This is a genomic window from Pseudomonas sp. ASL9 (genome assembly GCF_056680335.1).
On the sequence record NZ_CM155277.1, the window covers coordinates 5,328,308 to 5,385,978 of the forward strand.

Consider the following 57,671-nt stretch of genomic DNA (forward strand, 5'->3'; position numbering starts at 1 on the left):
CAGTGGAGGTGAATGTGAGTTTTGATGGAGGAACGAGTCGTTTTGATTTTCCATCACTGTACCTGACCCTGGTGGCGTGAAACCGGCCTCGTGGAGGCCATGCCCCTGATCGCAGGGGCTGAGTCCGATTTACTGAAAGCTAATGGTGAAACTCAAGGAACCTTTAGCGTCACCAGCGACGATATCGTGAGTGTCGCCCGTCTGATAGAAGCGTGCGCTTAGGTCCAGCACGGTGTTGCCGGGAGAAATAGGCATCAAGGGAAACTCGCGTCCCAAAGGGACAGACGTTATACCGTCGCTGCGTAATAGTTGAATGCCTATGCCTTTGGCAGTGGAGTCAGACGTTAGCGTGAAACCGCCTTCTACCCCGGCGATTGGCGTTGAGCCGTTGACGCCATCGAGGCGGATGTAGGCCCAGGCGATATTGATGTCTCCGGGATCAACTTCACAGCTACCGAGGACAATATTGAAGTTGACTGGCGAGGTGCTATAGCCGGGGCCGGTAAAGGCCGAGGTACTCCACTCCCCCAGCTTGACCGGGTCATCGCTGACAGTTGAGACGTCGCACTGGGCTTGAATGACAGTCCCTGTCAGTTGGAAATCAAACGCCTTGGTAATCATCGAAAAGCGGCTGTCGAACAATGTTCGGTCGACTGTCTGCGGACCCGGAGCGATGGGCCCGGTTTTAACCAGCGTTACATTGCCCTCAAGAACGGTGATTCGCAGCGGGACGGGTGTTGCTGCGGTTAGCCGGGCATTAAAGGGGACCGTGGGTGGCGTCAGGGGCACGAATGAGTCGCCAGCAACGCCGTCGAACGGGTGCCTTAGCTTGATCCGGGCGCCGATGCCTGGAATGCCTGTCTCGAATACCTTCCCCGTGACGTCCTCGCCGTCAACGGGTGGCAGCGAACCTTGGAAAATCGGCGCCACCGCTCGGGCATTGAACGTCAGGACCGAGCCTGCGTCATTGTCGCAATACACATATCGGCCCTCGGAAGTGACGGTAGAAAAAGGCCGGTCGAGCTGGCCTATGACGCTCCCTACCGCCGCGTCTCTAGGGACATAGACGGCGCCAACGTTGAGGTGGAAAGTAATAGGCCCGGGAGTGGGTCTGATCCAGCATTCACTCACCGCCAGGGCAAGGTCGGTTTGAAAACTGGCAGCCAGTGCCAGAAGTCCCGAGCACCGTTTTAATGAAAAATTCATGTGATGTGTCCTGAATGACAAGGGCGTGCGGGAGGCTTCATCGTCCCCTGAAAGAGTGGCTGTCGGGCGATGCTCAGCGGCACGTCAATGTCTGCAGTCGGTAACCCTGTGCCTGTTCCATAGTGTCGGGATTGATGGGTAGCTGGCAGTGATGCTCGGCCTGTTCGCCCCAACGTACATCCAGGGTCTGAGGTCCCGCATGGGTGGAGAGCATGACGCGCCCGGCCTGACCCACGACGCCGATAACGGTGCCTTCGGCATCGCTGACCTGAGCACCGAACGGCAGTGGCAGACCCTTGGCTGTGTGCCCGGTGATCACCAGCCGACTGACCGAGCGGGCGGCGAAGGTGGTCTTGACCACGGCGCCGCGCCTCGGCACCACCTGAGCTGAGCCGTTGTCGATTTCCACTTCGGGGCCAAGCTGATCGGTTTGCAGCACCACATGATTAACGCGATAGGGACGCAGGTAGGGCACCAGTGCATACCCGCGGTCATTGGTGCGAACGCCCGTGGCGTTCAATACGCCGACCCCGCTAATGCCTGGCACTTCCACCAGCGCGGTGGTATCGCTCAGATACGGCCCCAGCTCGATGCCGCCGGCGTGGAGCAGCACCGCGCCACTGGCATTGAGCGAAACGTTGCGGTAATCACTGCCTTGGGTCAGCCCGGCGCCGACGCTGGCGAAGGGCGCCTGATAGCCAAGCGATAGCGATGCGGACTGTTGCTGGCTGTCACTGTTGGCCAGTGCGGCGCTGTAGCTCAGTCGATTCTGATCGGTGCTGCCGCTCAGGCGGGCATTCTGACTATAGCGGCCGCCGCTTTCCCTGAAGTCCAGAGTCGCGGAGTTCGAATGGCCGAAATCCAGCGGGAAGGACACGCTAAGCCCCATCTGTCGATCACTGTCGAGCCGGTCGTCATTCAGGGATTGAGAGGCGTACAGGTTGTAGCCCACCCCTTTGTACTGGGTGTTGAAGTTGAGCTGGAATTGGCGTTGCTGGTAGTCACTGTTCCAGTAGTCTTCCTGTGACAGTGTCAGGTTAACCGAGCTTGCGTTGCCTAGATTTTGATGCACCGCAGCCTCCAGGCGACTGCGTCGACTGCCGTGGTATTTCGAGTCGCGGCTGCGCTCTCGCACGGCCTCATCAAAATCACGATAGCCTTCGGTGGAGTAGCGATAGCCTGCGAAACGTAAGCTCGTATTCGTCTGAAACGACTTACCGTATTTAACGGCATAGCTCATCCCGTCGACGCTCTGGGTATCGGTGCTATTGATCTCGGCACTGGAGCGGGTGATATCGAAGGCGATGGCGCCGATCGCGCCCAGGTCCCGGGCGATACCCAGGTTGCCCGCACGGTAGTAGTCACTGACCATCAGCCCGCCGTACAGGGTTGAGTCCCAGACAGTGCCCATGGCCAAGGTCCCTTGCCAGAGCAACGGGTCATCCAGATGACTGGCGGCGTTGTAACGCCCCAGGGAAGCGCTGTAACGCCATACACCTTCACGCAGCAAGTTGCTCAGCGTGGCGTAGGGCTGGGTAAAACGCCGGACCTGGCCGTCGGCTTCGGTCAGGACAATTTCCAGCTCGCCGCTGCCGCCAGCGGTACTGAGGTCATCGATCTCGTAGGGCCCGGGGCTGACGTAGGTGGAATAAATCGGATAGCCGTTCTGTAGCACCTCAAGCTTGGCGCGGGTTTGCGCCACGCCGCGAATGATCGGTGCATAACCCTGTAGGGCGTCGGGCAACATGCCCAGGTCCGTGGCGATGACCATGCCCTTGATCGGCAGACTCCGGAACACGTCTCCAGAGGTAAAGGCTTCGCCCAAGGTCAGGTTTGCCCGGGTACCGGGCAGGTCGCGTTGAACATAGGTATAAGCACGGGCCCATTCGCGTTTGCCTTCCGGGTTTTGGCGCAGGGACTGGTTGCTGCGCCAGCGCCAGGCGCCGAGATTGACGCCACTGTTCAGGTACAGGTCATCGCTGGTGTTGGCGCCGCTGTAGCGACTCGTGCCTTGTTGTGCCGACAACTGGTAGTTAATGAACGCTGCATTGATACCCGCGTCCCAACGCGCAGGGTCGACGTAACCGACGACGTCACGACGCATGGCAATCTGCGGAATCGACAGTGCGAGCGAAAGCCTACTGGTATCGAAATCGATTTCAGCGCTCGGAATCAGCGTGGGCAGATCGACACACGCGGCCTGTAGACCCTCGGGGTTGGCGACGCTGTCGAGGCGTACGCCGATGTGTTCCAGCAGTTCGCGTGACAAGCACGGTAACAATTGTTCGCCATCAGGGCTGAGGTTGAAGTCTATTTCTCTCTGATCGAAAAAGCTCAGGTTGACCAGGATCTCCACCCGGTAGCGACCGGCTACAAGGTTAAGGTTCTTGGCCAGGGTACTGAGGGCGAGCGCGCCAGCGTTGGCGTCCTGGACACCGTCCTGACGCATGAATCCGGATTGGAACTCAATCGATTGCGTTGCCAGCACGGTGGGGGCCTTTAACAGGACAACACCGCTGCTGCCGATCACAAACAAATGAGCCAGGCGCAGGCGACCAGGCAGACGCCATCGTCTGGGTGAAGAAGTCATGGGTATATTCCAGACAGTGCAACTACAGAAGGGTTAGAGGACTAGCTGGACCGGTGCGAGCAGGGGCGGAGTGATCGCGCCGTAGTCGTTGATCGCCGAAAAAGTCACCTGCAGGCCGGGGCTGGGTTTAATGCCATTCAATTCATACCCCTGGCTGGAAAGCGGCGAGGCCATGGCCGGGCCTTGGAGCTGCACGCTCTGACCGTTGCCGGAGACCTCTATTCGGGCAAAGGACACATGGAAGGGGGTCGGATTGTCCACGTGCAGATGCGTTTTGCCGTTGACGTTCTTGATCGACCACTGCAGGTCTTTCAGGCGTACAACCGGGCTGTCCTTGAGCTGGCTGGGGCGATAAAACAACTTGAGCCGTGTGCGCAGTGCGATGTTAAGGACATTGCTTTCTTTGGTTTCAGCCTGTGGGATTTCCTGGACGTTGAAATAGAAAAGCGATTCACGATCCGTCGGCAATTCATTCGGTAGCCCATTGATCTGCACCTGCTGTTCCTTGCCTGGGTTTAGCCGGAACAGGGGAGGGGAAGGGATAAATGGCACGGCCGTCGTGGTGTCATCGCTGGCGGTGTTAACCCAGGTTTGTACGGCGTAGGTTTTACTGCTGGGGTTGGTGACAATCAGCGAGACACTGCGTTTGTCGCTCTCGAACACTACTCGGGTGCCGCTGATTGTCAGGGCAGCCTGGCTGGCCGGTATCTGAAGGGTCAGCATTAACGTGGCCGCGCAGGCGAGAAGGGTGGGCCAGGGAATGGCCGATGGTCTGTTTAAGCCGGACATGTACGAATACCTTTGACCGGCGCGTGAGAACTCGCGCACCGGCTGTATCTAGGGTGCCCGATGGGTCTGGCGCGGATCGCGTCCTGACCCAAGGGGCGGGCTGATATCAGTTGAGGGCGACGACGAAGGCCACGTCGGCTTCGGCTGATCCAGGCGTGACTGCCGCAGCAGTGGACCTGTAGTAAACGTCGAAGCGCATATCGGTCGGGTTGGTATCGCTCAGGGCGTACTCGGCGGACTCCGAACCATTGACCACATTGGCACCCGATTTGTCTTTGATGACGGCAACAACGTTTTTGGCCGCATCGTTGGTGGGTTTGAAGGCGTAGTAGTCGCCGCTTGGGTCGGCCATGCCGGTAAACGTCACTTTGGCGGTATCACCGGGCGCGATGGTGCAGCCCCCCACACCTGGGGTAACCCGCAATGAGAAGCCCTTGCCGCCATACTCCTGACCTGTTGCAGTGAAACGACTGGCTTCAATGCTGCCCATGTTCACCGCACCGGTGCCCGGAGCACCCGTTACCGGGTCAACGATTTCAATGCCGCAGGTCACAGCGGTGATCTTGCCCTGAAAGTTGATGGTCCCCGTGGTGGCAAAAGCCGACGTGGCGCCAAGGCCCAAGAGCAGGCCAAGAGGAAGGGCAAGTAAAGAGTTCTTCATGTAAACAGTCCTTTTTAATAAGAGGTATCGACACAGCCTGGAAACAAGCAGTACCGATATTCACAGGTGCATCTGTTAGGGGTTGTTGCGGTGGTATTGCGCTCTCTTGGTATAAGAGATATGCGATCGAGGAGTAAGAATGTTTCATTATGTTTGTAAGTTGCGTCCTACTCGACGCGGCAAATGGTAGTCATGTGTGCGTTTCGGTAATATAGGAAAAGTCATCAGGTGTGTAGGAAAAAAGCCACGGCTATCGTAGGAGTAGAGGCTTTTTCTAGTGAGAATTTTGTGTTGGTGACTAACGGACGGCTGTTGAGAGTAAAAGCCGTGAGGTCTTTGCAGGTGCTGTGGGGGCATTGATTTTTGCGTCGTGCAGTAGGGTGCTGTTATTTTACAGATGAGACCCTGTGAACGAGGCCCAGCCTCAAGTGCACTGCTTCAGAAGTTGCACTTGAGGCTGGGCGATTGGACAGTGAGGAGTAGTAGGTTGTGAGATGAATCTAATCAGACATGTCGAACGTTACTTGCATCATTGGCGCTGTTCACTACTGCTCTTCGCGCTGCGTCTATATAGCTACCAGGGTGGTTAGGTGCAGGCGGTGGTGCTAGTGCTGGTGCAGGTGTGGCTAGGGGCACCTGACTGTTCTTTATCTGTTGAATTGCCTGTTCCATATCGGGTATCGATAGGGCTGACGAGGCAGATGATACGGAACTTTTAGTTGTTGATGATAAAGATGTGGCAGCTTTCCCCGTAGTAATGCTTGATGTTTTGCTCGCAGGTTTTTGTTCGAACAGACGGTAATCAATCCTGTGCGCCGGTCTTGCTATTTGCCTGGTATCAGGGAATGAAATATTTGGCGCCGGAAACGATCTGGCTGTTTGCGTCGCAATGCTTTTGCTTCCTACCAACTTCAACATTCCTTTCCCCATCGCCCCAACCCCTTGTCCAATCCCTATGATCATCGATGCGGTGTCAAGGGCACTGCCTATTTGGGAAAACCATTGCTGTCTTTCAGGGTCCCGTTCCAGAAGCGCGGCCGTCTTGAATCCGGTCCCGGTGATCATGGCGCCCGTACCCAGCAACGTCACGGCTATCATAAAGGGGGTTGCTGTTCCCAGGCTGGCGACTGCGATCCCCGTGAAAACCACTGTCAGCAGCAGGCCGGTCACCAATGCACCTTTATTGACATCGAAGGCACGGTGTTCGAGCTTCCCGACGCTGTGCCCGGTCGGGTCCTGGAAGGCGATCGGGTTACCTTGGCAATACGCATACGGATTGACCCCGCCAGCCCCGAATGGGCTCAGGGAGTCCGGGCTGTGAAAGCGCATCAAGGTTGGGTTATAGGCTCGGTAACCCTGGCCCAGCAGGTACCAGCCGCTGGCTTGATCGCGGACTTCACCGTTAAAGGACAGCAGGCATTGCAGCTCGCCATCGTTATCGTCGTCGTTGCTGCTGCGTTCGCCATAAGCGCCGTAGACCGCTGTGCGCAGTCTGGTTTGTTGGCTTTCGCCGAGCACACTGTTGCTGGCGTTGGTCATCAACAGCAGGGTTTTTGTGTCGTCGTCCACCTGCTGCTGACCCAGCGGGCTGTCTCCATCGTAGAGGTACTGGATCTTAGTGCTCCCCTGAACCGTGTTGCTCAGGCGATCGCCCTCATAGAAGCGCAACGTTTCGACAGCGGCGCCTTGTTGGGTTGAGACCAAATGATTGTGCCCGTCGTAGCGATACTGGCTGGCCGGCTTACCGCTGGCCGTTTCGACATTGAGCAGACGACCCTGGCTGTCATAGTGCAGGCGCTGGCCCGACTCATCGTTGAGCATGTTGCCGTCGGCGTCATACGCGAAAATGGTGTTGGGTGGATAGTGCTCGTGGGTGTGCTTGACCTCCTGCAACTGGCAGGTGTCATCAGGCACGTTATAGATGAATCTGGCCATATCGGTTTTCTGGTCGGCGAAGGTGGTCAGGCTAAGGGTGATGTTATCCAAGGCATCGAATCGGAAGGTCTGGCTAACGATTTCATTGCCGTAGCGATCCTTGGGCAGGGTCTCGCCCGAACAGTCGTACCGTATCAGCCTCCCGCGGGTGTCATATTGAAAGTCTTCTTCAAGCAGACTTTTCTCCACTGCCTTCAAGTGCCGGCTCTGCAACTGATCGTCTACCCGCCAGGTCTGGCTTAGGGTTCGAGTTGGCTGGTTGGTCAGGCTTAAGGTACGCAGGGTTTCGCGGTTGTGTTCGTCATACGTCAGTCGGGTCTCCAGCGTGATCAGGGCTTTAAGGTCGGTGCTGATGGTTTGGCTCAGTCGTCCCAAAGTGTCGTATTCAAATCGGGCTTGCAGTTGCCCTTGATTCACCTGCTGAACCCGGCCGTATCGGTCGTGATCGTAGGTGGTGGTCAGCCCACTGACGTCCGTGCGCTGCAATTGTCGGCCCTGCAATGAGCTTACATAACAGGTGGTCCAGCTGTTACCGCCAGCGGTCCATTTATCCTCTGTGAGGTGATTGTTGCCGTCATAAACGTATGTCCGGTGGCCCAGCGTGTTCTGCGAGTCGGTCATGCGGGCGCTTTTCACGTCGTAACTGAAGCTGATGCTTTCGTCCGGTGCGACGGTGGTAATAGGCTCTTGAGTCAGGCCAAGCGCGTACTCATAGTGGATGCTGGCCTTGTGTGGCGTGATCCGCTCGCTGACCTGCAGTTGACCCGCGTTGTAGCAATACGTCTCGACTCGGGGGCCGACACGTAATTCAGTCAGGCGCTCAAGGCCGTCGAATACCTGCCCGCCCGCGTTTACTTCAGGAAATAACTGGTTCGATGGCTGAACGGTCAGCAGGGTCGCCAGTTCGGCGCTGCTATGGCCTGCATAGCTGCGTTTGACTTTGTCTTTGTCAGGCAAGGTGCTTTCGACCATTCGGTCAAACGCATCGTAGCGGTACTGGGTGCTGTGGCCGAGCGCATCGATCTCTTCGACGGCGCGACCCAATCCGTCATAGCGATACTGCTGCTTACCGATACTCAGGCCTGTGAGGGTGAACCGTTCGACGTTGTCTGGTTTTTCAAACAGGTTGAGTTGAGTCACGGTGAGGCCGTACCGCTCGGTGGACGAGCGATTGGTTTGTTGCCAACTGTTTTGGGTCGGCATGAATTGACCGTCTGAGGTTGTCCAGCCGAAAGGGTCCATCAGGCTAAAGGTCACCACCCCCTCAGGCGCGGTTTCGCTGTCTTGCTGCCCCCAGTCGTCGTAGCCAAAGGCGCGCTTGAGCGGTAAGTCCTGATCGCCCAGCCAGTCGTAATCGGTCTCGGCCAATAACTGACCGCGCGCGTCATATTCGGCGCTATAGGTTTGGCGAAACGCCCCGGCGCTCGTGGGGTTGTCGGTGTCCTGACGCTCCTCCTTGATCACTCGATTGAGGCCGTCCAAGTGGCTGCACGTCTGTACACCCTTGACGTCGGTGACGGTCTGCGACGCCGTTTGGCCCCCGAGGCCCACCAGCACGTAAGCGTAATGGCGGGTGGCGATGAAGTCGGTGTCCGGGGCCACGGTTTCATTCACTACTCGGCCCAGCGCGTCGTAGGTGTAGCGGATTTCCACGTCGCTGTCGTCGCGGTTGAGCAGTGGTTCACCGTTGAGCAGCGAGTGCTCCAGGGTGATCACCTTGTGCACGCTGTCGAAGCTGCTGCTCAGGGTTTGCGTGGTCTTGAGCACGGTTTCGCTGGCACGGCCGGTGCCGGCCTTGCCGGCGGTTTTTTCATAGACGAAGTCGGTCGAGGTACTGTGTTCGGCATAGGTCAATGCGTTATGCAAGGTCAGGGTCACTTTGCGCTGACGCCCGTGTCGAAGGGCATCCCCTGGCACGTCGAAATAGCTGTAAGCGGTCGTTTGCATCAGCTGCTCGCCGCTGTCCTCGATCTGCTGCAGGGTTTCGTCCTTGATCACCAACCAGCTGTTCACTCCGCCGGTGACCGACGCCATGGCCTGATAGCGATAGCGGGTACACAGCGTCGGTGCCGGGCTGTCAACGTCCGCCGGTGCCGGGGTCACGGTCTGTGTTTTCAACTGGCGCACGAACCCTTCCGGGTCGACCGGGCACAGCCCTGGCTCGCCAGCCGCCGGGTAATAGCGGTTGGTTTCGGTGATCCCGTTGGCCTGGACCTCTTGGGTCAGGTTGCCATAGAGGTCGTACTCGCTGCTGACCGTTTCCCGGCGAACGAGGTTGGGGTTGTCGAGGCTTGACCAACTGTTGGTGACGGTTTTGGGCAACTGGCAGTAAACGGGTTGGTTGGCGAAGTCGACGCCGTCATTGGCGTAATACACCGTGACGACCCTTTTTACGTTTTTGTTCTGGGTGGTGGTTTCTTCGGTCAGCAGGTGGAAGCGGTTGAAGCTGCGTTCGACCGTGCGCACCGCCAGGCCTGCCACGTACAGGCTTTCGGTGGTGCCATACACATAGGCGCCGGTGATCTTGTAGAGGTTGTCCAGGCCGTTGTCTTCCCAAATCAGCCCGGAAGCGTTGTAGCCCAGGAAGTTCTTGCTGTTGTCGGTGCCGTTGCCACGGTAGGTGTACCGCGCCTCGATTGTCGGCTGGCCAGCGCCTGGGTAGGTCGTGTGATCGGTCACCCGACGCAGCGCCGGGCGTGCATCGAGGCCGGGGAATGCATGCCCGGCATCGTTGTACGCCACGGTTTCGCGGCCCCCTACCGGGTTCCACACCTGCTTGATACAGGTCAGGCCATTGAGGGGGATGTAGTCGAAGCGCCAACAGGCGTTCTCAGCGGTCGGCAGGGTGATCTGGCCGACCTTATAGTCATCCTCGACCAGCGACAGGGTGAAAAGCACCGACAACTCGTCGGGGGGTACTGGTACATCGGGGTGCAGCCGCACCACGACCGAACGGGCTGAGCGGGTGATGGTCAACAGCCTGCGCTGGGCATCGCTGACGGAGACGAGCATTTGATGGTCGCCGAAGTAGTCGTAGCTCAACCTGACCTTGCGCCCGTCGGGAGAGTGGATTTCATGCGGCAGGGCAATGCGGTTGGTAGAGCTGCCGCCAAGCTGAAGGATCTCGACCAGACCGGACTTGTGCACGACCTTATAGCGGCCGCCGCCGAGGTCGTGGAAGTGGAAGCTGTCGAGTTTTTTCTCCTTCATGAGGAGCTGGTTGTCGACGCTGCTGGTGCCGGTGACCTTGAAGGTCTCGCCGGTACTCAGGGACAGGATCTGGTCATGCGGGGTGTACTGCGACAGTTGCAGGTTCCAGCCCAGACCAAAGCCAGTGTCGAGGGTATTGAGCGGGCTGAAGGTCAGCGCCAGGGGGATGACCGGGCCGGCGAGGTCATCGGTCTTGAGTTCGGGCAGGCTGATCGACACCGTGTACAAGCCTGTGCGTGGATCGACTCCGCTTTGCAGGAAGCTCATGAAGTTGAAGGCGTTGGAATGAATGGAACTGGAGGCGGCCATGATCATGAACCTCGTGTGGGACATTAATGCGCGATAGACCCCACCGTGCACAGTAATAACCTGTGCACGGTGCGAACAAGGGTACTTATAAAACGGCCAGCAGTAGGGTATTACGGCTGTCTACCACCGCCATAGGCGCAAAACCAATACTCAATCGATGAAAATTACCGTTTTTATCCAGTAGCTTCAATAGCAAAGGTATCTCAAGCTGGCTATCACTCCAATACCTGACATCATCGGTCCGAAACAGCCCTATCATTAACTGTCCCTCCCCCACGACTTCCGTTGCTATAATATTGTAATCCAGCGGATGATTATAAGGTGTAACGACCGGCGACATTCTCTCGTCGTAGCACATTGTTTTTTCGTCACCCTTCACTTTTTCATCATTAAAGATATAACCTGTATAAGTGAACATGAGTTCATTCTGAAAACGACTTTCCCATTGCACGACCGACTGATTGCCCTCAAGTTCCAGCCTGACAAACCTCACCGCCCGGCCATCCACGCCCCTATAATCCAGGGACCAATAGTCCGTGGTGCGCGGGTAGTAATCGTAATCATCCTGCCCTGGCGGGTTCTTACCACCGCCGGCTACGCGTTTGGGTTTAAAGTCATAGTGCGCTGGAGTAAACGAAGGAACAACCAAGGGCACAAGTTCAATAGTGTAAGGCGGCAGATTGCTCTTTTCATTCGAATTATGTTGCCCAAAATCAGCGGCGATAAAGCGCGCATTGAATATCTCCGGGTCGGCCGCGCGCGTGTGAACATACACCCGGCGCCGGCTAATCCCGTTGAGTATTTCAAAGGATTTTTCATCGACAGCCTGCGTAACACTGTCACTCCGGTTAAAGCGATTAGCGTCGTTACTGACGGCCCACTGGCCATCCGCATCGGCCTCGATGCCCTCCTGGCCGCTATTCAGATATTTCAGATTCTGCCCTGAGGTCCGGTGGACAATTGTCAGGCTACTGAGTTCCTCCTCGGTGAGGGGATAATCCTTACCATTGACCGGCTCTGTCTCGATCTCGACATCTATTGCGATCTGCTGATAACCATTGGCAAACGCCCTGGTATTGCCTGAGGGGGCCGTCAGTTTGAAATTAACCAGCTTGTCCCAAGAGGGTTCGGCAGCAAAATCTGATAACTGGATAATGCTATAGCCTGTATAAAAGGAAATGCCTTCAAACACGATGTCGCAGGCCACGACACTGACGGGGGTAGTGAGGTGTGCTGGCGCAGTAAACAGCCCCGCAGCATTGACATTACCTTCACCACTAACAATGCGCCACTGCTCCTCGATACCCGCTGCCAGCAAAATCCGTAGGAAGCCAGGGTGGTCTTTCCTGGCGTTTACAAACGCCCCCCAGCTGTTCGTTAGTTGGACTTCCTCTGAGTGGGAGACGCCAGACGCGTAAGGCGGTGTCACTTCAAGCGTGGGAGGTGTTTTAATCAGCAACACCGTCGATTGCACTGTTTCCCCCGTCTGAGTGTCTTGCACCTGAATACGCTGCACCGCAGCATTGTTTGGCAGGGTATCCGGCGGGGTATAAATAGCGGTGTCCACGTTGAACACCAGGCTGCCAAGCGTCGGGTCAAGCAACGACCCGCGCAAAACACCGCCACTGACCGTCGACACCTTGAGCGTGATGGGCTCCCCTCTCGGCGAACTTACGCTCACCAGCGGCGCGATGGCCACGCCTTCGTACGCGACTAACACCAGGGCCGAGGCGCTGTGCTTAATATTAGTGCCCGGATCGGTATAGCTGGCAGTGACGACGTTACGCACAGACTCCCGGCCGAGTCGTTCCTGGGTGACGCTCTTGTACACGCCCTGCACGATATCTCCTGCCGACTGTATCGTATTGATGCTGCGCACACGCCAATTGACATCAATGGCGTTGATCATCTTGCCGGCCTGAACAACGTTGAAACGCAGGTCGCTGCCCGCTTTGATAACGCTGAATAGAGGGTCCAGGGTAATGCTGGTCAGGGTGGGGTCGATATTGCCAAACGCCACTAAATCATAAGGGGAATACCTCGACTCTTCGACAAAAGCATTCTCTCCGGGGAATAACAAACTGCTCAACAGGGTCAGCGAGCCCGGCTTAACGTCCTGGATAAACTCCCGGGAGACAACCACCGACGCTGAATACAGGTCATTACCCAGCGCATCTCGATCATCCGGAATCAAGTAGGGGAAGCCACTGCTTTCAGACGGAAAAACTCCGTCGCCTGTATTGCCTTTAACTCGGATGAGCACCACCACGCCGCCTTCGCCATAGTTTGATGCCTTCACATTTTTGGCACCGGGTGCCGCTTGCGTGCGGATGTAAAAACGGGTCGGTGTCAGCGGGCTGTACCCATTGAAATCGAGCATACCCAAGTTAAACACGCGTTTATGAGCAGGCAAGGCTTTAAACCGTTCTTCGAGAAGCTTGCCGATCAATTTCTGGCCATACTCTTCATTCACCAGATTACAACTAAAATTCAATCCGTCGGAAATATCCAGAACAACCCGCCCCCGGTTGTCCACCTGCCCGAAGACCAGACTTAGATTAATGTCTATGGTCAGCGTGAAACCCTGTTGTTCGGACAGCTTGAAACTGGACAGGAGCACGGGCGGCATGCCGACAGCGTCTTGCGAAAGCGTGTAACTGCCGGACGCGACATACAGGGTCAGCCGGGCCCTTGAATTATCGAGGGATGCCGTTTCAAACGACAGCAGTGGTTTGGTCAAGAAAATCGAATCCAGATCAGCCCATGCCGTCTTTTCCTCGGTCAAATAAACGCGTCCGCTAAACGCAGGTAAAAAACTGAGCTCATTGAATCCTGCGACAAACTGTTGTTGCAGCAAATAATTAAGGCGCGCACGGTTAAATACGCAAATAGCGCCCCAGCCATACGTCACCGAACCGCCCGCCATCAGGGTTAATAGTTCGTCTCGTGAGTTTGCCATGATGATTCTCCAATACGTTAATTTTCCGAAAGGATGTTTTTTATATCACCTACGGGGCTTCGAAGGTTTTCAGCACACTGGCAAACTCTGTCAACGGCAACGGTAGAATTAAAAACCCTTCAAATTTTCCTAACCCCATATCTGTGTAATCGAGCAATGCCGTGATGACTGAAAAATGCTCGGGAGCGTCTGGGTCCACGGTGTAAATACCCGTGACCTCATCGATAACACCTGCGCCTTCCAACAACGTCCATGTAATATTTTTATTTATCACACCATTGATCGACCCTTGCAGTTTAAGCTGCTCCGCCGGCAAGCTTGCACTGGTGTCGATGCTGATACTGACACCGATACTTGTATGCAAAACCAGCACATAGCTGGACTGGCTTTTGCCGGTCAACAGATTGGTGACCACCACCTCTTCGACAACGAACCCGGCGCCCACGGCTTTAGGCATGGCGAGATAGTCGTGCCCCCTCCTGGGCTCGCCATTGGAAACTAATTCTCCTTTCTTGTTGGGATCTTTCAACCGCCACTGTAACGTGCCCGATCCCAGCGTCCCCGCCCACAACTGACGGTGCTGGCGCGCACCGGGTAAGGACGAATCATAAGCATCGCAGACCTGAATCACTGGGTTGACCGTAATGTCCCTGACGACAACCGACACCAACGCTGAACTGGAATAGCCATTTGCACCTGTCGCCGTTACTTTGACACGAATGTAAGCGCCCTTGATTTTTTCGGCAGAGGGCGCTGTATATTTTCCAGCGTTATCAATCTGCCCCTCATCGCCGGACCCACCGGGAATATGGTCCACTTTCCATGTTAAATCGCGTGTGACCGGGACCGTTAAGAAGGAGTGGGTGGCGCCATGTCCCACGATCACTTCAAGGGGACTAATAACAAAGGAGGCGACAGCGGGACTGACCTTGCCAAAAAGAACTGCATCACGAGGAATATGTAACGACTTAAATTCAAGCGCATTACCAAACGGTATGCGAACATCGCCCATTATTGAGCTTTTAACACTGTCACTGTCATAAAATTCATCACCTATATTGTAAAGAAACTTGGTAGCGCCTTCTATAATATAGTACTGCGACACTTCTATCAGGTTCTGCTGATAGCTCCCACCCACCCCCGCCGGCATAGCCACGTTACAAGACATAATGAGGTATTCCGGACTCAACATGAAATAGGGTTCCGTCCCGGGCGAAGCCCCGTCAGTAAGGATATATTCCCTGTGTATATCAAACTGATAGCTCGCAACAAAAGTGGAACTTGTATTGTTTAACCGATTTTTGAACGTGCCAGAAAAACTTCCTGCGCACTGCCATTTCAACCCGACATTCGCCTGTGTGAAATCAGCAATGATTGGCAGGGGCGTACCCGCCAAATTGATCGTAAAAGCATCGGCGTCCACGTCCCATGGGGGCGGGTAGCTACCTCCGTAGTCAAAATACCCACTGGGAACGGTATAAGAGCCTAACGTGGCTTGGATCGTGGTTAATTTATTACCCTCGAAGGTCTCCTTGAAAGCAGCCCCGACCCTCTCAAAAGCCGCGATAAGGCCTCGAGTGAATAGCGCTCGACCCAACATTTTACTGCTCAGTAGCGCGGTGGCCGAATACTCCTCCACGGCATCATCAGGAATCAGGTATTTAAACGTGGACGGGTCAGGGTAGCCTCCCGAATCCCCCTTCTCCATCGCCACAAACAAGACGACCGCGCCCTGACCGAACTCAGAAGACAGTGGGTTACGGGCCGCTGCACCACTGGATTGGGTTCGAATTGCAAACCGCTGAGGGATCATATATTTATCACCCCCCTCCTGCAGAGTGGTTAGCACATAGATGCGCTTTTCGGCAGGAACCTCCTCAAATTTTTTTCTAAACAGCGCACCCAGCTTTTCCTGCATGAATTCAGTGTCGGCGTAAGTCAGCCTGAACTCTCCGCCTTTTGCTAAATCCAGAATGGCGTTTTTACTTGAGTCGACAGTCCCAGGCGCTTCAGACAAGCTAATGACCAGCTCTAGGGTGGGCGCATCAAGCGGGTCTGTTGAATCCACCCGTATAGCACGCCCAATACCGAGGTTTGTCTCGATCGTCACTTGTGTTCCACCGACCACCCGCATAGACAACGCAGCCTTTGAGTCTAAAAGGTTGGCGTTTTCAAAAGACAATCTCGGGTAATCCAAGGTAAAGTCATAGAGGTATTCCGTTTGAGTGGGTACCGTCGATACACTGTCGGTGATCGGCGGAAAGTAGGATTCACTGTTGAACCGATCTATATACCCCTGAATCAGCACCAGATTTAACTTGCTTCGATCAATCACAACGACGGAGTCCCATCCCTGCGTGCGGGACTCGAGAGCCAGCCAGGCAAGTAGATTTTCTTTTGAATTACCGGCCATTACATCACACTCCCAGCATATTAATTAATAGTGAGAAACGCCCCATCAAACTTAACGACTTAACGCATACCAAACCCGCTGTCACGCCCTCTCCTAATCCCTCACCGTGAGAGGAGCAGTGGGAAACGTTGTTTGCGAATTACCCTCATCAAAACTGACACTGACCTCTATCTTCAGCTCTGCGCCAGCCCCCAGTTTTTGCAGATACTCGAGACTTAACTTTGCCTCGACTTTGCCTGCGGTCAGGTGCGCCGCAGTTATCAGGAAATTTTCAAGCAAATAGATGTTCGTCGAACTTTTGGCCTGGACAGTGAGCAACTGACCAGGCGCCATGAATATCCATCGTACCAACGTAAAATCCGCGCCGGTCACTGGCACTTTGTTCAGTGGCAGATTGTTGAGGGACGCCTGCTCGCATTGAATCGTACTAAACCGTCCTTGCGGTACGGTAATCACGCGCAGGTCAAAGGGCTTGGAGGTTGCGGCGGCTTCGTCAGGTCGCGTCACCTGGTAAAACACGTTGAGGCGCTTGCCCATATTCGCCGGGACGGCGGCAGGATCAATAACGAATGTGCGCCGATCATTTGCTTGAGGTTCGGTCACGATGGAGTGACCGGTGGTGCCATAACCATCCCAATGGACCTGGACCTTATCGTCATCACCTAACAGCACTTCCTGCGGAATTTTGATATTGCCCCCCCCCCCTTGCAAGTCCCTCCGCTTCGATAAAGCCTTGGCTAGGGCCGGGCGCTTCTTCCTGGGCCCCGACAACTATCGGGGCTTCGGGTCGCCAGGACGCACGAACGTCCAGTTCCCGTCGCTCGGAGGACTCGGCAACGCCGGGCCGCGCATACTGATACTCCAGTGTTACCTTTTTGCCGAGATTGTCCTGCAGCCATTTTTGCTCGACGGTGAAAGAGAGTTTCCCACTGTCAATCATCAGTTGATCGACCTGCAGAGACGCCACCACGCTGGTACTCGCGAGCGGCCCCATGGCATACAACAACACATAATCCCCGGCTTGAATGCCCGTATACGCATCCGCCAGCAGCACGAGGCCTTCCGGGAAAAGCTCGGGGTCAATTGAACTGCCGCTGTGATTCTCGATGCCGATTGCGGGCAAGCGAACTTGCGATGGTTTGACGATGTTGATCGTCTGCAGTGGCGAATCAGCCGGGTTGTCTGGAGGGGTGGCGTAGGTGATGCTGTAGCTCATCTGCGCACTGCCACCGCTGATAAAGTCGACATATGTTCTTTCCAGGTTCCAGATCATCACCCTTGCAAGCTCGCCGACTTTTAGGATTTTCGTATTGGTGTAAGGCGAATCTTCATCACCGTCATCATAAAAACCCTGCCACGTGATCGTGACCTTATCGCCAACAGCCATGCGCGGATAAGGTGGAATGACGAGTGTGAATGCCCCGCTACTCGGTGGCGCAGCAGGGTCCAGGGCCAGAGCATGAGACTCTCTTAGTTGCACGACAGGGAGAGAATTATCCATACGATGAACTCCATGCATACATTTAAAATGCGGTCGCCAACCATCAGTTGCCAACAGCAGCATGACGTGACGTTGGCTTAGGTGTACGCCTGATCAATAACGTTGCCAACCTAGCAGAACTACTAGGTTGGCAAAGGTCAGCCCAGTGTTATTTTTACCGAACGTATTATTCAGGTACAGGGCACTGGAGTAATAACAAGACATCCCCCTTCACCACCGTGTACGGATTATTAATTATCATGCTACTCGGAAACTTCGGGCACGCGCTGGCCGACAGCACCTATAAAGCAGCCACTGAAGCCGGGCAAGAAGCTGAGCTCGTTGAACCCCGCAACAAATTGCTGCTGTAAAAACCGATTAAGTCGAACGCGACTTAATACAGAAATGGCACCCCTGCCATGAGCAACCGAGCCGGACGCCATCACTGCTGCTGCGAGCTTTATTTATTTTCACATGGCCTATGAAGGGCAGAGAATTCTTGCAACGGCAATGGCTGAATCATATAACCGACAAAGGTTCCAAGCACAGGATGCTTCACCGTTGCAGTGATGATCGCAAAAGGGTATTGACCGTCCACCTCTTCGGTAAATACATCGGCGTCAGGTGCAACAGTCCCCGACCCCATTAGTACCTCCCATTTACACCCTTCATACAGGATCCCATTAATACTGCCCTGCAACTTTATTTGCCCTGCCGGCAGGCCTACGTTCGCATCAACGCTGACAACGATTCCCATGTTTTTGTTAACAATCAGCACATAGGCCGACTGGCTTTTGTTCGTCAGCTTATTGGTCACCTTGATCTCCTCAAGCACCAAAGGATTTTCTACGTTTTGAGGACCGGCTTTATACGTATGACCGTTTCTCGTATGTCCATTGGGCGTTAACGTACTCCCTGGTTGGGCGCCTGCCAACCGCCAGTCTAACGCTCCACCCCCTAACGTCCCGGCCGTCAGATCGCGTGAAGCACCAAAATCGCACGCTTGAATAATAGGGTTGACCGTAATATCCCTGACGACAACGGAAAGCAATGCAACACTTGAATAGCCCTTGGGGTCAGTGGCTTTGACTCTGACACGAACGTACAGACCTTTGATGTTCTCGGATGTCGGCGCCGTATATACCCCACCCGCGGTAATATCCCCCACGTTATTGATGCCTGTTGCAATCGACTCCACCGTCCACCGCAAGTTACTGACCACGGGGACCGTGGTGAATGCATAGGATGCACCGTGCCCAATAATCACTTCGATAGGCGTGATTTCAAAAGCGGTCGTGGCGGGACTGACAGTACCGAACATGACAACATCTAAAGGCACCTTGACATCCAGAAAATCCAAACCCTGGTCGAGCGGCAATTGAATACTTTCCCTGAAAGAAGCTTCGAGTTCCTCGTTCGATGAATAAAACGAAAAAACTGGCGCCATCAGCGCGCTGGCTGCCTCAAGCGCATGGGGAAGTATAAGATCGCCAAAGCCAGGCCACGATTGCGCAGCTCCCAAAAGGCCTGCCACACTGCCACTGGTCGACGGCTCGCCAACCAATGTAAGCCCCGAACGCCCTTCTACAAAAACACACAAACCGCTGGTACAACTCAGACGAAGGTTAGCCCCCCCCAAGTAATCATCAATCGCCTCCCAATAGTTGCCTAACACAACCGAGTTCCCCCGCGCTTCATTAATCGCTACTGCCATATAGTTATATATAAAAGTAGCCCCAAAACTCTGAGAGGGTATGGAAATACCATCGTGTTTGAACGTCCATGAAGGACCGGAGAGCACCCCGGGAGGTGTTTTAATAACCCCTTCCGACAAGCGAAACATTATTGTGTCCGATTCCCGCGACTGAACGACCGATAGCCCGTGCTCACGAGCAAGCTTAGAAAAAGCCGGACCTACCATTGAGCTACCGACCAGAGATGCATTAAAGACCACTGTCGCCGAGTACTCCCTTCTTGTATCGTCTGGAATCAAATATCTAAAATCAGAACCTGTACCTGGAAAGCTGCCTGCCTGGCCACCTTCCATCGTCAAAAACATGACCACCGCGCCATTACCGTACTCATCCGATGTTCGGTTACGGGCTGCGGGACCACTTGCCTGAGTTCTAACATCGAATTTTACCGGACGCATGTACTCATTTGAACCGGGCGCCAGTGTACTCAGCGGAAAAAGGCGCTGTTCTGGAGTGAGCTTGTCGAACTCACTCTGCATCAAATCCCCCAGCTTTATCTGCATAAATTCACTGGTTGAATAGTCCACCCTGATATCACCTCCCTTTGCCAAATCCAGCAGCACTCTTCCGTCCTTGTCAACATCGCCCGTCACGTCTGACAAGTTTAGTTTCATGCTCACGATTGGCCCATCGAGTGGATCTGCCACGTCCACCTTTATCGCTTGCCCCATCCCCAGCTTCATCTCCATGGTGACCAACATGCCGCCTACTACGCGCAGGGTTAGATCAGCAGTGGAGTCGTGCAGATCCGCGCGTTCAAATGACAACCGTGGATAATCCAACGTATAGTTGTACAGATGCTCCCTTTGCGTGGGGACCACCTGCTTACTTGCAGTAATGGGTGGCATGTAAGAAGTGCTGTTGAATCGACTGATGTACTCTTGAATCAAAAAGCGATTCAGCTTACTGCGATCCAGTACCAGAATCGCGTCCCAGCCCAAGAGTCGAGATTTTTCTGCAAGCCAACTGACCAAGCTTTCCAGTGAATTCCCAGACATTACACAGCCCTCTTTTCAGTGGCATCCTAATTGCTCGCCACGCTCAAAGTGCATAGCGTGCAGATTCATCATTCATTTTTTTCTTCTGCGCTTTCGGTGCTGGCCACCTCAATCCCTCACCGGGAGAGAATTATCCATACGATGAACTCCATGCACACATTCAAAACGCGGTCGTCAGCCATCAGTTGCCAAGGCCTGCATGACGTGACGTTGGCCTAGGTGTACGCCTGATCAATAACGTTGCCTACCTAGCAAAACTGCTAGGTAGGCAAATTCCAGACCGGTGTTATCGTTTATCAAACAGCATTATTTATTTCGGCATGTGAGGGGTGCATCACAATGAATTTACTAAAAATAACGATGTGCGGATTATTGGTTGCTACCGGCTTAATCTTCGTGGGGTGTGCACTGGCGGAAACATCGACCAACGTTCAAAACGATGGAACCATCGCTTTATACTTTAGAGATGGGTCGATACAGTGCAGCTTCCCATCAACCTCCAGAAAAGAGCGATTTCCAGAAGAGCCAAGGCAAGGCAGCAGTTTTCCATGCAAACATTTGAGTAGCGGCGGTTACTTTACTATGAGCAACTTTCCTTCGGCCACGAGAATCTGGCTTGTTAAAGGCCGTCCAGACACAGGTCAACTCGAGTCGAGTCCAAAAAGATGCGGACTTGACTCTTTCAGTGCATTTAGCTGGTATGAATTGTTGACTATAAAAAATCCCACTTCCACTCCCGACAAAATCAATACTCTAGATCTCAAGACACTTTCTCCTGGACAGGTTATTACACCCGGACTTAGGTTTATAAAACGAGAGGTACTCGGAACCTCCGCCGACCCTGATGGAATCAACTGTTTAATTATTGAAGCTTCGCCATGACTCAGCAACCTCCTGAACTTGCGCATAAAAATTTGCGCTTACGCTTACAAAAAAAAGGTACTCACCATGACTCCTCTTAAAGCTTTGCTCGGGTGGCTGATACTTGCAACTCACTTATCCTATGTTGACCTCAGCATGGCAGCCACTACCAACACATTGGCACCTGGCGATCAACCCAAGTTAACACTGGAGGGCGCCAACGGACAAAACCATTGCACCCTTGACTTCAAGACCGGCACTTATGTGTTCAAAAGCAACAATCACTGCAGAAACGACCAGGCCATAGGACTTGAACTTGAACACGTCCCTTCCGCCTCCAATATCTGGTTGTATGACGATTACACCTGCAACCATCACGACACTGGTAATTATTTCTGGGTGGCACTGCGAATCATAAAAAATGACACCTCTACGCTCGAGCCCATTGACCTGGATAAGTTTGCCAGCGCACCTATCGACTCGATCATCGTACCGGGCGTTCAACTGAAGGGCCGCTACGTAAAATCGAACGAATCCATGAAAAAAAGAACCTCGTGCGTGAGAATTGAAGTTGATGCACCGCCGCCTGTTTTCCCCTGAGTATTTTAACGCACCGTCTTTTTAGAATGTCCCACACGAGGTTCATGATCATGGCCGCCTCCAGTTCCATTCATTCCAACGCCTTCAACTTCATGAGCTTCCTGCAAAGCGGAGTCGATCCACGCACAGGCTTGTACACGGTGTCGATCAGCCTGCCCGAACTCAAGACCGATGACCTCGCCGGCCCGGTCATCCCCCTGGCGCTGACCTTCAGCCCGCTCAATACCCTCGACACTGGCTTTGGTCTGGGCTGGAACCTGCAACTGTCGCAGTACACCCCGCATGACCAGATCCTGTCCCTGAGTACCGGCGAGACCTTCAAGGTCACCGGCACCAGCAGCGTCGACAACCAGCTCCTCATGAAGGAGAAAAAACTCGACAGCTTCCACTTCCACGACCTCGGCGGCGGCCGCTATAAGGTCGTGCACAAGTCCGGTCTGGTCGAGATCCTTCAGCTTGGCGGCAGCTCTACCAACCGCATTGCCCTGCCGCATGAAATCCACTCTCCCGACGGGCGCAAGGTCAGGTTGAGCTACGACTACTTCGGCGACCATCAAATGCTCGTCTCCGTCAGCGATGCCCAGCGCAGGCTGTTGACCATCACCCGCTCAGCCCGTTCGGTCGTGGTGCGGCTGCACCCCGATGTACCAGTACCCCCCGACGAGTTGTCGGTGCTTTTCACCCTGTCGCTGGTCGAGGATGACTATAAGGTCGGCCAGATCACCCTGCCGACCGCTGAGAACGCCTGTTGGCGCTTCGACTACATCCCCCTCAATGGCCTGACCTGTATCAAGCAGGTGTGGAACCCGGTAGGGGGCCGCGAAACCGTGGCGTACAACGATGCCGGGCATGCATTCCCCGGCCTCGATGCACGCCCGGCGCTGCGTCGGGTGACCGATCACACGACCTACCCAGGCGCTGGCCAGCCGACAATCGAGGCGCGGTACACCTACCGTGGCAACGGCACCGACAACAGCAAGAACTTCCTGGGCTACAACGCTTCCGGGCTGATTTGGGAAGACAACGGCCTGGACAACCTCTACAAGATCACCGGCGCCTATGTGTATGGCACCACCGAAAGCCTGTACGTGGCAGGCCTGGCGGTGCGCACGGTCGAACGCAGCTTCAACCGCTTCCACCTGCTGACCGAAGAAACCACCACCCAGAACAAAAACGTAAAAAGGGTCGTCACGGTGTATTACGCCAATGACGGCGTCGACTTCGCCAACCAACCCGTTTACTGCCAGTTGCCCAAAACCGTCACCAACAGTTGGTCAAGCCTCGACAACCCCAACCTCGTTCGCCGGGAAACGGTCAGCAGCGAGTACGACCTCTATGGCAACCTGACCCAAGAGGTCCAGGCCAACGGGATCACCGAAACCAACCGCTATTACCCGGCGGCTGGCGAGCCAGGGCTGTGCCCGGTCGACCCGGAAGGGTTCGTGCGCCAGTTGAAAACACAGACCGTGACCCCGGCACCGGCGGACGTTGACAGCCCGGCACCGACGCTGTGTACCCGCTATCGCTATCAGGCCATGGCGTCGGTCACCGGCGGAGTGAACAGCTGGTTGGTGATCAAGGACGAAACCCTGCAGCAGATCGAGGACAGCGGCGAGCAGCTGATGCAAACGACCGCTTACAGCTATTTCGACGTGCCAGGGGATGCCCTTCGACACGGGCGTCAGCGCAAAGTGACCCTGACCTTGCATAACGCATTGACCTATGCCGAACACAGTACCTCGACCGACTTCGTCTATGAAAAAACCGCCGGCAAGGCCGGCACCGGCCGTGCCAGCGAAACCGTGCTCAAGACCACGCAAACCCTGAGCAGCAGCTTCGACAGCGTGCACAAGGTGATCACCCTGGAGCACTCGCTGCTCAACGGTGAACCACTGCTCAACCGCGACGACAGCGACGTGGAAATCCGCTACACCTACGACGCGCTGGGCCGAGTAGTGAATGAAACCGTGGCCCCGGACACCGACTTCATCGCCACCCGCCATTACGCTTACGTGCTGGTGGGCCTCGGGGGCCAAACGGCGTCGCAGACCGTCACCGACGTCAAGGGTGTACAGACGTGCAGCCACTTGGACGGCCTCAATCGAGTGATCAAGGAGGAGCGTCAGGACACCGACAACCCCACGAGCGCCGGGGCGTTTCGCCAAACCTATAGCGCCGAATATGACGCGCGCGGTCAGTTATTGGCCGAGACCGATTACGACTGGCTGGGCGATCAGGACTTACCGCTCAAGCGCGCCTTTGGCTACGACGACTGGGGGCAGCAAGACAGCGAAACCGCGCCTGAGAGGGTGGTGACCTTTAGCGAAACCGACTTGATCGGCGGCACCTCCGGCCCGATCCAGCGTAAATGGACGCAAGTCAGTCTGTCCTCCACGGAGAAGTACAACCTCACGGTGACTCAACTCAATCTGTTTGAGAAACCGGACAGCGTTGAGCGCTTCACCCGTGACGGGCAGAGCATCGGCAAGCAGCTGTACCGCTATGATGGGCTGGGGCGTACGGCTGAAGAGATCGATGCGCTCGGCCACAGCACCCAGTACCGCTACGATGCGTTTGACCGAATGGTCGAAAGCACGTTGCCTGACCAGGCCGTAGTCAAACGCGAGTATGCTCTGCACAGTGCCAAGGATTTACCGACATTGATCAGCGCCGATGATCGAGTCCTGGGCGAGCAATCCTTCGATGGGCTTGACCGGATGTACCGTTCTGTCACCGGTGGCAGAGAACAGGTATTTACGTTTGAGCCGGGGCAAGCCCAACCCAGCACGGTAACCACTGCCAGTAAGCAGGTGATTGAATACACTTACCTGCCCATGTTGGGCGAAGACCCGCTGATGCGGCGTATTCCTGCCAGCGACACCACTGCCGACTACACCTACGACCGACTCAACGCCCGACTGTTGCATTGCAAGGAGCTCGGTCAGCAACTGACCCGTGAGTATTACAGTACCGGTGAGCTGAAGAGCGAAGTGTGTACCCAAGGTGCCGACACCTTTGGCATGCAGTACAGCTACAGCCTGAGCGGACGCTTGTGTGCTTACACCGATGTGCTTGGCCAGACTCAGCTTTACGAGTACGACACCGCAGGGCGGCTGAACAAGACCACGCTCGGTCAAACTGTTTCGACCTTCAGCTATAACGCGCTGGGCCAGACCCAGAGCATAAAAACCGTGGACGGTGCGCAAAGCGTGACCATCACCCTGACGTATGACGATCAGGGTCTTGAGATGATGCGCACTTTTGATTTCGACGGTGTGGTCCAAACGCTGGCCCAGAGCTACAACGCAGTCGATGAATTGGAGACGCGGGTTCTTAAAGAAGGCACTGCCGTGCTCCGTGATGAAACCTTCGGTTACGACACCCGTGGGCGTTTGGCTAATTACACCTGCAAAGGCAGTCAGGCGCCGGTCGATCCCTATGGCAAGACCATTCTCAGCCAGTCGTTCCGGTTCGATGCACTGGATAACCTGACACTCGTACTCACCACGTTTGAGGGTGGCAGCAACCGGGCCACCTATACCTACGATGAGACGGACCCGACGCAATTGATCAAGGTCGTCAACAGCCACGACGACTACGCCCCAAAAACTATCGAACTGAATTACGACCCGGACGGCAACCTGATCGTCGACGAACAGGGTCGCACCTTGAGTTATGACGCCCTCGGTCGCTTGACGGAAGTCAGCGGTCCATCCACCCACAGCGAATACCGTTACGACCCGCTCGATAAGTTGGCCAGTCACACCAGTGACACAGGCCAGGACCAACGCTTCTACCGTGACGGGGAGTTGGTCAATCAACTTCGGGGCGAGCAGTACAGCACGTTTATCCGCGGCGGGGATTACCTGTTGGCCGAACAGCAGGGGGAAGGGGGTTAAGGCACCGACGTTGGTGCGGTGGTTGGAGGTCGATATGATTGTCCATTCAATGCAACAAAATAACCCCCTGCTCAATAGCCTTGACCAGTGCTGACCTGAGCGTTGTAACTTCGAACTTGCGCCGAATATTGCACAGGTGGAAATTCACCACCGCTTCTGATTTTCCCAGAATCCGGGACACTTCCCAGGCCGATTTGCCCAAGGCCATCCATTCCAGAGTTTCCAGCTCTTTGGCCGTCAGTTTGACCCCTGGGTTGTCCGCAACAGATGTGAGTCGCGGCAGGGCAGAAGGGACGGCAACAGTTTTGTGATCAATGTGACTCATCGCAAGCGCCTTATCCGTTAGAGGCTTGGATCACCATAGCGCGGTGGCAGGCGCCTGAAACCTGTCATATATGACAGGGGCACGTAGCGGCATTCGCCCTGCAGCGCTTTCTGTAGGAATTCAGCTTATTGATTGATAAGGGATTTCTTTTGATTAAAGGACTCAGTGTCGCTGTGAACGATTTTTAATAAACAATGACCGTTAGTCGGTTGTCGCTCGCACGACTGATGAGATTTATTCGCTTGTAAAGTTGGTGTGACACCAACCTTTACGCTTTCTTTATGCCTCTGCGGGCTTGTCGATCTCGTTCCTTTACACCCTCCCTGCGGACAATGGCTGACACGCGGCAGTTGCCGTACGACGGAGAATTTCCATGAGCGTTCTGGACGGGGTGTCACTGCTGTTGGCAGCAGGGCTGTTCATTTACTTACTGGTTGCGTTGTTACGCGCCGACCAGAACTAGGAGCAGCCATGCACAGTTATGACTATTTATTGATCGTGGCGTTCTTCGCGCTGGTGCTGCTGCCAGCGCCATGGCTGGGGCGTTTTTATTATCGGGTCATGGAGGGCGAGCGAACCTTCCTGACCCCGGTATTAGGTCCGGTCGAGCGCATTTGTTATCGCCTGTCCGGGGTTGATCCGCAGACCGAACAGAGCTGGAAAACCTACGCCTTGGCCTTACTCGCCTTCAACCTGGCGGGTTTCATCCTGTTGTTCGCGATGTTGCTGTTCCAGGGTGCTTTGCCGCTCAACCCGCAGCAACTGCCGGGGATGGAGTGGTCGCTGGCATTCAATACGGCAATGAGCTTTGTCACCAACACCAACTGGCAGAGCTACAGCGGTGAGGCCTCGCTCAGTTACTTGAGCCAGATGGTTGGCCTGACCGTGCAGAACTTCGTCAGTGCCGCCACCGGTATCGCGGTGCTGGTCGCGTTTTGCCGTGGCATCAGCCGTCGCTCGACGCAGAATCTGGGCAACTTCTGGGCCGACATGACCCGCGCCACCCTGTATGGATTACTGCCGTTGTGTCTGGTGCTGGCATTGTTCCTGGTCTGGCAGGGCGTTCCGCAAACCTTCGCTCATTACGTTGACGCGGTGACCCTGCAAGGCACTAATCAGAGCATCCCACTGGGGCCAGCGGCCAGCCAGATCGCGATCAAGCAGTTGGGCACCAACGGCGGTGGTTTCTTCGGGGTCAACTCGGCGCACCCGTTCGAGAACCCGACCGCCTGGAGCAACCTATTCGAGTTGGTGTCGATCATTTTGATTCCGGTAGCACTGGTGTTCACCTTTGGTAATTACGTTAAGGACATGCGTCAAAGCAAGGCCATCATGGCGTGCATGTTGACCCTGTTCCTGATCGGTGGCGCGACGGCGATGTGGGCCGAGTACCAGCCCAACCCGACCTTGAATATCGCGTCGGTCGAACAAACCGCACCGATGGAAGGCAAGGAAAGCCGTTTCGGTATTACCGGCACCGTCCTCTGGACCGCGACCACCACCGCTGCATCCAACGGTTCAGTCAACGCGATGCACGACAGCCTCAACCCGCTGACCGGCATGGTCGCGCTGGTCAACATGATGGTCGGCGAAGTGATCTTCGGCGGGGTGGGCGCCGGTATGTACGGCATGTTGCTCAACGTGCTGATCGCGGTGTTCCTTGCCGGATTGATGATCGGACGCACCCCTGAGTACCTGGGCAAGAAGCTACAAGCCAGGGAAGTTCAGCTACTGGTCGCGACCCTGATGGTGATGCCCATCGGTGTGTTGGTGTTCGGTGCTTTGGCCGCGAGCTTGCCGGGTCCTATGGCAGCGGTCAGCAACCCGGGTCCACATGGTTTCAGTCAGTTGCTGTACGCCTACACCTCAGCCACCGCCAACAACGGTTCGGCGTTCGCCGGGTACAGCGCGAATACCCTGTTCCATAACTTGATGCTCAGCCTGTCGATGTTCCTCGGTCGCTTTGGTTACATTCTGCCGGTGCTGGCGCTGGCGGGCAGCCTGGCGGCGAAAAAGACCGCACCCTTGGGCCTGAATAGCTTCCCGACCCATGGCACGTTGTTCGTCACCCTGTTGACGATGACCATTTTGTTGATTGGTGGCTTGAACTTCTTGCCGACATTGGCGTTGGGGCCGATTGCCGAACACCTGAGCATGGGCTTCTGAGGAACAGATCATGAATATGCGAATTCCGGTTTCAAAGAGTGTTGAGCAACAATCCGCCATCGAACAGACGGCTCATGCCAGCAAAAGCGTCGCGATCTCGGCACTGTGGCGTCCTGCGCTGGTGCAAGCGTTTATCAAACTTGACCCACGCCAGTTGCAGCGTGCGCCCGTCATGCTGGTGGTCGAGCTGACCGCCATCTTGACGACCTTTCTGTGCCTGGTGCCTGACCCTCAGGTGCCGACCTCGGTAGCGGTGCAAATCGCTATCTGGTTGTGGTTCACCGTACTGTTCGCCAACTTTGCTGAAGCGTTGGCCGAAGGTCGTGGCAAGGCCCGCGCCGATAGCCTGAAGGCCGGTAGCGAAGGCCTCAAGGCACGGCTCAAGGATGAGAGCGGCACGTTCCGCATGGTAGAAGCCAGCCGCCTGCGTAAAGGCGATGTGGTCCGCGTCGAAGTAGGCGAGATGATCCCCGGTGACGGCGAGGTCATCGAAGGTATCGCCGCTGTCAACGAGGCAGCGATTACGGGCGAATCCGCGCCAGTGATTCGTGAGTCCGGGGGTGATCGTTCTGCGGTCACCGGCAATACGCGACTGGTGTCTGACTGGTTGTTGGTGCGTATCACCGCCAACCCGGGCGAATCCACCCTGGATCGAATGATTGCACTGGTGGAAGGTGCCAAACGGCAGAAAACTCCCAACGAAATCGCCCTGGATATTCTGCTGATCGGCTTGACCCTGATCTTCTTGCTGGTGGTGGTGACGTTGCAGCCATTCGCCCACTTCGCAGGGGGTAGTTTACCGCTCGTGTTTTTGGTGGCGCTGCTGGTGACCTTGATACCGACCACCATTGGCGGCCTGTTGTCGGCCATTGGTATTGCCGGGATGGACCGTCTGGTCAGGCTCAACGTCATCGCCAAATCGGGCCGGGCGGTAGAAGCCGCCGGTGACGTGCATGTGTTGCTGTTGGACAAGACCGGCACCATCACCTTTGGCAATCGCCGTTGCACAGCCCTCCATGCCGCACCCGGTGTCACCGCCAGGGAGGCCGGCGAAGGTGCGTTGTTCGCCTCGCTGGCCGATGACACGGCGGAAGGCAAGTCGATTGTCGAGTACCTGCGTCAGCTGTACTCGATTACTGAGCCCAGCACCTCGGCGCTGACCCCGATTGCGTTCAGCGCTGAAACCAGGCTTTCCGGCGTCGACTATCAAGGCCGGGTGTACCGCAAGGGTGCGGTGGATTCGGTGCTGGCGTTCGTCGGTATGAAACGTAGCGATTTGATGCCTGCGCTGGCTCGCGAAGTCGACAAGATTGCCAAGACCGGTGGTACCCCGTTGCTGGTGTGCCTGGATGGCAAACTGCTGGGGGTGATTCACCTTAAGGACGTCGTTAAACCCGGCATCCGCGAGCGGTTCGCCGAATTGCGCACGCTGGGGATTCGCACGGTCATGGTGACAGGCGACAACCCGCTGACCGCCGCCGCGATTGCCGCCGAAGCCGGGGTCGATGACGTCCTGGCCGAAGCGACCCCAGAGAAAAAGCTGGAGCGCATTCGTCTGGAGCAGAACGACGGTCGTTTGGTGGCCATGTGTGGCGACGGTGCCAACGATGCCCCTGCCTTGGCGCAGGCTGACGTTGGCATGGCAATGAACGATGGCACTCAGGCAGCGCGTGAGGCGGCGAACATGGTCGACCTCGACAGCGACCCGACCAAGTTGCTGGATGTGGTGCAGATCGGCAAGGAATTGCTGGTGACTCGCGGCGCCTTGACCACGTTCTCCATTGCCAACGACGTGGCCAAGTATTTCGCGATCCTGCCGGCGCTGTTTGCTTCGATCTACCCGCAACTCGGGGTGCTCAACGTCATGCACCTGGTCAGCCCGCAGAGCGCCATTCTCTCGGCCATTGTCTTCAACGCGTTGATCATCGTGGTGCTGATCCCGCTGGCGTTGCGCGGTGTGCGTGTGCAGGCAGCCAGTGCGGCTCATCTGTTGCGTCGCAACTTGTTGATCTATGGGTTGGGCGGGATCGTTGTGCCGTTCGTGGGGATCAAGCTGATCGATATGCTGCTGACGGGCCTTCATCTGGTTTAAGCGAGCTATTTTCGTCGCGCTCGACAGGGCGCGATGTTCACACTGATTGAGGATTCGATGATGTCGACTGTAGTGCGTCCGGCCCTGAGCTTACTCGTTTTAATGACCTTGATCACCGGCGTGGCGTACCCGCTGGTGGTGACCGGTATTGCCCAAGTGGCATTCCCTGATCAAGCCAATGGCAGCCTATTGCACGATGCCAGTGGCAACGTGCGCGGTTCTGAACTGATCTCGCAGAATTTTACCGGTGATGGCTGGTTCCATTCGCGTCCCTCTGCCGGGGCCTTTGCCACGGTATCCAGCGGCGCCAGCAACCTGTCGCCGAGCAACCCGGCGCTCGCCGCGCGGGTCGCGGCGGACGCCGCCAATGAAGTGGTTCCCGGGCAAGGCGCGGTACCCTTGGCCTTGCTGACGACCTCGGGCAGCGGCCTGGATCCACACTTGCCGCCCGCAGCCGTGGCCTATCAGGTAGCGCGGGTTGCCGCTGCACGTAATCTGCCAACAACAACGGTGCAACGACTGGTGAATGAAAACACCTATCGCCCGTTGATCGGCCCACCTGTGGTGAACGTATTGAACTTGAATCAAACCTTGAATGAGTTACCGTCAGCGCAACTTTGATTGTTAGTTGTGGGAGCAGGCTTGCCTGCGAACCAGACGGCGCGGTCTGTCAGATACACCGCATTGCGGCTTTCGCAGTTCAAGCCTGCTCCTACAGAGGGCGGTAACCGCAACCTATGAGAGAAGAACCCATGAGTGACACCCGCCGCGCCGATGCGTTGTTAGCTGATCTGCCCAAGGAGGGACGGGGGCGGCTCAAGGTGTTTCTCGGCGCCGCACCCGGCGTGGGCAAGACCTACGCCATGCTCCAGGCGGCCCACGCACAGGTGCGCCAGGGTGTGCAGGTAGTCGCAGGCGTGGTGGAAACCCACGGTCGCGCCGAAACCGAAGCGTTGCTCAGCGGTTTGCCACAACAACCGATGGTGCGTTCGGAATACCGTGGCGTCACGCTGGAAGAAATGGACCTCGATGGTCTGCTCAAGGCCGCGCCGACACTGGTGTTGGTGGACGAGTTAGCGCATAGCAACGCCCCCGGCAGTCGTCATGCCAAGCGTTGGCAAGACATCCAGGAGTTGTTGGCGGGAGGGATCAATGTCTACACCACCGTCAACGTTCAGCACCTGGAAAGCCTCAACGATCAGGTGCGCGGCATCACCGGGGTGCAGGTTCGCGAAACCTTGCCCGACTGGGTATTGCAGGAAGCCTATGAGCTAGTACTGATCGACCTGCCGCCACGGGAATTGCTGGAGCGCCTGCGTGACGGCAAGGTCTATGTCCCGGAGCAAGCCCGGGCCGCCATCGATGCGTTTTTTACCCAGACCAACCTGACAGCATTGCGCGAGCTGGCGATGCAGACGGCGGCGGCTCAGGTCGATGACGATCTGGCCCAAGGGTATCGCCAGTTGGGTCAGGCCGCGCCCGCAGTACGCGGTAGATTGCTGGTGGGTATCGACGGTGATGCCCAGGCCGAGCGTCTGGTGCGGCATGCCAGTCGGGTGGCGCAACGTCGGCATCTGCCGTGGAGCCTGGTGCATGTCGATAACGGCCAGGTGACCGACGAACACGCACGAATGCGCCTGCAAAACGCACAGCAACTGGCAGAGCGTCTGGGGGGCGAAGTGGTGCTGCTGCGTGCGGGTGAGGTGGCAAAAACCCTGATTCAACATGCCGCCGAGCGGCGGGCAAGTCTGGTGCTGGTGGGGCAATCGCGCCCGCGTTTGCGCAGACGGCTGTTTGGCGGGGGGCTGGCGGCGCGCTTGCTGCGTGATGCTCATGGCCTGGAAATAAACGTACTCGACAGCGAGGCGCAGCGCGATAAGCCTCGCTTGCGCTCGGCCCGCGCCGTCGTCTGGTTCGATTATGGGCTGGCGCTGATTGCGACCATTATCGCCACCGGCCTGGCCTGGACGGTGTCTAGCGTATTGGCGCTGCCGAACATCTCCCTGGTGTTTCTGGCGGCAGTGTTGCTGGTAGCGGTGCGCAGCAGTCTCGGCCCGGCGCTGGCCTGTGCGGCGCTGTCGTTTTTGACCTACGACTTTCTCTTCATTCCCCCTATATTCTCGTTCAGTATTCAGCGCGAAGAAGACGTATTGACGCTGTTATTTTTTCTGTTGATGGCGGCCTTGACCGGCAACCTTGCTGCCCGGCAGCGTCGGCAGTTGCAGGCATTGCGCGATACTCAGGAGGAAACCAGCGAATTGCTCGAGCTGTCGCGCAAACTCACGGCCGCCACTGATCGTCAGGCGGTGTTGAGTGCTGCCGAGCAACATTTGAATGGCTGGAAAGAACTGCAGGTGCGCTTGCTCAATCGAGACGGACGAGACGGCTGGAAGGTCGAAGTCGGCAGTCCCTTACAGCTTTCTGAAACCGAACGTGCGGCAGCGGACTGGGCGTGGCAACACGATCAGCCTGCGGGATTGGGCACGGGCACTTTACCGCTGGGTCGTTGGTGGTGGTGGCCGCTGTCGATGGAGGAGGGGCCGCTGGCATTGCTCGGTGTATGCCCCCGTGAGGGACAGCCGTTTACTGACCAGCGTCGGCGCCTGCTGACCGCTCTCAGTCAACCGCTGGCGCAGGCGCTGGCCAGGGCGCAACTGACTGAGGAGCTTGAGGCCGCACGCCTGCACGGTGAAACCGAACAGCTGCGCAGCGCCTTGCTGGCGTCTGTGTCCCACGACTTGCGCACGCCCTTGACCGCCATGCGCGGGAGTATCGACAGCTTGCTGGCGTTGGGTGAGGCCATCCCGCTGGAAGACCGCCGCGAGTTGCTCGAAGGCACCCGTGACGAGGCAGAGCGTCTGGATCGTTATATCCAGAACTTGCTGGACATGACGCGCCTGGGCCATGGTGCGCTCAAACTGGCACGGGACTGGGTGTCCCCCGGCGATATTGTCGGCAGCGCGCTCAACCGTTTGCGCGCAGTGCTTGCGCCATTGCAGGTCAGCACGCACGTGCCGGTGGAGTTACCGCTGCTTTTCGTACACGCCGCGTTGATCGAGCAGGCGCTGGTCAACGTGCTGGAAAATGCCGCACGTTTTTCGCCGTTGCACGGCCGTTTGCAACTGGAGGCCGGCGCCAATGACAGCGAGCTATTCTTCTCGGTAAGCGATGAAGGGCCGGGGATTCCCGAAGCCGAGCGGGCGAAAATTTTCGATATGTTCTACACCGCTGCCCGTGGTGATCGGGGTGGGCAGGGTACGGGGCTGGGGTTGGCGATCTGTCAGGGCATGGTTGGCGCCCATGGCGGGAGAATCACCGTGGAGGACGGCATTGAGGGGCGGGGCACCTGTATCACCCTGCATCTACCCTTGCAGACTCAGCCTGAAGCAGAAAGGGAGCACACGCTCTGATGCCGTCTTGCGTTACGCTTATTGTTTATGATGAAACGGCAAGGCAACCATGAGCCAGACTTCGACCATCCTGTTGATCGATGATGAACCACAGATTCGCAAATTCCTGCGCATCAGCCTGGTCTCGCAAGGTTACAAAGTGCTTGAAGCCGGTACCGGTACCGAGGGCTTGAGTCAGGCAGCGTTGAATAAGCCGGACCTGCTGGTGCTTGACCTGGGCCTGCCGGACATGGACGGCCAGGACGTGCTGCGGGGGGTTCGTGAATGGTCGACGGTACCGGTACTGGTGCTGTCGGTACGCGCCAGTGAAGGGCAGAAGGTCCAGGCGTTGGACAACGGCGCCAACGACTACGTCACCAAGCCGTTCGGGATTCAGGAGTTTCTGGCGCGGGTCCGCGCATTATTGCGTCAGGCGCCCAGCGGTGAGCCACAGGACGCCGCGCTGGTATTCGGCCCTCTGACGGTGGACCTGGCCTACAGGCGGGTGTTGCTCGACGGTGTTGAAGTGGGGCTGACACGCAAGGAGTACGCGGTGCTGGCGCAACTGGCACGGTACCCAGGGCGAGTCATCACCCAGCAGCAGTTGCTCAAGGATATCTGGGGCCCGACCCATACCGAAGACAGCCACTACCTGCGCATCGTCGTCGGCCACTTACGTCAGAAACTGGCCGACGACCCGACCGATCCGCGCTTTATCGTGACGGAGGCCGGGGTGGGGTATCGGTTGCGGGAGCGTTAAATCTGCGGTGGCCGAAAGGACGCCTTCGCGAATGAATTCGCTCCCACAAATCAATCATCTGTGCAGCCTGTGTGGGAGCGAATTCATTCGCGAATGACTTCACACGGCCCCTCTAATTCAACGATTACGTTCTTGTTCATACCGATCCAGCGTGTCCCGAGCGATCTCGCGACCCAGCGCGATCAATTCGGGGGCTTTGTAGAACTCGAAGAAGCGACACACGCGTTTGGGGACGTTGATCAGGATGTCGGGCGGATAGCCCGCGATCTTGTACTGGGCCAGTGAGGTCTGCATGACTTCGAAACTCTGGTTGATCAAGTCCAGCAAAGAAGCAGGGCCGACGTTATCGATGATAAACGAGCCACTGGCGGACTTCGGTGCCGCACCGGCCCCGGTCTCTGGGGCCGCTTCAGGTTGCTGCGCTTGAGGGTCGGCGGCTTCCAGCCAAGGGTTGGGAAGCACCGCAGAGCTGGATTTGAGGCTGTCTTGCTCCAGTCGCAATACATCGAGGTCAGTCGTGGGTTCGAGCTTGCGGCGGAACGGCAGGTGCGAACCCAGCGAGTTGATCAGGTTGTCGAAACGCTTCTTCACCGCCGGTGCCCGTTCGATCACGGGCAGTTGATAGTGCTTCTGGTTGGTCGAATTGAGGTTGACCGCAACGATCAGGTCACAGTGGCTGGACACCACCGGTACGATGGGCAGGGGGTTGAGCAGGCCGCCATCGACCAGCATCCGATTGCCCTGCATGACCGGCGTGAACAGGCTCGGAATCGCTGCAGAGGCACGCATGGCTTGGTGCAAACAGCCTTCCTGGAACCAGATCTCTTGCTGATTGGTCAGGTCGGTAGCGACCGCCGTGTAAGGAATGCGCAAGTCTTCGATATTGACTTCACCGACGATGTCACGAATCTGGCCGAACACTTTTTCCCCGCGAATCGCCCCCAGGCGGAAACTGACATCCACCAGGCGCAGTACATCGAGATAATCCAGGCTCTCGATCCATTCACGGTACTCCTTGAGCTTGCCTGCCGCGTAGATACCACCCACCACCGCGCCCATTGAGCAGCCAGCGACGCAGGCTATGTCGTAACCGCGTCGCTCAAGCTCTTCAATCACCCCGATGTGCGCATACCCGCGTGCGCCCCCAGAGCCCAGCACCAGTGCTATTCGCTTGTTCATGTATTTTTTCCTGGTAGCAGTGGGTCCACCATACGCCCGAAGCGATCTGGCTGGAACTGGGTTAACCTTGCTATTGCCTGGCCTGTGGCACTTTTTGCTGCCCTGACCGTCAAAGCCCGCACAATCAATATTATTCTTTGAGGTAACACCGATGAAAGCCTGGATTTGCATACCATTGATTGCTTTGGTTCTCGCAGGTTGTGCCGGTAATAAAACCGCGTATCGCGACAGCTGCGCGACCCAAATCGACGCTGCCTGGCACGAGCTGGACCTGGCCAAGGCTGAAGGCTTTGCCGGTACTGTCAGCTACTCCAAGGCACTGTCGTTGTTGACCGGGGCGAAAACCCAGCAGCAATTCGAAGCGTTTGAAGGCTGTGCCACTAAAGCCGAGAAAGCACGCTACTACATTGGTGAGTCCCGCGCCGGTCGCTAAACGGCCTGCTAACCTTTCTACCAAAGCCATCGAGCGCTATCCGCACTCGGTGGCTTTTGTGTTTTAGGGGCTGGTTAAACAGGCCGGGCTGACCGTAAAGTGGCTACACATCTGGCATTGATTGCAGTGTTATTGCCCTGCAGTCGTCTGGAGAAGCCTTCTATGGTCAGAAAACTCGATGCGTGCCTCAACGCCGTGAATGAAGTGGTATTGGGCAAGGAAGCTCAGGTGCGTTTGGCCCTGACCTGCCTGTTGGGCGGCGGTCATTTGCTGATCGAGGACCTGCCGGGCATGGGCAAAACCACCCTTAGCCAAACCCTGGCCAAGGTGCTCGGGCTGAGCTTCCAGCGAATTCAATTCACCTCCGACCTGTTGCCCGGTGACATCTTGGGAACGTCGGTCTTTGATCGGGAAACCGGGCAGTTCACTTTCCACCCTGGGCCGATCTTCACTGAACTGGTGTTGGCTGACGAAATCAACCGGGCCACGCCCAAAAGTCAGAGTGCATTGCTCGAAGCCATGGAGGAGGGCCAGGTCACTATCGAAGGCGCGACGCGGCCATTGCCCAATCCGTTTTTTGTCATTGCCACACAAAATCCTTTCAGCCAGGGCGGTACGTTCGCCTTGCCTGAGTCGCAACTGGACCGTTTTCTTATGCGTCTGTCTTTAGGCTACCCGGCCAAGGCTGCGGAGAAAGCGTTGCTCCAGGGTGAGCCACGACGTGATGTGTTACCGCGCCTTCAAGCTATCCTCAACCATACTGAATTGGCGGCCCTGCAAGTCGAAGCCCGGCAGGTACGTGCCAGTGACGCACTGGTCGACTATGTGCTGCGATTGGTGGACGCGACTCGCAGCCAACTACAGTTCGCCTGGGGCCTGTCGCCCCGAGCGAGTCTGGCGATTTTGGCGGCCGCACGCGCCTGGGCTTTATTGATGGGTCGTGACTATGTGATCCCCGAAGATGTTCAGGCGGTGCTGCCTTCGGTGATCAGTCATCGTTTACGCGAACGTTCCGATCCCACCGGGCATGGCGGCGGAGTGTTGGCTCAATGGTTATTGCGCGAGGTGCCGGTGCTTTGATCGAACAGCTCAAACCGTTTTGGCAGCGCTGGCTGGTGCGGCGGATTCCCCCTGCATCGCGCATTGAACTGAATCACCGTCGAATCTTCATCATGCCCACCAGCACCGGGGCGATTTTCGTGCTGGTCCTGTTCCTGATGCTGTTGGTCGCGATCAACTACCAGAACAGTCTGGCCTATGGTTTGACCTTCCTTTTGTTGTCGGTGGGGGTGCTGGCAATCCTGCACACCTATCGCAACCTCAGCGGTCTGATTCTCAGTTCAGGTTCCGCCCGCTCGGTATTCGTTGGCGAGCCGTTGTTGCTGCGACTGCGTCTGGAGAGTGCCAACCACCCGCATCAGGCGATTGCAGTGGGTTGGGAGGTGAGTCAGTTGCAAGCATTTGATGTACCCGGCGCTGGGCTGGTAGAAGTGGAGGTCGGCCTGCCCGCCGTCGTGCGTGGGTGGCTGCGAGCGCCCCGGTTACGGGTTGAAAGCGCTTTTCCCCTGAGTATTTTTCGTGCCTGGAGCTGGCTTGATTTGCAGCAAGCGGTGTTGATCTACCCACGACCGTTGCCCGGTGCCATGCCGCTGCTGGTGGGGGCGCAGCCCCATGCCGAAGATCAGGGCCAGATAACGCAAGGCCCTGGCGTTGATGATTATCAAGGCCTGAAAGCGTATCAGCCGGGCGACTCACAGCGACGCCTGCACTGGAAAGCCTTTTCCCGTGGGCACGGTTTGCTGATCAAGGACTTTACCGACGTCAGCGGTCATGACCTGTGCCTGGACTTCATGGCCTTGGGCGGCGATATCGAAGAACGCTTGTCGCGCCTCTGTTACTGGGTGCTGGAGTTATCCCAGCGCCGGCAACCCTTCGCGTTGCGTCTACCCGGTTTTTTGCTGGCGGCGGGCAGCGGTGATGAGCATCGCGAAGCGTGTCTGCAAGCATTGGCATTGTTTGGCAACCGTCCATGAACCAGGGTCTGCTGATTCCGCGCACCAGCCTGATCTGGTTGTTACTGGCGCAGGCATTGGTGATGGTTCCGTATTTGGCGCATCTTCCGATCTGGATGATCGGTTTATGGCTGGGTTGTAGCCTTTGGCGGGTGCAGATCTTGCGCATGCGTGCCGAGTATCCAGGCACGCGGGTTAAATGCACGCTGTTGCTGGCGACCGCTGCCGGGGTGTTTTTCTCCAGAGGCAGCTTGATCGGGCTGGATGCAGGTGCCGCGTTGCTGATGGCGGCCTTCATTCTCAAAATGCTCGAAATGCGTACTCGCCGTGATGCGCTGGTGCTGATTTTTCTGGGCTTCTTCTGCGTGGCGGTTGGCTATTTGTTTGAGGACAGCCTGCCCTGGGCCGTCTTCACGTTGCTGCCGGTCACTACGCTGTTGGCAGCACTGATTGGTCTGCAACAGGCGGCGTTGGCCAGTAAACCAGCCAGCACCCTGAAACTGGCGCTTAAGCTGTTGCTGCAGGCTGTGCCATTGATGTTGTTGCTGTTCCTGTTTTTCCCCAGGCTGGAGCCGCTGTGGTCATTGCCGCAGCCCAACAACAAAGGCATCACCGGCTTGTCCGACACCATGGCGCCGGGTGACATAGCAGAGTTGAGCAGGTCGGCGGCGTTGGTGTTTCGTGCCAGCTTCGAAGGGCCGATACCGCCACGCAACCAGTTGTACTGGCGTGGGTTGAGCCTGGAGCAGTTCGATGGTCGACGCTGGTCACAGTCGGGCAGGGCGATGGTCAGTCAGGCGCCGGAGTGGCAAAAGCGTGGTGCCGCGCTGACCTACAGTATTGTCATGGAGCCCAGCGGGCGACCTTGGTTGCTGGCGTTGGACATCGGTGAAACCCGCCTGGCGGACGTACGCCAGATGAGCGATTTTCGCTTGCAGCGTCGGCACCCGATTGAGCAAACCTTGCTGTATGGCGTCAGCTCCTGGCCACAAGCGGTACGCGAAACGCAGCTGAACGAGGACGCACGACGCCAGAATCTACAGCTGCCACCTCGCGGCAACCCGCAGGCCCGGCAATGGGCGGCTGACTTGAACCGACGTTATCCGCACGCCGACGCATTGGTCGAAGCGATGCTGGCGTATTTCAGCGATGAGCCCTATCACTACACGCTAAAACCGCAGGAGCTGGGTACCGACAGCATCGACGACTTCCTCTTCAGCAGTCGCAGCGGCTTCTGCGCCCATTACGCTGGCGCGATGACGTTTGTCCTGCGTGCAGCGGGGATTCCGGCACGGGTAGTGGCCGGTTATCAAGGCGGAGAGCTGAACCCGGACGGCCAGTACCTGAGCGTGCGCCAGTTCGATGCCCACGCTTGGGTCGAATACTGGCAACCACTGGTCGGTTGGCGCAGTGTAGACCCCACAGCCGCCGTCGCCCCGCAGAGGATCGAGCAGGGGTTGGAGCAAGCCTTGGCAGCGGATGAACCGTTTCTCGAAAACTCGCCTTTTTCAACCCTGCGTTACCGAAACTTGCCTTGGCTCAATTCGATGCGGTTGAGTTGGGATAATCTCAACTATGGTTGGCAGCGTTGGGTGCTGGGTTATCAGGGGCAGCAGCAAGTGGTGGTGCTCAGTCGCTGGTTTTCGGGCTTTGGCGGTATGGCGTTTTTCGGCGGTGTCGCCGCTGTAATAGGGCTATTGACCCTGTGGTTGTTCAAGCCTTGGCAGCGTGAAAGTGACCCGCAACTGCGGTTGTTCAAAGCGTTTGAACGGTTATTGGCGCGGCACGGTTTGCAGCGTCGGCACGCCGAGGGTGCGCAAGATTTTTCCCGGCGAGCGGCCCTGCAGTTGCCCGCGCAAGCTGCGGTCATTGAGGCGTTCGTCGTCGAATTCGAGGCCCAGCGTTATGCCGGAAAGGCGCATTCGTTGACCCCATTACGTCGACAATTAAGGCAATTACGGCGAAGTCTGCCATGGCGATTTTCAACAATAAAAATCGAAGAGGATAAATAGCATGTCTGCACTGGTTGATCGGCTTGTCGCTCAGGTGTTAGCCCTGGAGGTAAAACTGATGGCCTGTCACGCGCGGTTGATCGCCGAGACGGACAGTGAAGCGCTGCACGACCTGCGTATCACGGTACGGCGCTTGCGCAGTCTGTTGCGCCCGTTGCGCGACTTGCCCGGCGTCGAGCAGCTCGAAGCCGCGGCCCAAGGGGTGGGTCAACAGACCACGCCGCTGCGCGACAGGGAAGTGCTGGCTGCTTGGCTGGATCAGCAGGGCATGACTCACGCGGCGCAAAAACGCAGCGATTCATTGAGCAAAGCCTATGCAACCGTCGCAACCTCTCCGGCGCTGGTTCAACTGTTTAACGTTCTGGAGGCGTTCCCCCGGTTTGTTCGCGCCTCGCAGCATCAGAAGTTGTTACGTGGCTTGCACACGCGCATCGAAAAGCGCCTGGACAAACAATGGAAGAACCTCAAGGCCGCGATGAATGATCCCGAGCATGATCGTCATCGTCTGCGCCTACTGATCAAACGCGTGCGCTATGCCGCCGAAACATACCCGGACTTCAGCCGTTCCAGCAAAAAAATCCAGGCCCACTTGAAGGCTGCGCAGGGTGAATTGGGCGACTGGCACGATCATCTGCAATGGCTGGCGCAGGCCGAGCAGGAGCACGATCTGACACCTTGCGTGGCGGGCTGGCGCCTGGGGATCGTGCGTGCCGAACGCAAAGCCGATGTGGCGCTTGAGCGTTTGGGTAAGGTGTGTTTTGGCCGTTAGGTCGAATTCAGGCCGCAGTTTGGCGTAAATGTACCCTGCGCATTGGCGCCGTGCTGGTTAAGATCCATGCAGCGTTTTTCTCCCGTTTACAGGCATGAGGTCTGCATGAGTTTTTCTGACTTGGTTGACGCCGTACGTGATAATCCCCTGTCGGTGGTCATTCCCGCTGAATGGTCGCAAGGTCGCGCCTGTTTTGGCGGGTTGATGGCTGCGTTGCAGTTCGAAGCAATGCGCGCAAAAGTCCCGGCGGATCGACCGATTCGCTCATTGGCGATCACGTTTGTCGGTCCTGCCGAGTCGGGTGTGCCGATCAGCTTCGACGTGGAAGTGTTGCGTGAAGGCAAAGCCGTCAGCCAAGTGTTGGGGCGTGCTACCCAGAACGGTCAGGTGATGACCTTGGTTCAAGGCAGCTTCGGCGCGCCCCGTGAGTCTGCGATTGCGGTCCAGGCTTTGCCTGCGCCGACCCTGAAGCCGATGGAAGACTGTCAGGAGTTGCCCTTTATCAAAGGTGTCACGCCTGAGTACCTGCGTTTTATGGCCATGCGTTGGGGCTTGGGTGGTTTGCCCTTTAGTAATACACCGTCGATGGAAATCGGTGGGTATGTGCGCATGCGCGGCGAGGTCAAAGAAGAACGCCTGACTGAAGCGCATTTATTGGCGCTGGTCGACACGTGGCCGCCTGCTTTACTTCCGCATTTGAGTAAGCCTGCGCCTGGAAGCTCGCTGACCTGGACCATCGAGTTCGTGCAGCCGTTGCCAGCGCTGACCACGCTGGATTGGTGTCTGTACCGGGCCGTCATCGAGCATGCCCGCGATGGTTACGGGCACACGGCTTCCGCGTTGTGGACGCCTCAGGGTGAGCTGGTGGCGATCAGTCGGCAGACGGTGACAGTGTTTGGCTAAGCGTCAGGGTCACTGACGCCAGAAACCCAGCCCTGCGATCAGGCTGATCACCCCGATGGCCATTGATGGAACGCTCGGGTCGAGCAGCCCGTCAATGATCAACAGCGCCGCCAGAATGAACAGCGGCACGGCGATTACATGCAAAACCAGATAGGTCGGGTGCCGATGGTGATTGGCATCACCGCGCCACTGCCATGTGCAGAGAGTGGAAAGTCGCTTGGCCATGATGCAGTCCTCTTCGAACATCGTTTACATGTTCGAAGAATAGACAGCGTCGGAAGGGGCAGCGAATCAAGCCTGACTATAGGCCTGATAGCGTGGGCTGGAGCGGGGCGTGCAACTAAAGCTTAAGTTGGCCGATGGCGCGGTTCAGCTCGCCTGCCAGGGTAGCCAATTCGCTACTGGTCGTGGCCGACTCGACGGTCTGTAGCACGGTTTGCTCGGTCACATCGCGAATGCTCACCACCGCCCGATTCATTTCTTCTGCCACTTGGCTTTGCTGTTGGGCTGCCACGGCGATCTGCGTATTGCTTTCGCGCATTTGCGCCACCGCGCCCGTGATGGCCTCCAGCGCGTCCCCGGCTTCTTTTGCCTGTTGCACGCAATCATCCGCTTTGAATGAGCTTTCTTGCATGAAATCCACCGCGTCACGGGTGCCGGCCTGCAAGGCAGAGACCATGCTGGTGATTTCATCGGTCGAGGTCTGCACCCGTTTAGCGAGGTTACGTACTTCGTCGGCGACCACCGCAAACCCACGGCCCATCTCGCCGGCACGCGCGGCTTCGATGGCTGCGTTGAGGGCCAGCAGGTTGGTTTGTTCGGCAATGCTATGAATGACGTTAACCACACCGTTGATTTTCTGGCTGTCCTGAGCCAGTTGCTGGATCATCTCTGCGGTCTGCTGTACCCCGTTTGAGAGTCCGGCAATTGAGTGTTGCACGCGATTGACCACTGCTCTGCCGCTGCCAGCCAGTGTATCGGCAGTCTGCGATTGGTCGCGGGTGGCGCTTGCGTGTTGGGCGATATGAAAGACCGTCGCCGTCATTTCGTTGATCGCGGTGGCCACCTGGTCAGTCTCGCTTTGCTGGCCGAGCATGCCATGGCGGACTTCGCTCATGCCTGCCGCCAGACGTCCAGCGCCTTCATCAAGGCGTGCGGCAGTCTGGGCCACGGTGTTGACCACCCGTTGATAACCGGCCTGCATGGCATTGAATGCCTTGGCCATCTGGCCGACTTCATCTTCGCCGGCCAGGGGCACGCGAGCAGACAGGTCACCGGTTTTTTCCACGTGGAGCATCACATCCTTGAGGGTGTTGAGCTGGCTGAGCAGAAAGCGAATCAGCAACTGCGAGGCGGCCAGCATGGCCAGTGTCAGGATGAACACGGCAACAGCGTACTGGAGAAAACGGTCAGCCAGCACTTGCAGAAGGCTCGGCGCGAAAGCCAGCACTGCCAGCCGTTGGCCATCGGGGCGGGTGGCCACTTGGGCGCCGATCAACGGATCGTTACCTATCAGCAGTGGCTGGTGGCTTAACTCTATCCAGCCAACGGCGTTGCTTAATTCGGGCAACTGCTGTCCCTTCAAACTCGGTGTCTGGCCTTGGGTATAAATCAAAAGATTGGGGGCGGTGGGCAAGGCTTGAGCGCCGGGCCATGCGCTGAGCAAATGCGCCTGGGCCTGGGCTGAGTCTTGCGCAGCACTGACCCGAGCTTGTTGCTCAAGTTGCAAGGCGTACAGGGCTAGCATCAATGTTGTGATAAAAGCGACCGCGTTCACAGCCCAGAACTTGTACTTCAACGAAACGTTACTAAGCCAGGCGCCCATGAGAGGTCTTCTTTTTAATGGCGAAAAGGATGTAGGCAAGGTGCCAGTATTGTGTCGCCAATGTTTAGACGATCATTTGATATGGGTCAAGCAAATATCAAAACCCTGTGGGTTCGGGGCTGTCAGTCAGCATCGATGCTCTCGGGTTCAAACCATGTAGGCAAGGCGAAAAAGGTGCGGGCACACGCCGTAGTGTGGGCTGAAAGGTCTTCCAGGCTTTCGTTCCGGTGCAGTGCTACTTCACGCAGTACTTCGGGCAAGTAGGCGGGTTCGTTGCGTCCGCTTTTCGGTTTGGGCCGCAGGCTTCGCGGGAGCAGGTAAGGCGCATCGCTTTCCAGCATCAGTCGGCCACGAGGGATTTCCCGGACCAGGGGGTGCAGATGGGTGCCGCGTCGTTCATCGCAGATCCAGCCCGTGATGCCGATGTGCAGGTCCAGATCCAGGTAGCTGAACAGCGCGCGTCGCTCACCGGTAAAGCAGTGCACCACGGCGGCGGGCAGACGATCGCGATAATCGCGCAAGATCTCCAGCAAGCGTTGGTTGGCATCGCGCTCATGCAAGAACACTGGCATTTGCAGCTCGACGGCCAGGGCCAGATGTTCTTCCAGGACTTTTTCCTGCTGCGGGCGCGGCGAGAAATCACGGTTGAAATCCAGCCCGCATTCGCCAACGGCACGCACTCGATCTTCTTTTAATAAAGCCCGTAACTGGCGTTCGGTATTCGAGGTCCAGTCACTGGCTGCATGGGGGTGTATCCCTGCGGTAGAGAACAAGCGTTGCCCCGTTTCGTCCATTTGCTGGCAGAGCTCAAGGGCTTGTTCACTGCTCTCGACATGGGTCCCGGTCAGCACCAGTTGGCACACGCCGGATTGGTAGGCGCGATCGAGTACGGCCTGCTGTTGATTGGCAAAGCTTGAGTTAGTCAGATTGACGCCGATGTCGATGAGTTGCATGGTGCTACCTCAGGCCTAAGACTGATGAGGATATCAGAGCTTTGCCGATATAAAAAAATCCAGTTAATACAGCTGGTTATAGCAATGCATTGAAGTATTTTCACCGCTGCGGCTCGCCGTCACTCCGCAGATATCACAGGCTTTGGACTTTTTGCGGCTACTTTTTTGGCTCGCATTCCCCTGGAGAACGGATGACGCGACCCTCGTTATTGATGGTGTTTTGTGTGCTGGCGATGCTGCCGTTACCTGCGGCTGCACGTCTGGCCGGGCCGCCGGTGGTGGTGCACAAAAGCCAAGTGCGCGATCTGGCGGCTATCCGCAGCAGCAAGGTGCTGCGGGTGCTGGTCAACCAGAGCCGCAACAGCTCCGGTGAAGTCGAGGGCGAGGAGATCGGGGTCGAATATCACCGGCTGCGCGCTTTCGAGCAATACCTCAATGGCCATTCGCGTGATGGACAGCAACTGGTGCTGAAAATCATCCCCAAATCCAAGGATCAATTGCTCGCTGCGTTGCAACGCGGCGAAGGCGATCTGGTCGCGCCGGGGGAGCTGCTCGACACCAGCGCTGCACGGGGTATTGATGCCAGTGACCCGATTGTCAGCCATGTGCCGCTGATCGTGGTCGGTATCAAAGGTGAGCGCAGTTTCAAGCACGTTGAGCAGTTGTCCGGGCACACACTGGTGCTGTCCACGGGCAGCGCGGCCGACAACGCGGTTCATCAACTCAACCAGAAACTGGCGTTACGCAAACTGCCGCCAATCAAGGTCGAATGGGTCGATCCCAGCCTTGCGGTTGAAGATGTCCTGGAAATGGTCCAGGCAGGAATTTTTCATCTGACTATTGTCGAGCAACCGATTGCCGAGCGCTGGGCCAAAGTCCTGCCTAAGCTGCGCGTGGATCGAAAGTTGGTCTTGAGCGCCAGTGGTGACATGAATTGGTACGTGCGCCGCGATGCATCGATGCTGCGTGCGAGTATTGATCGTTTCCTCAAGACCTACCGTGTTCCGGCCGACCAGGACGCAGCCTTTCAGCGGGTCTACCAACGCCTGTATCAGGTGCACTATCCCTTGGCCCGCGACGACCGCCAGCGCTTGGAAAAACTGCGGCCGATTTTGCAACGTCGAGCGGACGAGCAGGGCATGGATTGGCTGAATCTGGCAGCCCTGGCCTTCAAGGAGTCAGCACTGGACCCTGCAGTAAAAGGCGGCGGCGGTGCGACGGGGTTGCTGCAAATTACCCCGTCGGCGGCGCAGCGAGTGGGCGTCGACAATATTCAAAGTGTGGACAGCAACGTCCAGGCCGGTGCCAAGTACCTGGCCATGATTCGGCGCAAATTTTTTTCAAGCTCCCGCGTCAATGAACGTGAGCGCATGGCGTTCACCCTGGCGGCTTACAACCTTGGCCCGGAGAGAGTGCAGGGCATGCGTGCCGAAGCGCAGCGACGCGGGTTGAATCCGAATCAGTGGTTTTTCCAGGTTGAGCGAATCGCCATGGAGCAGGTGGGAATGAACGCTGTCAGCTATGTTAACAGTGTCAACAAGTACTACCTGGCGTTTGACCGCGAGCGGGAGTCCTTGGAGACGCAGCCTTAGGAGAGCAAAAAAGCGCTTTTGTCTTAAGGAAATAATCGATATGGCTGATGTTTATTCTGATATTTTTGAATTTAACATTGGTTAATTTGATTATTAAGGTGGCCACCAAACTCCCCCCTGCAAGGAATGAATGCGATGAACACACTGATCAAGACCGTTTTTTCAACCCGTGCTGGTTACGGCCTGACTGTTCTGCGGATTTTTGTCGGCATCATTTTCGTCGCCCACGGAGGGCAGAAACTCTTCGGTTTGTTTGGTGGTTATGGCCTCGCCGGCACTGCGCAATACATGGAAAGCCTCGGTTTGACACCGGGTTATCTGATGGCAATGCTGTCTGGCGGTACCGAGTTTTTCGGCGGCCTGGCGCTGATCATTGGCCTGCTGACGCGTCCGGCAGCGGCCTTGTTGGCGGTCATGCTTTTGGTTGCGATTGTCTCGGTGCACATCGGTAACGGTCTGTTCCTGGCCAACGACGGTTATGAATTTGCTCTGGCGCTGTTAGGCGCGGTGAGTGCCGTGTTGATCGAAGGTGCCGGCAAATTGTCGGCGGACAGTGTCATCGCCAATTGAGGGTCGCGGTGATGAACAAGGCTCGCCGTGTGCGAGCCTTGTGTTTTTTGCGACTCATGTCGTCTTGACAGTCCACAGGTGGCTTCTCTAGGATGCTGCTCATGCGCCGATTTAAACAGCTACTTGCGGGGCGCCAGGTGAGGCTTGAATCCTTACCTTAAATACCGCTAAAGCGCTGGTTCGGTGTTGCCTCTCACCGCTGCCCAGCGGGATTTTTGAGGCTGAGATAAATCACCATGAGCTGTCCGCGTCCCCTGATACGACTGTCACCTTTTACGTCCCCCCTGACACGCCGCAACCCAAGGATTCTGCTGGGAGGCTCGCATCAGCCGACGCTGCTGCGCTATCTCGATGGCTGGCCAAGACGTAACGGTAAACCGACGGCTTTTCTGATCGAGTTCATCGACCACGGTGAGTCGTTGGCGCGCTTTGCCAGTGACAGTTTCGATTTGGCAGTGATTCAGGCGCCCAGCGCCGAGCACGCGGCAGAAGTCATCAAACAACTGACGCGAATCACCCGGCAAGGGCTGATTACCCGGCGCTGAGGCTTGTGGGTTCAGCGCTTCGCAGCACTGCGTTGCAGCATGGCGTCCAACGCGTCCTTGGCTTCGGGACTGTTCAGACGTTCGATAAACAGCAGGTTTTCCCTGCGGATGGTGTCTTCCAGTTCCTTTAGCACTGGCTGTTTAAGCAGCCGTTTGGTTTGCAACAGGGACTCACGAGGAAGGGCCAGCAGTCGATCGGCCATCCGCTGTGTTGCTGCCAGGCATTGTTCTCCGTCGTCCAATACTTCATTGGCTATCCCCCACGCCACCGCTTGCGTGCCGTCCAGGCCATCACCCCACAGCAACAGCCGGGCCGCTCTGGCATGGCCAAGCATGCGGGGTAACAGCAGGCTTGCACCGAATTCGGGGCACAAACCAAGGTTTACGAAGGGCATGCGCAGCTTGGCATTACGGGTGACCAGCACTTGATCGCAATGCAACAGGAGGGTGGTGCCAATACCCATGGCAGCGCCACAGACCGCCGCGATCAAGGGTTTGTCCAGATGGATGACCGCATCCATGAGACGGAACGCCGGGCTGTTCAGATGGGTCGGTGGGTTCTGGAGAAAGTCCTGCAGGTCATTGCCACTGGTGAAGCACTGTTCGCCCCCGGTGATGATGATCACGGCGGTCTCGGGATCTTCGGCAGCGGCAAACAGCAGGTCGGCCAGACGGGTGTACATGCTGTTGTTCAGGGCATTGAGTTTGTCCGGGCGGTTGATGGTCAAGGTCAACAGTCCGCCGCTTTGGCTGCACTTGATCAGGTTGTTCATGGGGCCACCTTGGAAGAGTTTAACTGTCTGGAACACCAAGGGTTCCGACAGCTTTTTTGTTGTTTTTGGCGCTTCAAAAGGTCGGCGGGGTGATCACCCAAATCACCACCGCATCGACCTCACCGGGATTGCCATAACGGTGGGGTTCCTGGCTGGAAAAACTGAAACTGTCGCCTTCATTGAGTTGGAAGTGACGGTCGCTAACCCACAGCTCAAAACTGCCGGAGAGTAGGTATCCGGCTTCTTCGCCTTCATGGCTATAGCTCTGCTGGCTGTATGTGCCTGGCGGAAAGCGTGAATGTAGAATCTCTAACTGACGATTGGGCAGCGGGGTTAGTAACTGGTCAACGATGCCGTCTTCGTAATGCACACTCATTCGGCTGTTTTTGCGGACCACGTAGCCGCTGTCTTCAGGTGCCGTGTTGGCTTCGCTGGCGAAGAACCATTGGATGGTTACGCCCAAACTGCGGGCGATGTTGAACAGCGCCGGGATCGAGGGGTAAGCCAAATTGCGCTCAAGCTGGCTGATATAGCCTGCCGTCAGCTCGCTCATATCTGCCAGGGTGGCCAGGGTCATGCCTCGGCGTTTGCGTAGACCGCGAATCCGCGTACCGAGGAAATGCGGCTCTGTTGCGCCGCTCTGTTTGGCGGGCGCGGCGCTGGCAGGGGGCAGGTTGCTGCTGTTGCTCATTGCGTGCTCCGAACCGGGTTTTGGCTGAGCGTATTGAAACGCTCGAGCCTGACAATGGCACGTCAGCGAGGACGCTGACAAAGGCCCGGAGTATAAAGCAGCCTCAAAGCTCCCAGGCAACCTTCAATCCTTCATAAATCGCTTCTTCCGCCGTGCGCGGTGCCAGGCAGTCGCCGATTCGGCGAAACTCCACCAGCCCTTGCAGTTCCGCGCCCAAGGTATCCACCGGCTGATGGCCCTGGCACAGCACCAAAGTATCGATGTCTTCGAACATGATGGGGTCTCCGCTGGCGGTGTGTTGCATGTACACGGTGTTGTCATCGCAGCCATAAAGGCGTGCATAGGGGGTGATCGGAATGCTCAGCCGATGAAGCTCACCAGCCAGTTGATCGCGCACGTACAGCGGCAGGTTTTCTCCACAGTGGGTGCCGTTGACGGCCAGTTGTACCTGATGACCTGCGCGCACTAGACGTTCGGCAATGCCAGGGCCGATCCAGTCGCAACGCCAGTCGACCACGACCACCGAGCGCCCGAGCTCGACCTCATCGCGCAGCACTTGCCAGGCGTCCACCACCTGCAGGTCGCCGCCACGTTCGAAGGCCGGCCAGTACGGTTCGGCGCCGGTTGCAACGATCACCAGATCCGGCCGTTCGCGCTCGACCAACGCTCGATCGACGCGGGCGTTGCGTACCACGCGGACGCCGGCCAGCTCCATCTCCCGCTGCAAATTGGTGCTGACGCCGCCAAACTCACTGCGCCGAGGCAACAGTTGTGCCAATAGCACCTGGCCGCCGAGCTGCAAGCTGGCCTCATAGAGCGTGACCTCATGCCCTCGCTCGGCGGCCACGGCAGCGGCCTTCATCCCGGCCGGACCGCCGCCTGCGATCATGATGCGCTTACGTTTGGCCGTCGGTTGCACGGTGCTGAAAACCAGCTCACGGCCGGTTTCCGGGTGCTGAATACAGGAAATCGGCAAACCTTTGTGGAAGTGCCCGATGCACGCCTGATTGCAGGCGATGCAGGCCCGGATATTTTCGCTGCGCCCGGCGTCGGCCTTGTTCGGCATTTGCGGGTCGCAGATCAGTGCGCGGGTCATGCCGCACACATCGGCCTGACCGCGAGCAAGGATCAGTTCAGCTTCCTGCGGCTGGTTGATGCGTCCGGTGACGAACAGCGGAATCGACAGGCTGGCCTTGAACGTCCCGGCGTCCTTGGCCAAGTACGCTGCTTCGATGGCCATTGGCGGCACGATGTGCACCGCACCGCCCAAAGACGCTGATGTTCCCGCGACGATGTGCACGTAATCCAGGTGCTGTTGCAATGACTTTACCGCCGCCAGCGATTCGTCCTCTGTCAGGCCCTCAGGGTCGCGTTCGTCGGCGGAAATGCGCAAGCCGATGATGAAGTGTTCATCAGTGTTCGCTCGCACGACAGCAATGACTTCGCGCAGAAACCGCAGGCGCTGCTGCAGGTCGCCGTTGTAACCGTCGGTGCGCAGGTTGACGCGTGGGTTAATGAATTGCGCGGGCAGATAGCCATGGCTGGCGACCACTTCCACACCGTCCAGCCCAGCTTGGAACAAACGCCGGGCCGCTGCGCCATAGCCGGCAACGATGTCGTCGATCATCGCTTTATCAAGTGCACGCGGCATGACCCGAAAGCGTTCGTTGGGCACCGCCGAAGGCGAGTAGGCGACGGCCAGCAAGCCGTCGGCGGACTCCATGATTTCCCGTCCTGGGTGGAAGATCTGCGAGAGCACCACGGTGCCATGGGCATGGCAGGTTTCGGCCAGTTTCCGATAGCCCTCAATGCAGGCGTCGTCGGTGGCCATCAGCACATGCGAAGTGTAGCGCGCGCTGTCATGCACCCCTGCAACTTGCAGCACAATCAGCCCGACACCACCCTCAGCCCGCGCCTGGTGATAGGCGATCAATTGCTCGTTGACCAGATTATCGGTGGGCATCGAGGTGTCATGACCGCTGGACATTATTCGGTTTTTCAGGCGTTTGCCACGGATATTCAGGGGTTCGAAGAGATGCGTAAACGCGTGGTTCGAAGTTGGCATGCTGCGGGTACTCCAGGCTGGCCGAAACCAAAAGGCAGGGTTTTCGGTGTCGTTATTATTTTTCTATATAATTTTACTGACAGTAAAAAATCAACTTGTTTTTTTACTAATGGTTGATGTAGCTTCGATTTGCACCTACTACTGGGGCAAACCTCACCAAAATAAAAATGAGTCACGGCAGCCGCTCGCTGAGTGATATCTGTACGAGGAACCATTGATGAAATCGAATACGCTCAAGCACAGTTTTTATCCTGTGATGCTCACCCTGGCCATGGGCGTGAGCAGCGCTCACGCAGGGCCGGACATGGTTGTCGTCGCTTATGGTGGTGCCGGTCAAAAAGCCCAGGATGTGGCTTTTTTTCAACCTTTTAGTGCGGCAGACGGCAGTAAGCTGATCCAAAGCGAATACAACGGCGAGATGGCCAGGATCAAGGTGATGGTCGACACCGGCAGCGTCGATTGGGACGTGGTGCAGATCGAGGGTCCGGACCTGATGCGCGGCTGCGATGAGGGCATGTATGAGCGACTCGACTGGAAGAAACTGGGACGAGAGGACCAGTTGATTCCCGATGCGGCACAAGCGTGCGGTTCCGCCGCGTTGGTGTGGAGCGTAGCGATTGCTTATGACACCGATAAACTGGCACAGCCACCGACCTCTTGGGCAGACTTTTGGGATGTAAAGAAAATCCCCGGCAAGCGCGGGCTGCGCAAACGTGCGGTGTATAACCTAGAGTTCGCCTTGCTGGCGGACGGGGTGAAAGTCGAGGACGTGTATTCGGTGTTGAGCACACCGGCGGGTGTCGATCGGGCGTTCGCCAAACTGACGGAACTTAAACCCTATATCCAGTGGTGGGAGGCTGGCGCGCAACCGGCGCAATGGCTGACCTCAGGTGATGTGGTCATGACCTCAACCTACAGTGGGCGCATCGCCGCCGCCGCGCAGGGTGGCAGCCATCTGGGGCTGGTCTGGCCGGGCAGCCTGTACGGCATGGACTACTGGGCGATTATCAAAGGCTCCAAACATATCGATCAGGCCCAAAGATTCATCGCGTTTACCAATCAGCCCGACGCTCAGGTCAAGTACGTCGAGCAGATTCCTTACGGGCCCACCAATACCCAAGCAGCGGCGCGACTGAGTCCCAAGCTGGCCCAATGGGTGCCGACTGCACCGCAGAACCTGACAGGTGCGCTGTCGATGAATGTGCCGTTCTGGGTCGATCACGGTGAAGAGCTCGAAGAGCGTTTCAACGCCTGGGCGAGTAAGTAGGTGCAAGCGACTGGACGCCTCGAGGCGTCCAGTCCTATTGTCCGCGCAGACGATCAGCCAAGGGAGCTAAAACAATGAACGAGATCGCACGCACTACGGCAGCAACTGCCGAGCACGCTATGACAGAGCAACGCCTGCGCCAGGAATTGGCCGCCTGTTACCGATTGATCGCGCACTTTCGCATGAGTGATCTGATCTTCACCCACATCTCGGTGCGCCTACCCGGGCCTGAACATCACTTTCTGATCAACCCGTACGGGCTGATGTTCGATGAAATCACTGCGTCTAATCTGGTCAAGATCGACCTCGATGGACGCGCGGTGGAGCCTTCGCCTTATCCGGTCAACCCGGCAGGCTTTGTCATCCATAGCGCCATTCATGCAGCCCGTGAGGATGCGAAGTGCGTGCTGCATACTCACACCAAAGCCGGTTGTGCCGTGGCGGCGTTGAAGTGTGGGTTGTTACCGGTCAATCAGATTTCCATGGAGTTCTACGGCCGGGTCGCCTATCACGACTATGAAGGCGTTGCGCTGGATCTCGACGAGCAGAAGCGCCTGGTACACGACTTGGGCGACAAGTCGGTGTTGATGTTGCGCAACCACGGTCTGTTGACCGTCGGTGAAACCGTGGGTCAAACCTTTTTGCGCATGTACTACCTGGAAAAAGCCTGCGAGATTCAACTGGCAGCGCAGGCCTGCGGTGAAGTGCTGCTGCCGCCAGCGGCCGTTTGCGAGTACACCGAGCGACAGTTCAATGACCCGGGACGGCCGTTACAAGAGGGCGAGTTGAATGACCCGGACGGTATGCAGTTAGCCTGGGCTGCATTACTGCGATTACTGGATCGAGTGGCGCCCAATTACCGGGATTGAGTGCGCTTGCGAAAAGATCGTCTGCCGTTGCTGATTACCGGTCTGCTACCCAACTCCTTTAGCGCAGCCTTGCGCGACCAGGCGGTGTTCGATGAGGCGCTTTATCCAGTGGTCAAGAATAGTTGAGCGGGTAATCAGGTCGAAGAAATTGCTGCGGGCCTAAGGTTTGCAGCGAACTTTTGAGTGATAAGCTGTGCCCGCGCCAGGAAAAGTGAGCAGACCATTTGCGAAAAGGCCATGAACGAATTGAGTACAAAGATCATTACGAAAGAAGGTCACGAGGCTCTCAAAAAAGAGCTCGATTATCTTTGGCGAGAGCATCGTCCTGACATTACTCAAAAAGTCACTTGGGCCGCGTCGCTGGGTGACAGGAGCGAAAACGCGGACTACCAATACAATAAAAAGCTTCTGAGGGAGATAGATCGCCGCGTTCGTTATCTGCGTAAACGGCTGGAAGACATGCGGGTTGTGGAATACTCGCCAGAGCAAGAGGGGCGGGTTTTCTTTGGGGCGTGGGTCGAAATAGAAAATGAAAGCGGCGACGTCAAGAAATTCAGGGTCGTTGGCTATGATGAGATCTACGGACGTATGGACTACATCTCCATTGATTCACCTATGGCCCGCGCACTCCTCAAAAAAGAAGTGGGGGATGAGGTGATCGTACCGATACCGAGTGGAGAAATGTGCTGGTGGGTAAACGAGATCGAATACCAGAAATAGTATCCGTTGGCAGCATGGGTACTATTTATTAAGCCCCGAAAATAAACATGTCGAGCGGGTTTAGTATGACTCTTGGGGCCGTATTGTTTATTCAGCACCCTCTGAGCGGTCACCTTGAGCGGCCGCTTCACTCACGGCCTACGACTTGAGGGCGGCGTACGTACCAAAGCTCGTGCAGTTCGGCGCGCATCCGCGCCTCACCTTCAGGGGGGATCAGCGCGGTAACGGCTCATGGGCTGTTGCCTGGCGATGAAGGTGGGCCAGGCTTATCAGCCATCACGCAGCACCGTCAGTGGGCTGACATTCAAGGCGCGGCGGGTGCCGAACACTCCAGCACTGCCTACCAGCAGGGCGCCGATGATCGGCAGTAGCAATAGCCATGCATGCGGATGCCATTGAAGGTCGAAGGCATATCGGTACAGCGCAAAGCTCACCAGTTCGCAACCCAGCGCAGCCAGCACGCCACTGGCCGCGCCCAGCAGGCCAAACTCGATACGCCGTGCCTTGATCAACAGCGCCCTTTCGGCGCCCAGTGCGCGCAGCAGGGCACCTTGGCGAATGCGTTCTTCGAGGGTTGCTTGCAAGCCGGAGAATAAAACGGCGAGGCCTGCTGCCAGCACGAACAGCAGCACGTACTCCACGGCTATCGTCACCTGGGCCAGGATGCTGCGCAGTTGTGCCAGTAACGCTTCGACTTGAAGAATGGTCACCGCCGGAAAGGCGCGAGACAGCTCAACGATTTGTTGGTCGTTACCGGGCGCCAGATAGAAACTGGTCAGGTAGGTGGTCGGTAAATTCTTGAGTGTGCCGGGCTGGAAAATCATGAAGAAGTTGGGTTGGAAGTTGTCCCAATTAACATCACGCAGACTGGTGACTTCAGCCTCTCGGGTGATTCCGCCGACGATAAAACTCATGCGGTCGCCGAGTTTTAGCTTCAGGCTTTCGGCCAACTTTGATTCCACCGACACACCAGGAATTTGCTCGGTAGTGGGCGTTGCGGCAGGGGTTGTATTCGTCCACCAGTTGCCAGCGCTCAGGTGATTGCCCTGCGGCAGGTCGGCGGCCCACGTCAGGCTGAGGTCTCGTTCAGTAGCGTTTTCGCCACGTGAGTCCTTGCTCACGAAGTTGCGCACGGGCTCGCCGTTGATGCTGATCAAGCGTCCGGGCACGATGGGGAAAAGCGGCGCGGCATGGGTGGAGAGGCCGGCCATCCGTTCGGTGAAGGCGTCTTTGTCTGCTGGGAGAATATTGAGCACGAAATAGTTCGGTGCATCCTTGGGTAGCTGATTTTGCCAGGTATCGAGTAGCTCCCCGCGCAGAAGGGCGATCAGCCCCATGGACAGCAAGATCAGACCGAATGCCAGCGATTGCCCGGCGGCGGCCAAAGGCTGGCGCAGCAGTTGACCCAGACCCAGCCGCCAGGGCAGCGACGCGCCAGCCAGCAAACGACGCAAGCTTTGCAGGACGAGCAGCAGGAGGCCACCCAAGACGACAGTGGCAATGATGCCCCCGCCCAGAAGGGCGAAGGTCAGTACCAGATCCAGGCTCAGGCGCCACATGATCAAGCCCACCGCCAGCAGCGCGGCCCCATAGACCAGCCATGAGCTGGGCGGGGTAGGCAGCATGTCTCGGCGCAGCACGCGCAAGGGCGGCACGCGGCCCAGTGCAGCCAGTGGGGGCAGGGCAAAACCGGCAAGGGCAACCAGCCCCGTGCTAATCCCTGCGATGGCGGGGAGCACGCCACCGGGCGAGACGGCGGCAGGTAGCAGGTCGTGCAACAAGGCAAACAGACCTAATTGCGCGAACCAGCCCAGCAACGCCCCGCTGATGCTGGCCAGCAGCCCAAAAATCGCCAGTTGCAGGCTGAACAGGATCAGGGTTTCGTTGCGCGACAGGCCCAGGCAGCGCAACAAGGCGCTGGCATCGAAACGTCGTGTTGCAAAGCGGGCGGCCGATAGGGCCACTGCAACACCGGACAGCAAGACGGCGACCAGACTGGCCATGTTCAGGTAGCGCTCGGCCTTGCCCAGCGCGCCGCCAATTTGTCGATTGCCGTCGCGGGCGTCATGCAGGTGTTGATTGGCAGCCAGTCCCGGAGTGATCGCCTGACGATAGGCTTCCAGAGATTCATGGCTGCCACGCCAGAGCTCACGATAGCTGACCCGGCTGCCGGGCTGAACGACCCCGGTCGCTGCAAGGTCGGTCAGATTGATCATCACCCTGGGTGTAAGGCTGTAGAAATTTCCGGCGCGGTCAGGCTCGTAAGTCAGCACTCGACTCAGGCGCAAGGTCTTCGAACCGACGTCAATGCTGTCGCCAACCTTTAGATTCAGTGCCGCGAACAATCGTGATTCGGCCCAGGCCTCCCCCGGCTTCGGTCGGCCACCGGGTTCTTCCACCTGGTACGGCGCGGCGGCACTTTTCAGCTCGCCACGCAACGGGTAAGCGGCGTCGACTGCTTTCACGCTGGCCAGTTGAATACCCGCGTCGGTGGCAATCACGCTGGAAAACTCGACGACCTGGGCGTGGTCCAGGTTCAGGGGCTTGCCCGCTTCAATCTGCGCCGGTTGCGCGGGGCTGGTGCCCTCGAGGATCAAGTCTGCGCCGAGAAACTCGGTAGCTCGCAGCAACATCGCGCCGTTGAGGCGTGCGCCGAAATAGCCGATGGCGGTGCTTGCAGCGACGGCGACCAGCAAGGCAAAAAATAACACCCGCAACTCCCCGGCGCGTGCGTCGCGCAGGAGTTGTCGGGTCGCAAGGCTCAGCAGCCGAAGAAACGGTAAGCGTGCCATCAGGGCTCCAGAGGGGGGACCAGTCGGCCCCCTTCGAGACGGATCAGGCGCCGGCAGCGATGCGCCAGACGTTCGTCGTGGGTGACCAGGACGAGGGTTGTGTGGCGCTCTTTGTTCAGTTCGAACAGCAGATCGCTGATGCGCTCACCCGTATTGCTGTCGAGGTTGCCTGTCGGTTCATCGGCAAACAGCACATCCGGGTCGGCCGCAAAGGCGCGGGCAATCGCTACGCGTTGTTGCTCGCCGCCGGAAAGCTGGCGCGGTGAATGAGTCAGACGCTGACCCAGACCTACGCGCTCCAGTAACGTACGGGCGCGCGCTCGAGCATCCTTGCGGCCTTCGAGTTCCATGGGCAGCATGACGTTTTCCAGCGCATTGAGGCTGTCGAGCAATTGAAACGACTGGAAGACGAACCCAACGTGTTCGGCGCGGATGCGCGCACGCCGGTCTTCGTCCAGATCACTGAGGTTACGTCCTGCCAAGGTGACCACGCCGGCGCTGGGCAGGTCGAGCCCGGCAAGCAGGCCAAGGAGGGTGGACTTGCCCGAACCCGAGGCGCCGACGATGGCCAGGCTGTCGCCCTTGTTCAATTCCAGGGAGAGTTCGTGCAGGATGGTCAGATCACCTTCGGTGCTGGGGACCACTTTGCTAAGGTTCCGAGCACTGAGAATACTTTCGCTCATGGAGAGTCCGATGCGTGTGTGGTTTTTAAGTGCTGGCCTGGGCTTGCTGTTGCTCTCTCAAGGCGTGGCGGCGGGCACAGTGCTGGTCGTTGGAGATAGTATCAGCGCAGCTTTCGGCCTGGATACCCGCCTGGGTTGGGTATCGTTGCTGGAGCAGCGACTGCAGAAGGAGGGTTTCACCGATAAGGTGGTCAATGCCTCTGTCAGCGGTGACACCAGTGCTGGCGGTCAGGCACGGCTGCCAGCGCTGCTTGCAGAGCATAAGCCTCAGTTGGTAATCCTTGAGTTGGGGGGCAATGACGGCCTGCGTGGACAGCTGCCTGCACAATTGCAACAAAATCTTGCGTCGATGATTCAGCTGTCGCAGAAGGCAGGGGCCAAGGTGCTGCTTTTAGGGATGCGCATACCACCTAATTACGGTGCTCGCTACACGACGGCTTTTGCGGCGGTTTACAGCAATCTGGCAGCGCAGGAAAACGTTGCGCTGGTGCCGTTTTTTCTCGAGGGCGTGGGCGGTATTCCCGAATTGATGCAGGCGGATGGTCTACACCCGGCTGTCGCGGCACAGGGCAGGTTGCTGGAAAACGTCTGGCCGACGCTAAAACCGCTGCTTTGATGCTTT

Annotated in this window: 43 protein-coding genes and 1 pseudogene (1 of these 44 cut by a window edge); 23 read left to right on the forward strand and 21 right to left on the reverse strand. The window is 57.2% G+C overall.

Going from position 1 to position 57,671, the window contains the following annotated elements; translation table 11 throughout:
• A protein-coding gene (locus AC1ME2_RS24665) for a hypothetical protein (RefSeq protein WP_480437599.1) crosses the window boundary here: on the forward strand, nt 1–80 show its 3' portion. The gene continues 1,357 nt to the left of window position 1, outside the view; 80 of the gene's 1,437 nt are visible here — the last part of the coding sequence; its start codon lies off the left edge, out of view; the stop codon is at nt 78–80.
• 49 nt (nt 81–129) lie between these two features.
• On the opposite strand, the gene AC1ME2_RS24670 is transcribed toward AC1ME2_RS24665, so the two are convergent.
• The 10 genes from AC1ME2_RS24670 to AC1ME2_RS24715 form a co-directional block, all read right to left on the reverse strand.
• Nucleotides 130–1,206, reverse strand: a complete 1,077-nt coding sequence (locus AC1ME2_RS24670; RefSeq protein WP_480437601.1) for a fimbrial protein — start codon at nt 1,204–1,206, stop codon at nt 130–132.
• Between the two features lie 73 nt (nt 1,207–1,279).
• Nucleotides 1,280–3,796: a fimbria/pilus outer membrane usher protein gene (locus AC1ME2_RS24675; protein WP_480437602.1), complete on the reverse strand. Its 2,517-nt coding sequence runs from the start codon at nt 3,794–3,796 to the stop codon at nt 1,280–1,282.
• A 33-nt stretch (nt 3,797–3,829) separates the two neighbouring features.
• A complete protein-coding gene (locus tag AC1ME2_RS24680) occupies nt 3,830–4,585 on the reverse strand; it encodes a fimbrial biogenesis chaperone (protein WP_480437603.1) in 756 nt (251 codons plus the stop codon).
• Between the two features lie 106 nt (nt 4,586–4,691).
• Nucleotides 4,692–5,246, reverse strand: coding sequence for a fimbrial protein (locus tag AC1ME2_RS24685; protein ID WP_480437604.1), 555 nt, complete (start codon nt 5,244–5,246; stop codon nt 4,692–4,694).
• Nucleotides 5,247–5,750: 504 nt separating this feature from the next.
• Nucleotides 5,751–10,700, reverse strand: coding sequence for an RHS repeat domain-containing protein (locus AC1ME2_RS24690; RefSeq protein ID WP_480437605.1), 4,950 nt, complete (start codon nt 10,698–10,700; stop codon nt 5,751–5,753).
• A gap of 85 nt (nt 10,701–10,785) precedes the next feature.
• Entirely contained in the window at nt 10,786–13,659 is a 2,874-nt protein-coding gene (locus AC1ME2_RS24695) for a hypothetical protein (RefSeq protein WP_480437607.1), read from the reverse strand.
• Between the two features lie 49 nt (nt 13,660–13,708).
• The gene (locus AC1ME2_RS24700) at nt 13,709–16,072 is read right to left on the reverse strand and encodes a hypothetical protein (protein WP_480437608.1); all 2,364 of its coding nucleotides are present in this window, start codon (nt 16,070–16,072) and stop codon (nt 13,709–13,711) included.
• A gap of 93 nt (nt 16,073–16,165) precedes the next feature.
• Entirely contained in the window at nt 16,166–16,744 is a 579-nt protein-coding gene (locus tag AC1ME2_RS24705; protein WP_480437610.1) for a hypothetical protein, read from the reverse strand.
• On the reverse strand, nt 16,731–17,573 hold the full coding sequence (locus AC1ME2_RS24710) for a hypothetical protein (RefSeq protein WP_480437612.1): 843 nt from the start codon (nt 17,571–17,573) through the stop codon (nt 16,731–16,733). The genes AC1ME2_RS24705 and AC1ME2_RS24710 overlap by 14 nt, the downstream gene beginning before the upstream one ends.
• Before the next feature lie 439 nt (nt 17,574–18,012).
• Nucleotides 18,013–20,304 carry a hypothetical protein gene (locus AC1ME2_RS24715; protein WP_480437613.1) on the reverse strand — a complete coding sequence of 764 codons (2,292 nt, stop codon included), beginning with the start codon at nt 20,302–20,304 and terminating at the stop codon, nt 18,013–18,015.
• Nucleotides 20,305–20,643: 339 nt separating this feature from the next.
• Here AC1ME2_RS24715 and AC1ME2_RS24720 point away from each other — a divergent pair, with 339 nt between their 5' ends.
• From AC1ME2_RS24720 to AC1ME2_RS24730, 3 genes are all read left to right on the forward strand, one after another.
• A complete protein-coding gene (locus AC1ME2_RS24720; RefSeq protein ID WP_480437615.1) occupies nt 20,644–21,186 on the forward strand; it encodes a hypothetical protein in 543 nt (180 codons plus the stop codon).
• 66 nt (nt 21,187–21,252) lie between these two features.
• Nucleotides 21,253–21,765 (forward strand): hypothetical protein, encoded by a 513-nt coding sequence (locus AC1ME2_RS24725; protein ID WP_480437617.1) that lies wholly within the window; start codon nt 21,253–21,255, stop codon nt 21,763–21,765.
• Nucleotides 21,766–21,815: 50 nt separating this feature from the next.
• Nucleotides 21,816–25,664, forward strand: coding sequence for an RHS repeat domain-containing protein (locus tag AC1ME2_RS24730; protein ID WP_480437618.1), 3,849 nt, complete (start codon nt 21,816–21,818; stop codon nt 25,662–25,664).
• Nucleotides 25,665–25,710: 46 nt separating this feature from the next.
• Here AC1ME2_RS24730 and AC1ME2_RS24735 read toward each other — a convergent pair whose 3' ends face one another.
• Nucleotides 25,711–25,989, reverse strand: a complete 279-nt coding sequence (locus AC1ME2_RS24735) for a helix-turn-helix domain-containing protein (protein ID WP_480437619.1) — start codon at nt 25,987–25,989, stop codon at nt 25,711–25,713.
• A 373-nt stretch (nt 25,990–26,362) separates the two neighbouring features.
• Between AC1ME2_RS24735 and kdpF the strand changes: the two genes are divergently transcribed.
• From kdpF to AC1ME2_RS24765, 6 genes are all read left to right on the forward strand, one after another.
• A complete protein-coding gene (gene kdpF / locus AC1ME2_RS24740; protein WP_480414667.1) occupies nt 26,363–26,452 on the forward strand; it encodes a K(+)-transporting ATPase subunit F in 90 nt (29 codons plus the stop codon).
• Between the two features lie 8 nt (nt 26,453–26,460).
• Nucleotides 26,461–28,155: a potassium-transporting ATPase subunit KdpA gene (gene kdpA / locus AC1ME2_RS24745; protein ID WP_480437620.1), complete on the forward strand. Its 1,695-nt coding sequence runs from the start codon at nt 26,461–26,463 to the stop codon at nt 28,153–28,155.
• 16 nt (nt 28,156–28,171) lie between these two features.
• A complete protein-coding gene (gene kdpB / locus AC1ME2_RS24750; RefSeq protein ID WP_480442321.1) occupies nt 28,172–30,247 on the forward strand; it encodes a potassium-transporting ATPase subunit KdpB in 2,076 nt (691 codons plus the stop codon).
• Nucleotides 30,248–30,307: 60 nt separating this feature from the next.
• Nucleotides 30,308–30,868 carry a potassium-transporting ATPase subunit KdpC gene (gene kdpC, locus AC1ME2_RS24755; RefSeq protein WP_480442323.1) on the forward strand — a complete coding sequence of 187 codons (561 nt, stop codon included), beginning with the start codon at nt 30,308–30,310 and terminating at the stop codon, nt 30,866–30,868.
• A 131-nt stretch (nt 30,869–30,999) separates the two neighbouring features.
• Nucleotides 31,000–33,657 carry a DUF4118 domain-containing protein gene (locus tag AC1ME2_RS24760; RefSeq protein WP_480437621.1) on the forward strand — a complete coding sequence of 886 codons (2,658 nt, stop codon included), beginning with the start codon at nt 31,000–31,002 and terminating at the stop codon, nt 33,655–33,657.
• Nucleotides 33,658–33,706: 49 nt separating this feature from the next.
• Nucleotides 33,707–34,396 (forward strand): response regulator, encoded by a 690-nt coding sequence (locus AC1ME2_RS24765; RefSeq protein ID WP_480437622.1) that lies wholly within the window; start codon nt 33,707–33,709, stop codon nt 34,394–34,396.
• Between the two features lie 117 nt (nt 34,397–34,513).
• On the opposite strand, the gene AC1ME2_RS24770 is transcribed toward AC1ME2_RS24765, so the two are convergent.
• The gene (locus AC1ME2_RS24770) at nt 34,514–35,575 is read right to left on the reverse strand and encodes a patatin-like phospholipase family protein (RefSeq protein WP_480437623.1); all 1,062 of its coding nucleotides are present in this window, start codon (nt 35,573–35,575) and stop codon (nt 34,514–34,516) included.
• A gap of 151 nt (nt 35,576–35,726) precedes the next feature.
• Here AC1ME2_RS24770 and AC1ME2_RS24775 point away from each other — a divergent pair, with 151 nt between their 5' ends.
• From AC1ME2_RS24775 to AC1ME2_RS24800, 6 genes are all read left to right on the forward strand, one after another.
• A complete protein-coding gene (locus tag AC1ME2_RS24775; RefSeq protein WP_480437624.1) occupies nt 35,727–36,008 on the forward strand; it encodes a hypothetical protein in 282 nt (93 codons plus the stop codon).
• 162 nt (nt 36,009–36,170) lie between these two features.
• Nucleotides 36,171–37,088 (forward strand): AAA family ATPase, encoded by a 918-nt coding sequence (locus AC1ME2_RS24780; RefSeq protein WP_480437626.1) that lies wholly within the window; start codon nt 36,171–36,173, stop codon nt 37,086–37,088.
• Complete coding sequence (locus AC1ME2_RS24785; RefSeq protein ID WP_480437629.1) at nt 37,058–38,041, forward strand: DUF58 domain-containing protein; 984 nt, start codon at nt 37,058–37,060, stop codon at nt 38,039–38,041. Before AC1ME2_RS24780 ends, AC1ME2_RS24785 begins: the two co-directional genes overlap by 31 nt.
• Complete coding sequence (locus tag AC1ME2_RS24790) at nt 38,038–40,032, forward strand: transglutaminase TgpA family protein (RefSeq protein ID WP_480437632.1); 1,995 nt, start codon at nt 38,038–38,040, stop codon at nt 40,030–40,032. The genes AC1ME2_RS24785 and AC1ME2_RS24790 overlap by 4 nt, the downstream gene beginning before the upstream one ends.
• 1 nt (nt 40,033) lies before the next feature.
• On the forward strand, nt 40,034–40,801 hold the full coding sequence (locus AC1ME2_RS24795) for a CHAD domain-containing protein (RefSeq protein ID WP_480437635.1): 768 nt from the start codon (nt 40,034–40,036) through the stop codon (nt 40,799–40,801).
• A gap of 105 nt (nt 40,802–40,906) precedes the next feature.
• Nucleotides 40,907–41,704 (forward strand): acyl-CoA thioesterase, encoded by a 798-nt coding sequence (locus tag AC1ME2_RS24800; protein ID WP_480437636.1) that lies wholly within the window; start codon nt 40,907–40,909, stop codon nt 41,702–41,704.
• A gap of 9 nt (nt 41,705–41,713) precedes the next feature.
• Here the strand turns inward: AC1ME2_RS24800 and AC1ME2_RS24805 are convergent, their stop codons facing one another.
• From AC1ME2_RS24805 to AC1ME2_RS24815, 3 genes are all read right to left on the reverse strand, one after another.
• Nucleotides 41,714–41,929 (reverse strand): hypothetical protein, encoded by a 216-nt coding sequence (locus AC1ME2_RS24805; RefSeq protein ID WP_480437637.1) that lies wholly within the window; start codon nt 41,927–41,929, stop codon nt 41,714–41,716.
• Nucleotides 41,930–42,044: 115 nt separating this feature from the next.
• Complete coding sequence (locus AC1ME2_RS24810) at nt 42,045–43,529, reverse strand: methyl-accepting chemotaxis protein (protein WP_480437638.1); 1,485 nt, start codon at nt 43,527–43,529, stop codon at nt 42,045–42,047.
• Between the two features lie 122 nt (nt 43,530–43,651).
• Entirely contained in the window at nt 43,652–44,482 is an 831-nt protein-coding gene (locus AC1ME2_RS24815) for a TatD family hydrolase (RefSeq protein WP_480437640.1), read from the reverse strand.
• A 191-nt stretch (nt 44,483–44,673) separates the two neighbouring features.
• Here AC1ME2_RS24815 and AC1ME2_RS24820 point away from each other — a divergent pair, with 191 nt between their 5' ends.
• From AC1ME2_RS24820 to AC1ME2_RS24830, 3 genes are all read left to right on the forward strand, one after another.
• Entirely contained in the window at nt 44,674–46,074 is a 1,401-nt protein-coding gene (locus AC1ME2_RS24820) for an MltF family protein (protein ID WP_480437641.1), read from the forward strand.
• A 135-nt stretch (nt 46,075–46,209) separates the two neighbouring features.
• Nucleotides 46,210–46,644 carry a DoxX family protein gene (locus AC1ME2_RS24825; protein WP_480437643.1) on the forward strand — a complete coding sequence of 145 codons (435 nt, stop codon included), beginning with the start codon at nt 46,210–46,212 and terminating at the stop codon, nt 46,642–46,644.
• A 236-nt stretch (nt 46,645–46,880) separates the two neighbouring features.
• Nucleotides 46,881–47,189 (forward strand): class I SAM-dependent methyltransferase, encoded by a 309-nt coding sequence (locus AC1ME2_RS24830; RefSeq protein WP_480437644.1) that lies wholly within the window; start codon nt 46,881–46,883, stop codon nt 47,187–47,189.
• Between the two features lie 11 nt (nt 47,190–47,200).
• On the opposite strand, the gene AC1ME2_RS24835 is transcribed toward AC1ME2_RS24830, so the two are convergent.
• The 3 genes from AC1ME2_RS24835 to AC1ME2_RS24845 form a co-directional block, all read right to left on the reverse strand.
• Entirely contained in the window at nt 47,201–47,962 is a 762-nt protein-coding gene (locus tag AC1ME2_RS24835; RefSeq protein ID WP_480437646.1) for an enoyl-CoA hydratase, read from the reverse strand.
• Nucleotides 47,963–48,035: 73 nt separating this feature from the next.
• A complete protein-coding gene (locus AC1ME2_RS24840; RefSeq protein WP_480437647.1) occupies nt 48,036–48,653 on the reverse strand; it encodes a cupin domain-containing protein in 618 nt (205 codons plus the stop codon).
• Nucleotides 48,654–48,756: 103 nt separating this feature from the next.
• Nucleotides 48,757–50,718, reverse strand: a complete 1,962-nt coding sequence (locus AC1ME2_RS24845) for an oxidoreductase (protein WP_480437649.1) — start codon at nt 50,716–50,718, stop codon at nt 48,757–48,759.
• 217 nt (nt 50,719–50,935) lie between these two features.
• On the opposite strand from AC1ME2_RS24845, the gene AC1ME2_RS24850 reads away from it, so the two are divergent.
• From AC1ME2_RS24850 to greB, 3 genes are all read left to right on the forward strand, one after another.
• Complete coding sequence (locus AC1ME2_RS24850) at nt 50,936–51,985, forward strand: ABC transporter substrate-binding protein (protein WP_480437650.1); 1,050 nt, start codon at nt 50,936–50,938, stop codon at nt 51,983–51,985.
• A 74-nt stretch (nt 51,986–52,059) separates the two neighbouring features.
• Nucleotides 52,060–52,854 (forward strand): class II aldolase/adducin family protein, encoded by a 795-nt coding sequence (locus AC1ME2_RS24855; protein WP_480437653.1) that lies wholly within the window; start codon nt 52,060–52,062, stop codon nt 52,852–52,854.
• Between the two features lie 246 nt (nt 52,855–53,100).
• Nucleotides 53,101–53,574: a transcription elongation factor GreB gene (gene greB / locus AC1ME2_RS24860; RefSeq protein WP_480442325.1), complete on the forward strand. Its 474-nt coding sequence runs from the start codon at nt 53,101–53,103 to the stop codon at nt 53,572–53,574.
• Nucleotides 53,575–53,664: 90 nt separating this feature from the next.
• On the opposite strand, the pseudogene AC1ME2_RS24865 reads toward greB, so the two are convergent.
• The 3 genes and pseudogenes from AC1ME2_RS24865 to AC1ME2_RS24875 all read right to left on the reverse strand — a co-directional run.
• Nucleotides 53,665–53,791 (reverse strand): annotated as a pseudogene (locus tag AC1ME2_RS24865) (transcription elongation factor GreB); the annotation flags it as partial.
• Between the two features lie 52 nt (nt 53,792–53,843).
• On the reverse strand, nt 53,844–56,366 hold the full coding sequence (locus AC1ME2_RS24870; protein ID WP_480437654.1) for an ABC transporter permease: 2,523 nt from the start codon (nt 56,364–56,366) through the stop codon (nt 53,844–53,846).
• Nucleotides 56,366–57,049, reverse strand: a complete 684-nt coding sequence (locus AC1ME2_RS24875; protein WP_480437655.1) for an ABC transporter ATP-binding protein — start codon at nt 57,047–57,049, stop codon at nt 56,366–56,368. Before AC1ME2_RS24875 ends, AC1ME2_RS24870 begins: the two co-directional genes overlap by 1 nt.
• Before the next feature lie 10 nt (nt 57,050–57,059).
• Here AC1ME2_RS24875 and AC1ME2_RS24880 point away from each other — a divergent pair, with 10 nt between their 5' ends.
• Nucleotides 57,060–57,665: an arylesterase gene (locus tag AC1ME2_RS24880; protein WP_480437656.1), complete on the forward strand. Its 606-nt coding sequence runs from the start codon at nt 57,060–57,062 to the stop codon at nt 57,663–57,665.
• Nucleotides 57,666–57,671 lie beyond the last annotated feature (6 nt).

Coding starts and splice junctions, on each gene's coding strand:
- AC1ME2_RS24670 (WP_480437601.1), bottom strand. CDS start 1,206: ATGAATTTTTCATTAAAACGGTGCTCGGGACTTCTGGCACTGGCTGCC.
- AC1ME2_RS24675 (WP_480437602.1), bottom strand. CDS start 3,796: ATGACTTCTTCACCCAGACGATGGCGTCTGCCTGGTCGCCTGCGCCTG.
- AC1ME2_RS24680 (WP_480437603.1), bottom strand. CDS start 4,585: ATGTCCGGCTTAAACAGACCATCGGCCATTCCCTGGCCCACCCTTCTC.
- AC1ME2_RS24685 (WP_480437604.1), bottom strand. CDS start 5,246: ATGAAGAACTCTTTACTTGCCCTTCCTCTTGGCCTGCTCTTGGGCCTT.
- AC1ME2_RS24690 (WP_480437605.1), bottom strand. CDS start 10,700: ATGGCCGCCTCCAGTTCCATTCATTCCAACGCCTTCAACTTCATGAGC.
- AC1ME2_RS24695 (WP_480437607.1), bottom strand. CDS start 13,659: ATGGCAAACTCACGAGACGAACTATTAACCCTGATGGCGGGCGGTTCG.
- AC1ME2_RS24700 (WP_480437608.1), bottom strand. CDS start 16,072: ATGGCCGGTAATTCAAAAGAAAATCTACTTGCCTGGCTGGCTCTCGAG.
- AC1ME2_RS24710 (WP_480437612.1), bottom strand. CDS start 17,573: ATGGATAATTCTCTCCCTGTCGTGCAACTAAGAGAGTCTCATGCTCTG.
- AC1ME2_RS24715 (WP_480437613.1), bottom strand. CDS start 20,304: ATGTCTGGGAATTCACTGGAAAGCTTGGTCAGTTGGCTTGCAGAAAAA.
- AC1ME2_RS24720 (WP_480437615.1), top strand. CDS start 20,644: ATGAATTTACTAAAAATAACGATGTGCGGATTATTGGTTGCTACCGGC.
- AC1ME2_RS24725 (WP_480437617.1), top strand. CDS start 21,253: ATGACTCCTCTTAAAGCTTTGCTCGGGTGGCTGATACTTGCAACTCAC.
- AC1ME2_RS24730 (WP_480437618.1), top strand. CDS start 21,816: ATGGCCGCCTCCAGTTCCATTCATTCCAACGCCTTCAACTTCATGAGC.
- AC1ME2_RS24735 (WP_480437619.1), bottom strand. CDS start 25,989: ATGAGTCACATTGATCACAAAACTGTTGCCGTCCCTTCTGCCCTGCCG.
- kdpF (WP_480414667.1), top strand. CDS start 26,363: ATGAGCGTTCTGGACGGGGTGTCACTGCTGTTGGCAGCAGGGCTGTTC.
- kdpA (WP_480437620.1), top strand. CDS start 26,461: ATGCACAGTTATGACTATTTATTGATCGTGGCGTTCTTCGCGCTGGTG.
- kdpB (WP_480442321.1), top strand. CDS start 28,172: ATGCGAATTCCGGTTTCAAAGAGTGTTGAGCAACAATCCGCCATCGAA.
- kdpC (WP_480442323.1), top strand. CDS start 30,308: ATGTCGACTGTAGTGCGTCCGGCCCTGAGCTTACTCGTTTTAATGACC.
- AC1ME2_RS24760 (WP_480437621.1), top strand. CDS start 31,000: ATGAGTGACACCCGCCGCGCCGATGCGTTGTTAGCTGATCTGCCCAAG.
- AC1ME2_RS24765 (WP_480437622.1), top strand. CDS start 33,707: ATGAGCCAGACTTCGACCATCCTGTTGATCGATGATGAACCACAGATT.
- AC1ME2_RS24770 (WP_480437623.1), bottom strand. CDS start 35,575: ATGAACAAGCGAATAGCACTGGTGCTGGGCTCTGGGGGCGCACGCGGG.
- AC1ME2_RS24775 (WP_480437624.1), top strand. CDS start 35,727: ATGAAAGCCTGGATTTGCATACCATTGATTGCTTTGGTTCTCGCAGGT.
- AC1ME2_RS24780 (WP_480437626.1), top strand. CDS start 36,171: ATGGTCAGAAAACTCGATGCGTGCCTCAACGCCGTGAATGAAGTGGTA.
- AC1ME2_RS24785 (WP_480437629.1), top strand. CDS start 37,058: ATGGTTATTGCGCGAGGTGCCGGTGCTTTGATCGAACAGCTCAAACCG.
- AC1ME2_RS24790 (WP_480437632.1), top strand. CDS start 38,038: ATGAACCAGGGTCTGCTGATTCCGCGCACCAGCCTGATCTGGTTGTTA.
- AC1ME2_RS24795 (WP_480437635.1), top strand. CDS start 40,034: ATGTCTGCACTGGTTGATCGGCTTGTCGCTCAGGTGTTAGCCCTGGAG.
- AC1ME2_RS24800 (WP_480437636.1), top strand. CDS start 40,907: ATGAGTTTTTCTGACTTGGTTGACGCCGTACGTGATAATCCCCTGTCG.
- AC1ME2_RS24805 (WP_480437637.1), bottom strand. CDS start 41,929: ATGGCCAAGCGACTTTCCACTCTCTGCACATGGCAGTGGCGCGGTGAT.
- AC1ME2_RS24810 (WP_480437638.1), bottom strand. CDS start 43,529: ATGGGCGCCTGGCTTAGTAACGTTTCGTTGAAGTACAAGTTCTGGGCT.
- AC1ME2_RS24815 (WP_480437640.1), bottom strand. CDS start 44,482: ATGCAACTCATCGACATCGGCGTCAATCTGACTAACTCAAGCTTTGCC.
- AC1ME2_RS24820 (WP_480437641.1), top strand. CDS start 44,674: ATGACGCGACCCTCGTTATTGATGGTGTTTTGTGTGCTGGCGATGCTG.
- AC1ME2_RS24825 (WP_480437643.1), top strand. CDS start 46,210: ATGAACACACTGATCAAGACCGTTTTTTCAACCCGTGCTGGTTACGGC.
- AC1ME2_RS24830 (WP_480437644.1), top strand. CDS start 46,881: ATGAGCTGTCCGCGTCCCCTGATACGACTGTCACCTTTTACGTCCCCC.
- AC1ME2_RS24835 (WP_480437646.1), bottom strand. CDS start 47,962: ATGAACAACCTGATCAAGTGCAGCCAAAGCGGCGGACTGTTGACCTTG.
- AC1ME2_RS24840 (WP_480437647.1), bottom strand. CDS start 48,653: ATGAGCAACAGCAGCAACCTGCCCCCTGCCAGCGCCGCGCCCGCCAAA.
- AC1ME2_RS24845 (WP_480437649.1), bottom strand. CDS start 50,718: ATGCCAACTTCGAACCACGCGTTTACGCATCTCTTCGAACCCCTGAAT.
- AC1ME2_RS24850 (WP_480437650.1), top strand. CDS start 50,936: ATGAAATCGAATACGCTCAAGCACAGTTTTTATCCTGTGATGCTCACC.
- AC1ME2_RS24855 (WP_480437653.1), top strand. CDS start 52,060: ATGAACGAGATCGCACGCACTACGGCAGCAACTGCCGAGCACGCTATG.
- AC1ME2_RS24870 (WP_480437654.1), bottom strand. CDS start 56,366: ATGGCACGCTTACCGTTTCTTCGGCTGCTGAGCCTTGCGACCCGACAA.
- AC1ME2_RS24875 (WP_480437655.1), bottom strand. CDS start 57,049: ATGAGCGAAAGTATTCTCAGTGCTCGGAACCTTAGCAAAGTGGTCCCC.
- AC1ME2_RS24880 (WP_480437656.1), top strand. CDS start 57,060: ATGCGTGTGTGGTTTTTAAGTGCTGGCCTGGGCTTGCTGTTGCTCTCT.